This is a genomic window from Zooshikella ganghwensis DSM 15267, assembly GCF_000428585.1.
GTDB classification, from domain to species: Bacteria; Pseudomonadota; Gammaproteobacteria; order Pseudomonadales; family Zooshikellaceae; genus Zooshikella; species Zooshikella ganghwensis.
In genome coordinates this window covers 1-57671 of the sequence record NZ_AUAF01000007.1, presented here as the reverse complement: position 1 = coordinate 57671, position 57671 = coordinate 1, and the positions used below count along the sequence as shown (strand labels likewise).

Sequence of the window (57671 nt, the reverse complement as noted above, 5' to 3'; positions counted from 1 at the left end):
TAAACTAAACTACTCATAAAGTATCTGCAATGATAAGGAATATTAAAAGCAGTGTGCTACAAAAATCATTAATTACCTAATTAGATGTATACAAAAATAACTCATCGAAAGTATATACAAATAAAGGCTCGGAGAATAACGTTATGTTCCATATCAAAGGTGCTATTACAACATTAGTATTATCATTATTTTTAAGTTCACTATCGTATGGTAATGAGCTGAATAAACCAACGTTTATTACTGAATCATACCCACCTTATAACTTTGAAACATCAGGCCTATTAAAAGGCATTGCTGTCGACTTGCTTATTGCTGCATCTAACAAAGCAGGTTCTCCAGTAAAAAGAGGCCAAATCAAAGTTTACCCTTGGGCAAGGGGGTACCGAGCTACTCTTGAAGAACCAAATCATGTTCTGTTCGCCACAACACGTACTAAAGAACGAGAACCTCTCTTTAAATGGGCAGGACCCATCGCCAAAACTAAAATCGTTTTGCTTGCTAAAAACGACAACGACGTAAAAATCAATACCCCTGAAGATATCGCTAAGTATACCGTAGGCACTATTCGTGACGATGTTGGTGAACAGCTGGTAAAAGCGCTTGGCGTACCTGACGCTTCAATCAAACCATCATCAAATGCTGACTCATTGGTAAAAAAACTTAACACTGGTCGAGTAGACTTATGGGCCTATGAAGAAAATGTCGCACGTTGGTTTATCAAAAAAAATGGCTTGCAAAATAGTGACTTCAGTACAGTCTACACACTCAAAGAAGCTGAGCTGTTTTATGCCTTTAGCAAAAAAACGTCTGACGACTTAATTAATCAGTTACAGAAAGGTATAGACGAAGTGAAGAAAGCATAAGGACAAATTAGTGATACATTATACAATGATATTTTAAGCGAGTATTTGTAAGTGTAAAAAACTACCGGCATGATTAGTTCATGAAAAGCTCTAAAATAGAAAATCATGTAAATATTTCTTATCCACCCCAAAAAGGTATCAAATAAATCTGCTTCAGAACACTTCCTTTTTTATAGATAGAAACTAAAAAAGCCTTGCATAAATGCAAGGCTTTTTCGGTCTAACCCATATCGTTCATGGATTACTACACGCTACTTACTTTTTACGACGACGTGCACGACCTAAAGCGAGTAAACCAATACCCATTAAAGCAGCTACAGAAGGAACAGGAACGGGCGTAGTTGGTGTTTTACCTTTACCACGGAGGTCATCATTACCGCACTGCATAGTAAAGTGTAAATTGAAGTCAGCATTTTCACCTAAAAAGCTTAAATCAAAACCATTAGCATAGTAGTGTTTTCCACCTAGGAAACCTGACTCGGCGTCGGTCAGTGAGCTTAAAGAGAAAGCACCATTACCGATTACATCACCACCACCTGCATACAACCATGGATTAGCGGCTTGGTTATTTTTAAAGTAGGAAGTTTTTGTATAAGAGTTTGCATCTAACTTAACAATATCATATGTCAGGTTAGACCAGTTAACATCCAATACATAGTCAAAGCCGTAAGTGTTTTTAACGGTTTTATTACCATTTGACCATGTACTACTGCCACGGGTTACATCGTTATTAATATCGATAAAAATATCGCCAGAAGTCCAGTGGTGACCGCCTTGTTGTTCGCCATTTTTCAGGTTGTAACCACTCACAATGCTGACATTATTTCCTTTCTGGAAAAATCCTTCTAAGTCCCACTTCTGTCCATAACCATTGCGTGGTTCTACCTCATTATCTTCTTGAGTACCATACCAACCTGAACCAGAACCCTGTCCATCAAAAACGGTAATATTCGTTGCGTCGAGGGGGGAAGCCATTACTTGTGAAGATAGAGCTACTACTGCAGTTCCAAATAGTGCGGCTAATTTATTCATTATAACTCTCCATAAAATGCACGCCGTCGTGCATACTACTAATCCAAACTTCATGCATATTGAATAAACGCATGTAAAAACGCAGACACTATTTAGCAACATTGATGCCAAAATTATTTTTTATATTTATAACAAATACTTAATCTTAAAACTTCATATTAAGGTAACGAGACTGTAAAAATTTTTAATTTGAATTAAGTCCCACAAACTCCGCGAAACAAATCATACTCCCAAATACCGCTCATCGTAATCCAATGATTTTTAAGATTTTTTTGGTTAAAAAAAATTGGCATATGAAAATATAATTAAATTACAAATAATTATTTTCAGATTATCTTTTATCGAAGTGTAAAGAAGAGGCGACAGCGGCTTTACTATGGATATCGATTTGAATAATACTCACCCAGCTCACGCAACCTGATTTACTTGTTGGCATGAAAAGCAATGGGCAAGAACTTAGTTCTGCCCATTAAGGTATAGCTAGTGTTTTTTGGGACTCGAAAGGGAGACAGTTACTACTAGCTCGTAAGTCGGAGCACCTTTGACCAAACCAACATATGACATCACTTGCTTATCAATGACTAGCTCATAACGAGTTAATAAGCTCGCTTCAGGTAGTTTGGCAATAAGTGTATTTAATGCGGCTTGATAAGCTTCATTAAAGTCCAAGCGCAGTGAACTTCCTGAGGCTGTCATGTGTTCAGCTTGTCCGCTTGACTTATGAGGACTTGCAGTTTGGAGTGCAGCCAAGAAGGCATGACTTTTTTGTTCAGGAATATACTCCACTGGAATTGTCTTGTCTCCAGAAGCCATAGCAATAACCACTTCTTTTGGTGGTGCCAGGTTAGAAAACGAACGCTCCGTTCGATAATTTTGTTTTCCTGCCCCCAGTGGACCGATCCAAGCCCCTAAACAAAACTTGATGCCACCTGTCCATTGTTCATCTCGCGAAAATTCAGGCGTGGTCGCATACTCTTGAACAATACCACTAGCATGTAATATCAACTGGCCTTCTTTTTGCTGATCACTGGTACTTACGAAGGTAGCGTTTACCTCATGTGCATCAATGAGTGTGTAAAATCCCATAATAAATGTCCTTCCTTGCCGGGTTGTAAGTGGCAATACAAGGCTAGTCCATTTGTCTTAACTTACAAGAAAAGGGCAAGAGCTGGTGCAACCCATGGTAAGCAGAAAAAAGAGGGGCAAATATGCGAGCGCCTTAAGACGCCTTACTGAAAGTCCACCTTTATATAAAACTGAGCCTGTTGGTCCCGGGTACGATACACTCGTTGATTCAAACCTGAGTTGTGCTGATTAGCCTGATTATTAACGCCACCTACAGGAACCCACTGCCCAATAGGTGCTTGAATAACCGTACTGGTTGAATTGATATCAATATTGCCTGAGTTATTGCGAGCCAAACGATTATTCTGAGCCTCTAGCTGAATAGTAGCTAAGTCATTACCTGATAGCCTCACCGTCGCATAAAAGCCTTGGCTCACTTTCTTATAAGAGGAGCGCTGTTCAATATGCCCAGGCCACTGGGTACGTTCATGTACAGGTACCTCTTGTCCTACTTGAATAAAAGCAGCCTGTCCCTCAAGTGCAGTCACTTGCTGTATCCCCTGATCTTGCCTGCGTTGAGTGCCATGATGAATAACAACTTGGTCGCTAGCTGCATGACGGTCGCCTGTTCGAATCGTCACATCACCCACTCGCACATCAACATCGGCTTCTATTCCACGCTCGGCATAAACCACACTTGAATCAGAGCTGACACTGATTAAGAGTTGGCGTATTGGCGTATCCAGTTTTTTTACTGTTTGCTGCAACTGTTGAAAGTTCTTGGCTGTTGTTTTAATAATCAAAACATTATTGTATGACGTGACAGCCCCTCCAGGAGCCACCAAAGGCTGTAATATGGGAACTAGCTCATCTGCCAGCCGATGTCTCATGTCAATGGTATATGTTTGCAACGCTGCAGCTATCGATAAACGACTTATTAGCAACAGAGTGACTAGCAAATAGGTAGCTGATCTTAAGCGAATCATAATGAGATATTCCTTAAGTCTGCTGGTTTAGAGCTTTTGTCCCATGCACGCTGAAAACCTTCTTGGCGCAATTTAACGTTTCCTGGGTCTGCAAATGATCCCTTAGCAATCAATAAATCGGCATCAGACAGCTCTAACCAGCCCACACGATCCACCAACACATAACCATAACTTTCTACAGGGTACTGTGGGTGAGTTTGTTGAATTTCTATAAGACTGGGAATTCTTTTTTGCAGACTCAGTAATGGATGAGAATAATTGACAATGGCGCGACAATCATCGATCAAGATACGCGCATGGCTAATCGGATTTCGTCTAGCAAACATTGAGAACTCTCGAATAAAGGACTCATCTGCAAAAAGCTCATGTTGTAACAAAGGGGAGTAAATCAGCACTATTTCATCAGCCTGAGCCACAATGCTCAGCAGCGCTGACATAATATCAGTCTGCTTATGCCAAACCTGCAGCTTGCTGTCTTCTCCCAGAATAAGCTGACATGCAGTCACCGTTTCTGCAGCTGGCTTGATAGCCCGAGGCTGGTAGTCATGACGATACTTAGCATGAATCACCTCAATACCTTGCTTATCGGGAATCGAGGCAAATGGAATGGGAGCAGCCAGATCTAATCCAAGGAAGACATTTTCCGAATCAGCCGCATCTACCCCTAAGCTGTCAATGGCTAGCGAGCTAAACCCCTGAGCTTGATAATAACTTAACCAATGGAGCAGAGTACATGCTTTAAGCATTTTGACACCGGCAGCGCGGGTATAAGCAATGAGGTATTCAAGTAAGTCTTTGAACGTTGAGCCATTCTCTTCAGCAAAAGGCAAATAAATCCCAATGGTAGAAAGCTCAGGGTGAAACCACCCCAAGCCTTGTGGTGAATCACCGCCAATCAAAAACCAGCTATAGTCAGCGTGCATAGTTGATTGTAGTGGACAGAGGAGAATTTCCTGCTCACTATGGTTAACTCCTGCACATCTATAGTGAGCAATAAACGATAACACTTGCTCTTCAGTAGCAGAGCTAACCTCAGCAGTCATCATTCCGCTTCCAGGCCAATGTCCCTAAAGCTACCAGCTGGGTAAGTAATAACAGAGTATCTGCATCGGCCTCCGAGACATCAGCTTGATCAATAGGCTGTCGACGCTCCAGACGTGTCAAAATAGGAGAAACCTGCTCACTGGCTTGCAAAACTTGACCATCTGCATAAATCTGCCAACAGTTATTAAGTGCGCTATAAGCCAGCCGTGCTCCGGTCACTACCGTCAGCGAGTAGCCCTGCTTTAGTCGACCCGCCAGCTCATCACAGTCTGTAGGTTTAATGGTGGGTAATTCAGGAGTCATATTATATTTTGACTCCGTCATAAAACGTCCAAACCACTCCACCAGCTTTTGCTCATCGTCTAGTTGACTAAGCAACGTTTTTAAACGCCCAATGGCGCTGTGGGTAATTTCGCCAGGATGCTCAGGCAGAGACAGCGCCGGGTCAGCATAGCGATTATCATCAGACAGGTTATCTGCAACATAATCACTAAAATGGGTAATGACCTCAGCCGCAGAAGGGGCTCGAAAACCCACAGAAAATGTCATGCAATCATCTATACCAATACCATTATGCGCCACACCTGGTGGTAAATAGAGCATATCTCCAGGTTCTAGAATCCACTCTTCAGCAGTTTGAAAGTCCGCTACTATTTTTAAGTCATTATGAGTCATGAGTGGTGTTTGCACAGTGCAGCGTTGACCTACCTGCCACTTTCGTCGGCCTCGGGCTTGCAGTAAAAACACATCGTAGTGGTCATAGTGCGGCCCAACACCTCCACCAGGACGAGCATAGCTGACCATAATGTCGTCCAGCCGCCAGCCAGGTAGAAAATCAAAATGGCTAAGCAGTTGAGCTACTTCGGGCACCCAATGATCAACCGCTTGCACCAATAAGGTCCAGTTATCTACAGGTAAGTTCAAAAAGGCTTCTTCAGAAAATGGACCATGCCAGACTTGCCAAGGCTCAGCTTCATCATCATTAACCACAAGCCGAGCTTCTACCGTATCTTCCATCGCTAAGCCAGCCAGCTCTTCTGGAGAAACGGGTGACTGATAAGCAGGTAACGCCTGCCGTATTAATAGAGGGCGCTGTTGCCAGTACTCACGCAAAAATTCTGCGGCGCTGATATTACCCAGTAATGTATTCATAATGGCAATGATTACCCGTTATTTGTAAAAAAATACCCATAAAGAGAATACACAGTCGTTTATGAGTAACTTGTTATATTTGCTGTGCCTGGCTACTCGCGTTACCTGTATAGGTTGCAGGTGTTAATGTTAAAAGCTGCTGTTTCACATCCTCAGGCAATGCCAATGTATTAATAAATTGCTGAAGGACTTCGGCTGTAATCGCTTTACCGCGTGTCAATGCCTTTAGTTTTTCATAAGGTTCAGGAATGCCATAACGGCGCATAACCGTTTGAATAGGCTCAGCCAAAACCTCCCAGGCACTCAGTAAATCTTCTTGTAAACGCTGCTCATTAATTTCCAGCTTACTGATACCTTTGAGGGTTGACTGGTAAGCTAATAAGCTGTGAGCCAAACCAACACCTAAGTTGCGTAACACCGTTGAGTCACTCAAATCGCGCTGCCAGCGAGATACCGGTAGCTTGGCAGCTAAGTGCTGCAGGATAGCATTGGCCAGCCCTAAATTACCTTCTGAGTTCTCAAAATCAATAGGGTTTACTTTATGAGGCATCGTGGATGATCCCACTTCACCTGCCACTGTTTTTTGCTTGAAATAACCCAGCGAAATATAGCCCCAAACATCCCGGTCAAAATCTAAAATAATCGTATTAAAACGGGCAACAGCATCAAATAGCTCTGCCATATAATCATGAGGTTCTATTTGTGTAGTATAGGCGTTCCATGACAAGCCAAGCTGCTGGACAAATGACTCAGCCAGAGAGGACCAGTTCACCTCGGGATAAGTCACATAATGTGCATTAAAGTTGCCAACCGCTCCATTGATTTTACCCAGTAGCTTAACCCCTTTAAGCTGTAATACTTGACGCTCTAATCGCGCCACCACATTGGCCATCTCTTTACCTAGTGTAGATGGAGTGGCTGTTTGTCCATGCGTACGAGACAGCATTGGTGTACTGGCATACTGATGCGCTAAGGCGCGAATGGCACCTACCACTTGCTCCATGGTGGGGACTAACACATGCTCTACGCCATTTTTCAACATCAGGCCATGGGCTAAGTTATTAATATCCTCAGATGTACAAGCAAAATGAACAAACTCTTTAATAGGCGCTAGCTCAGGTTGCCGATCTAACTGCTCCTTTAAATAATACTCTACCGCTTTAACGTCATGGTTAGTGGTTTGCTCAATCGCTTTAATTCGAGCGGCTTCCTGTTCATCAAATTCTTCCAGTATTTGCTCAAGAAAAGCATTAGCTGCAGAGGAAAGGGGAGGCACTTCTACTATTTCGGGTGTTGCTGCCAGCTGCTGCAACCAGCGAATTTCAACCTCCACTCGATAGCGGAGCAAGCCATATTCACTAAAAAATGGTCGTAAATCAGCTGTCTTATTACTATAACGACCATCAACAGGGGATAACGCGGTTAAAGAAGATAGTTGCATTATAAAACCACTTATAACTCACAGTTGCTAAAACGTATATAACCCAAAACGTGTATTAAACGTGAATACAGGACTCAACACCGCCCAGTAATTTGCTGCGCGATAGTAATAGTTGCCAGCGGCTACCTCCAGTCTGATGCCAGAGCATAGCCGCACGTATACCCGCTAACAGGCAGGCACGTATTTTATCGGCATTTACCTGTTGCTGAAGATGCCGCATTTCACCAGTGACTTGTATCCGGGTCCGAAAGGTGCTGATAGTGTCCTGGTACAAGCTGGCAAAAGCCGCAATAATATTTTCATGGGTAACCGCAAAGTGATTGACTTGGTCTTTCATTTTGTCAAGGCGGCTGCCTATTTCTGTTAACATGGCTGGATTTTTACTGAGCTTGCGCTCTAAGTGCAGCAAAGTTAACGCATAACGAATGGTATCTGTTTGCATGGAAGATGCTTCTTTTTGTAAAACACTGCGCAGTACACGTAATCCAAGCATCACACCACTCGCACCCTCATAAACATCTGCCACTGAGTTAGGTGATGTGTTTAAAATACTGGATAAAGAAGTAATTAAAGCATCCTCTGGGGCCTGACCTGTTTTAGCAACCTTTTCTACAAGGTTTGCAGCCTGAAACACACCCGCTAGCGCTAATGCTTGATCTTTGTATGAATACGTACTCATTGATGGAGAAAAGCTATATTTATTCTATCGGTTTAGTGTGTGAGCGGGATTCAATAACACCGCCCCCCAAACATAAATCATCCTGATAAAACACCACTGATTGTCCTGGTGTGACAGCCCGCTGAGGCTGGTCAAATATCACTAAGTAGCCACCTGTTGATAAGGGTTGAACTTCACAAGGCTGCTCAGATTGTCGATAACGTACCTTAGCATGCAACCTGACAGGCAGAGTGGGACCGTCTCCAGACACCCAGTCAACATGACTGACCAACAGTGCTTCAGAGAATAACAAAGGATGCTGATTACCTTGTGCTACCACCAGCACATTATTCGCAACATCCTTATCAACGACATACCATGGCGCTTCATTAGCACCGCTCACCCCCCCAATACCCAGTCCTTGGCGTTGTCCCAATGTGTGGTACATTAATCCTTGGTGTTCTCCAATAAGCTCACCTTCTGTCGTTTTTATCGGGCCAGGCTGTGCGGGTAAATATCGCTTTAAAAAATCGCTGAACCGACGCTCACCAATAAAGCATATGCCTGTACTGTCTTTTTTATTATGGGTAATCAAATCATGTTCAGCCGCCAGTTTTCGTACATCAGGCTTATGCATTTCCCCTACAGGGAATAATGTTTTAGCCAGTTGCTGATGACCCACGGCATGTAAAAAGTAGGTTTGATCTTTATCAGGGTCCTTACCTTTCAGCAGGCACGCTTTGCCATCTTTAAAACTTCGACGCGCATAATGCCCGGTTGCAATAAAATCTGCGCCAAGCAGCTCAGCGTAATCCAAAAATGCCTTAAATTTAATTTCTTTGTTACATAAAATATCAGGGTTAGGGGTTCTTCCTGCACGATACTCTTGTAAAAAGTGCTCAAACACATTATCCCAGTATTCAGCAGCAAAGTTGGCCGTATGCAGATGGATTCCCAGCTTGTCACAGACCGCCAGGGCATCAGCTAAGTCCTCACGAGCAGTACAATACTCAGTGCCATCATCCTCTTCCCAGTTTTTCATGAACAGGCCTTCCACCTGATAACCTTGCTGCTTTAAGCTCAGGGCTGCAACGGAAGAGTCAACACCACCAGACATGCCAACAATAACGCGGGTATTATGCGGTTCAGGATATTCTTGGTTACTCATACACTACCGAACATGCTATTCATGTTTAATATTAAGTAAGTGCTATTCTACGCAGGCTCTACAATAAGTTCCAATGGATATCGATATCCCTTTTGATAGTCCTCTATACAGCGAAGTACTAATGGACTCCGTAATGACGACTTGCGTTGTATAATATCTGCATGTGTAAGCCAGAGCACTTGCTCTATTTCATCGTCGAGGCGTTGGTGGCCAATATGATTGACGGCCTCACCCACAAAACAAAAACGATGGTATGTAATACCGGGAGATTGTGGAGGATTAAATCGGTAAATCCCCACTAATCCTGTCACATTTATCTCCCACCCTGTCTCCTCAAGGGTTTCCCGCTGAGCCGCGGCAACCAGAGATTCGCCATATTCCAAATGACCAGCGGGCTGGTTTATAACCAACTCCCCGAAAATAGTCTCTTCTACCAGCAAAAATCTATTTTCTGACTCGACAATGGAGGCAACCGCTACCCGAGGACACCAAGGTTGAAAATTATCCGTCATGCCTAAATCCAAATTTAAAGAGGAGGGATACTTTATTTACAGTATGGCTTTCATTTACAAGAAACACACAAATAAGCATCATACTGTGTAATGGTTCTGGACGCTTTCTTCACTGGTCCACGATAAGAATTAACACTTAAGCGAGCTGCAAATGACAAAGACATCGCCCTTTACCCACTTAGATAAACTGGGCCAGGCCCATATGGTGGATATCACAGAAAAACAAGTGACCTATCGAACCGCAACCGCACAAAGTATCGTCTGTTTTTCTGCTGACAGCTTTAATAAACTCACTGAAGATAACCCCAAGGGAGATGTATTTGCAGTCGCAAGAATTGCAGGAATACAAGCAGCCAAGCGCTGTGCTGATCTAATCCCCCTGTGCCACAGCCTAGCATTAAGTAACGTATCTGTTGACTTTAACCTGCATCCTGACAAGCACCAAGTTCAAATTTTGGCTCAATGCAAACTTGCCGGAAAAACCGGGGTTGAGATGGAAGCTTTAACGGCCGCCTCCATTGCTGCGTTAACGCTCTATGATATGTGTAAAGCCTTCGATAAAGGTATTGTTATTGAGCATACTTGCCTGTTAGAAAAAACAGGGGGTAAGTCTGGTCACTGGCAACGGGTCTCGTCATGATCATAATTAAAATTCAAGAAGATGATTTTGCTCATCACTATCTCTATCACCAGCTTCGACAGGCAGCGCCAAGTGTAGGCGCCATAGTAACATTTACAGGCTTAGTCCGAGAGTTCAGTGAGCAAGGTGATATACAACACATGGAGCTTGAGTGTTATCCGGCTATGGCTAAAACAACATTAGCAAAAATTGCTGAAGAAGCTGTTAATCGATGGAGTATTTTAGGCTGTACGGTTATTCATCGTATTGGAAAATTATACGCCCACGAACAAATAGTTTTTGTAGGCACTGCAGCACAACATCGTCAGGCCGCCTTTGAATCAGCTTCCTATGTGATGGATTACCTTAAAGCGGAAGCGCCATTTTGGAAAAAGGAAGTGCATTCAAGTGGTGCCCACTGGGTAGCCGCAAAAACTTCAGACCAAGAGGCGAGAAAAAAGTGGCTTAAATAAATATGTTCACTCAGCTCATAATGTCAGCAAACTAAAATAATTTAATACATAGACATTTATTCTTAATTTATGTGATGTAATTACACCATCAAAAAGTCACGTAAAATAACTGTATAAAACAGCCGATAAAATAACGCAATAAACTGAGATTTATATTCATTATTCACGAGAAAAATCCCACCTATCATGTTGTATTTACAAGGAAAAAGTACGTGACTTTTAAGGCAAAACCTACAACAATAATGCCACCAATAAGGTTGTCATACAGTGTTTCAACCAAAAAATTCATACACGAAATAATGGAGTAAGTAATGGGATATCAACACATCAACGTGCCAGCCCATGGTGAAAAAATCACGGTTAATGCTGACTTGTCCCTCAACGTGCCTGACAATCCGATTGTTCCCTACATTGAAGGGGATGGCATAGGCATTGATGTCACTCCAGCCATGATTAACGTTGTCGATAGCGCTGTACAAAAAGCTTACAGTGGTAGCAAAAAAATCGCCTGGATGGAGGTATATTCAGGTGAAAAAGCCACTCAGGTCTATGACGAGAACACCTGGCTACCCGAAGAAACACTTGAAGCATTTAAAGAATTTGCCGTTGGTATTAAAGGCCCATTGACAACACCTGTCGGTGGTGGCATTCGCTCATTAAACGTAGCACTTCGTCAAGAACTTGATCTGTATGTTTGTCAACGTCCTGTACGCTGGTTCACTGGTGTGCCAAGCCCAATCAAAAACCCTCAAGATGTTGATATGTGTATTTTCCGCGAGAACTCCGAAGATATTTACGCAGGTGTCGAATGGAAAGCAGGCACCCCTGAAGCGAATAAGGTCATCAAGTTTTTAAAAGAAGAAATGGGTGTCACTAAAATTCGTTTTGACGAAAACTGTGGTATTGGTGTTAAACCTGTTTCTGAAGAAGGTACTAAGCGTCTGGTACGCCGTGCTATTCAATATGCTATCGACAATGACAAATCATCCGTCACCCTTGTCCACAAAGGCAATATCATGAAATACACTGAGGGGGCGTTTAAAGAGTGGGGCTACGAGTTGGCTCAGCAAGAGTTTGGCGCAAAACTATTGGATGGCGGTCCTTGGTGTACTTTTAAAAACCCCAACACAGGCCGTGAGATCATCATAAAAGATGTCATTGCTGATGCTATGTTGCAACAAATTCTTCTACGCCCAGCAGAGTATGATGTCATCGCTACTTTAAATTTAAATGGTGATTATCTATCTGATGCCTTAGCGGCTGAAGTAGGTGGAATAGGTATCGCTCCAGGTGCCAACCTCAGCGATAACGTCGCCATTTTTGAGGCTACACATGGAACAGCACCAAAATATGCCGGGCAGGACAAAGTAAACCCTGGTTCATTGGTTCTTTCTGCAGAAATGATGTTACGTCATATGGGCTGGACAGAAGCAGCTGACTTAATTATTAAAGGGATGGAAGGGGCAATAGGTGCAAAAACTGTAACCTATGATTTTGAGCGGTTGATGGAAGGTGCTTCTCTACTGAAATGCTCCGAGTTTGCGGATGCTATTGTTGCTAACATGTAGTCCCGAGCCTAGTAAGGTTAATGGGTAGTATGAAAGCATAACAACGCTTACAGAAAAGGGGCTGATTAGCCCCTTTTTTTAAACCTGTTATGGTTTTTCACTCAAACAGACACCAATAATTTACGCTGGAAGATGTACATCATCTGCCGAGTGAATATGGCTGGGTTGAGCGTCCCTTGGTTCATGTTCACTTTTATCTTCTACAGGTACTATATTAATCGCGTGAAGCCCTTTTGGTCCCTGTAAAATGTCAAAGTTCACTTGCTGTCCCGCTTTTAGTGTTTTGTAGCCATCCATCTCAATTGATGAATAGTGCACAAACAGGTCTTCATTACTATCTTCAGGCAAAATAAATCCGTATCCTTTTGCGTTATTAAACCATTTAACTTTACCTGTTGGCATGCTTTATTCCCTCTGCAAAAACTCCTTGCGGAGTAGTTCCTACAACAAATATGCGACACTGTCCCTCGTCACAAAATTTCACGTCACATTGTCACACATAAGACACTTAAACCAACGCGTGGTTTTTAAACTAGTGTTTAACATGCAGCGGTTTCTGTCAAGTTTTTAACAACTGCATTTGTAGCATAAGCAAGGTATTATACTTACTTTATGAATCTTGGTCGTGAAAAAACAGATTGGTATGCAATGGGTAAACTAAAGGAACTTCGTCTAACATTAGAAAATGAGGACGGACAAGAAAGTTTCGATGAGGATGGTCAACTTCTTGTTGCGCCAGCTAAGCCGAAACTTAAACCACCGCCAATGTATAAGGTGGTCCTGCTCAATGACGACTACACACCAATGGACTTTGTAGTCGAAGTCTTAGAAGTGTTTTTTAGCATGAACCGTGAGAAAGCCACTCAGGTAATGTTGAAGGTGCACACAGAAGGGAAAGGGATTTGTGGGGTCTTTACCCGCGACATTGCCGAAACTAAAGCCGAGCAGGTTAATCAATATTCTAGAGAGAACCAACATCCACTGCTCTGCACAATAGAAAAAGCTAATTAAATAGCAAAAGTTAATGGCGAATGCTTAAGGTACCAGTATGCTGAACAAAGACCTCGAAGTGACCCTGAACCTTGCTTTCAAGGACGCTCGGGCAAAACGGCATGAGTTTATGACCGTGGAGCACCTACTACTAGCACTATTGGACAATGAAGCCGCGTTAAAGGTGTTGAGAGCTTGTGGCGCTGATATGGATCGTTTGCGTAGAGACCTCACCGAGTTTGTTGACTCCACAACGCCGCTAATTCCCAGTAATGAACAAGAACGCGAAACACAGCCCACGTTGGGCTTTCAACGAGTATTACAGCGGGCTGTCTTTCATGTGCAAAGCTCTGGCAAAAAAGAAGTTACAGGCGCAAATGTATTAGTCGCTATTTTTAGCGAGCAAGAAAGTCAGGCAGTTTATTTTCTTAAACAGCAAACCATTGCCCGCATTGATGTTGTTAATTATATCGCACACGGCATTTCAAAAGTGCCAGGCACCTCTGAACAAGAAGATGTAGGCCATGAACAAGAAGAAGAGGGGACTGCAGAAGGAACCGCGTCTAGTAACCCGCTAGAGAATTATGCTACCAACCTTAATGAGCAGGCAAGGTTAGGCCGCATTGACCCCCTTGTAGGACGTGACAGCGAATTAGAGCGTGTTTCGCAAATACTGACACGTCGGCGTAAAAATAACCCCTTATTAGTAGGAGAAGCTGGAGTAGGTAAAACGGCTATTGCTGAGGGGTTGGCCAAGCGTGTGGTCGATGGTGAAGTACCTGATATCTTAAATGATGCTACCATTTACTCGTTAGATATGGGGGCGTTGCTGGCAGGAACTAAATACCGCGGTGACTTCGAAAAACGCTTTAAACACCTACTGGCTGAACTGCGTAAAAAACGCCATGCCATCCTGTTCATTGATGAAATTCATACCATTATTGGCGCAGGAGCCGCCTCCGGTGGCGTTATGGATGCGTCCAATTTACTTAAGCCTTTATTGACGTCAGGAGAGTTACGTTGTATTGGCTCTACGACCTTTCAAGAGTTTCGTGGTATTTTTGAAAAAGACCGTGCATTGGCCAGACGTTTTCAGAAAGTTGATGTCAATGAACCCTCTGTGGAAGATACTTTTCAGATTCTCAAGGGTCTTAAATCTCGCTTTGAAGAACACCATGCCATTAAATACACGGATACTGCCTTAAAGGCAGCCTCAGAGTTAGCTGATCGTTATATCAATGATCGTCATATGCCAGATAAAGCAATCGACGTTATTGATGAAGCAGGTGCTTTTCAACGCTTACAACCCGAAAACAAGCGCAAAAAAACGATTGGTGTCGCCGATATCGAAACTATTGTGGCCAAAATTGCACGGATTCCACCTAAAAGTGTTTCAGCATCAGACAAAGAAGTACTTAAAAATCTAGAGCGCAATTTAAAAATGGTTGTCTTTGGCCAAAGTGAAGCTATTGATTCATTGACCACCGCTATCAAGCTATCCCGTGCTGGATTAAAAGCCCCAGAAAAACCTGTAGGCTCATTTCTATTCGCCGGGCCAACAGGGGTTGGTAAAACAGAAGTCAGTCGCCAACTTGCCGAAATTCTTGGCATTGAGCTGGTTCGTTTTGATATGTCCGAGTATATGGAGCGGCACACGGTTTCGCGATTAATTGGTGCTCCACCAGGCTATGTTGGCTATGATCAGGGAGGCTTGCTCACTGAGGCGATTAACAAGTCGCCACACTGTGTATTACTCATGGATGAAATTGAAAAGGCGCATCCTGAAGTATTTAACTTACTCCTTCAAGTTATGGATCATGGCACACTAACAGACAACAATGGTCGTAAGGCTGACTTTCGTAATGTCATTCTGGTAATGACTACCAATGCCGGTGCAGAACAAACCAGTCGAGCCTCAATTGGTTTTACAGAGCAAGATCACTCAACAGATGCCATGGAAGTTATCAAGAAGACTTTTACCCCAGAATTTCGTAACCGTCTTGATGGCATTATTCAGTTTCAGCCACTTACTGAAGAAACTATCAAGCATGTGGTGGATAAATTTCTCACTGAGCTACAGAGCCAACTGGATGATAAAAAAGTCTTGCTGGAAGTGGATGAAGAAGCCCGAGCTTGGCTGGCAGATAAAGGCTACGACAAACAAATGGGTGCCCGGCCCATGGTACGCGTCATTCAAGACGTATTGAAAAAGCCTCTGGCAGAACAGATCCTCTTCGGCAAGTTGGCCGGTAATGGAGGAACTGTCAAAGTCTTTGTCAAAGAAGATGAGCTGAACTTTGAGCTAGAAGATCATTAACTCAATTATGCCTCAGTTTCTGTCTATCTGGGGCATACTCAGCAGCCAACGATATCTCCTCTCACCCAAAAGCCGCACTCTCAAACAAAAACATCCGAATAACAGAGCCAACTGCTATTCGGATGCTTTCAAACTATTAGACTATTAAATGCTATGCACTGCACTCGCTTTACACAGTAGTCTTCATCAGCAAAAATGATCTCTACTATTGCATGAAATCACCGGGTGTCAGTGTTAAAAAGATGAGAATTAACGCTAATCATCACTCATAAATAAAACGTACACAAACAGCCTTATAGCAGCATACCTTTTTGCAAAGGTTATCAACGTGCACGATACGTGATACGCCCTTTACTTAAGTCATAAGGCGTTAACTCAACGCGTACTTTATCGCCCGTTAAAATACGGATGTAATTTTTACGCATCTTGCCAGAAATATGAGCAGTCACTACATGACCATTTTCCAGCTCAACGCGAAACATAGTATTAGGGAGGGTATCAATAACTGTACCTTCCATTTCAATTGAATCTTCTTTTGCCATTCGGCGCTTTACCTCTTCATGTTACTTACCAAGTCTGTATCAGGCCTAGCCATGACCAGCCCAAAATAGGGGTGAATTCTGCCTGAAAACAACTAGAAAAGTAAAGGTTGCTATAACAATATCGTATTTTATGACGACATTTTTCTCAGCCCAGAAGAAAAAACTGGCTCCATATAGCCACGCTTCACTAGAAATGAACAGAAGGAAAAGCTTCTTAGAAATTAAAACCTGCCTTAGTGCCTGCCAGGGGTGATATGACCGAAACAAATACTGACTAGCTCAGCGCTAAGTGAAACGAGTAACTCTTCCCTAAGTGTCATCAGACCTTAATTGTAGGCATAAAGCATATTACTGCAACTCTATCCACTTATTATTAACAAAAACCTCCAGCGGACGATATTCCCCTTTGTATTGCATTTTTTGACAAGACTTTATCCAGTACCCTAAATACACATAATCCAACCCTAATAGCTGACAAGCTTCTACTTGCCATAAAACCGCAAAGGTACCTAGGCTGCGCTGGCTATACTCTGGATCATAAAAGGTATAGATTGCCGATAAGCCATTAGCTAACTGGTCGGTAACCGCTACTGAAATCAGCCTTGACTGCTCCCAAAAAAGATAAAACTGGGCAAAATCCCAGCCCCCCACTAAAAAAGACTCAAACTGCTCTTTGCTGGGTGGGAACATGTCGCCATCCTGATGCCGAAGAAAAATGTACTTTTCATAAAGGTGGTAAATCTCATCTTCACTACTGGGGTTAACCACCTCAACCACCAAGTCTTTATTTTTTTGCCAGATACGCTGAAAACGTCGCTTGCGTTGAAAGCGTGCAACAGGAATTCTTGCGGGAATACAAGCCTGACAGTAGCGACAATGTGGACGATACAAGTGCTGACCACTTCGTCGAAAACCAAAGTCAGTAAGCTGACTGTACAAAACTGTACTTAGCTCCTTATTCGGATCAAGAAACAGTGTGGTAGCCTCCTGATCAGGCAAATAGCTACAGGTATGAGGATGGGTCGCAAAAAATTTTAATTCCTTTAACTCTGACATAGTCTTTTCATAGTTATCAGACAATTAAATCAAATATCCACAGTCATCGACCATTGCTCAGGACCTTGTATTGAACAATACCTTTCTAAGTAGTTTAGAAAAGATTCTCGGGAAAGGGTTTCAGCCCCCATACGCATTAAATGGTCACTTTCTACCTGGCAATCAATTAAGCCAAACTGCCATGCATCCAGCTGCCTGGCCAAAGCAACCAAAGTGCATTTAGAGGCATCTGATACTTTACTAAACATAGACTCGCCAAAAAATATTCGGCCAATGGCCACACCATAGAGTCCTCCCACCAGCTGAGCACCTTGCCAACATTCAATAGAGTGAGCAATGCCTTGCTCATGTAAAGTAAGATAAGCTGACAACATGTGTGGTGTTATCCAGGTTCCAACTTGCTTTGTTCGAGGAGCTGCACAGGCTGTTATAACTTCATTGAAAGCTTGATTGAAGGTAAAGCTAAACTGTTTGCGGTTAAGCGTTTTTTGCAAACTACGGCTAACATGAACAGCATGTGGAAATAAGACAAGTCTAGGGTCAGGACTCCACCACAGAATAGGTTCCCCCTCATTAAACCAAGGAAAAACACCTTGCCGGTAAGCCCTAACCAAGCTAGAAGCTTCTAAATCTCCACCCATAGCCAGCAGCCCATTGGGCTCTTTTAAGGCTTGTGACACAGGTGGAAAATAAACTTGTCCAGGTAACAAACGTGGTAATCGAATCATAGGTACCGAAAATTTGTGATGCGAATTAGCTTGAATAAAACCATAGCCACTACTTCATTTCCACAGCTTCACAGGCTCTGAATAATCAACCGCTTTTTTAAGCTACATCGCAAATAGCCTACAGAGTATATGCGTTGTGGCTTAACGAACATTTAATGTCAAAAAATCGACAGCATAAGGGATTGCACGGCTAGCATCCAAGTGCTAAACCCGTACAATGTAAGAACTTTTAATTCTAACGTGTGTCAACTTGGTCAAACTCTTTAAGTGTAAGATCGCGTTAAGGTCATTGATTTGAAAGGCTCAAAAACAGTTAAAAAGCGTAACAGAAAAACTCCGACGACCCCAAGTACGCCCCCACAAGCACGCCAGCATATTGGCATGCGCCTTCGTGAGGGTTTGCTGATAGCGTTAATTGCTAGCTGTATTTATCTAATACTGGCACTCTTTTCATATAGCCCTGCAGATCCTGGTTGGTCCCATACCGGGCAGACCAATGGTGCTGTTCATAACTTAGTTGGACGCAGTGGAGCTTGGGTAGCCGACCTTTTACTTTGGTTTATTGGCTACTTTGCCTTCCTGTTTCCCTTTTTTATTGGGTTTATGGCCATTCAGTTATTACGCAAACGTCACGACCCGTTGCAGTTCAGACTGCCGATTTGGGCGCTACGACTGACCGGCTTAGGGATCAGTATTATTTGTGGAGCAGGCTTAGCAACCTTGCATTTTACTGAGTATGCAGCAGAAATGCCGGCCACTGCGGGTGGTATTCTAGGTAACTTGCTGATTGCTGAAACCATGCCTTTGTTCAATACCATTGGCTCAACCCTCTTACTGCTCTCACTTTTCCTATTTGGGTTCACCATTGCCACAGACCTATCCTGGTTTCTCTTTATGGACCTTTTGGGCAAAGTGACCTTGGACTTTTTTGGTGCGCTAGCCCATGTTGGTCGCCTAATGATTAGTCAGTGGCAACGTTATTGGGAGGGAAGGGCACAAAGACAAGCTGCAACCGCATCCCAGCCGCGTCGCAAAAAAGCAAGTCAAAAGCGGCAGGACCCATTACTGCTCTCAGCACCAGAGGCTGACTTGGTGTACCAGGCTTCAACCCAAACCCTGGCTGCTGAGGAACCCACTACTGAGTTAGCGGTATCCAGCCCACCCAAGATATCTCAACCCAAACAGCGCCGACAAGTCCGCTACCAAGGGAAAAGTGACGGTTCGCTCCCTGAAGTTTCCTTGTTAAATGAGCCTGATAAATCAGTAGAGCGAGGCTTTTCGCCTGAAACACTAGAACTGCTTTCTCGCTTACTGGAAGACCGCCTAAAAGACTTTGGCGTTATTGCAGAGGTCGTTGCTGTTCACCCAGGTCCCGTCATTACTCGGTTTGAAATTCAACCCGCTCCAGGAGTTAAAGTCAGCAAAATTTCCAACCTGGCAAAAGATTTAGCGCGCTCCCTAGCGGTTATCAGTGTCCGTGTCGTGGAGGTCATTCCAGGCAAATCTGTGGTGGGTATTGAGATTCCCAATGAAGATCGTGAAGTTGTGTACTTCAGTGAAGTCATTAACTCTGAAGCCTATGCTGATGCTAAATCACCGCTTAGTCTGGCACTAGGCCATGATATCGCAGGTCTGCCGGTAGTCGTTGACCTTGCCAAAATGCCTCACCTGCTCGTGGCAGGTACAACAGGCTCAGGTAAATCAGTCGGGGTCAACAGTATGTTGCTCAGTATGCTGTTTAAAGCCAGCCCTGAAGAAGTTCGCCTCATCATGGTTGACCCTAAAATGCTTGAGTTATCAGTGTATGAGGGTATACCACACTTACTGGCTCCCGTTGTGACTGACATGAAGGAGGCCGCCAACGCCTTACGCTGGTGTGTGGCCGAAATGGAGCGCCGCTATAAGCTTATGGCGGCCATGGGGGTTCGCAACATTGCAGGCTTCAACCGCAAGATTAAAGAAGCTAAGGCCAAAGACGAGCCTTTACTTGACCCGTTTCATGAAAATATTGAAGGTGAAGAACCTCAAGTCTTAGAGACTTTGCCCTTTATTGTCATCGTTATTGATGAATTTGCTGACATGATGATGATAGTAGGCAAAAAGGTCGAAGAGCTGATTGCTCGACTGGCACAGAAAGCCAGGGCTGCGGGAATTCATATGATTTTGGCAACTCAGCGACCCTCGGTAGATGTGATAACGGGCTTAATTAAAGCCAATATACCGACTCGTATTAGCTTTCAGGTCTCATCCAAGGTCGATTCCCGCACCATTCTGGATCAGGGTGGAGCAGAGCAGCTACTTGGGCAAGGCGATATGTTATATCTCCCACCCGGAACCGCAGTCCCTATTCGGGTGCATGGTGCGTTTGTCGCCGATGATGAGGTCCACCAGGTGGTGAATGACTGGCTGCAAAGAGCTGAGCCAGATTATCTCGAGGATATTCTAAGTGGAGCGGTTGATGATAGCGGAGCAGGCAGTGCCTTCAGTGCTGGCCTGGATAGCGACTCAGAACAAGACCCGCTTTATGATGAAGCAGTGGCGTTTGTCACAGAATCACGCCGCGCTTCAATTTCAGCTGTACAACGGAAACTTAAAATCGGTTATAACCGAGCAGCTCGAATAATTGAATCAATGGAAACAGCAGGTGTGGTTAGCCCCATGGGTAGCAATGGCTCGCGAGAAGTGCTGGTCGCGGCACCACCTCAACCATAATTTGCATTGACATTAAAAAGGGTTAAACATGTTGCGTAAACTTTCTCTTGCTTTGGTGTTAACCGGTTTACCCATGGCACTATTTGCCGATGCTGAAGCAGCCAAAGCATTAAATGGCTTACTGGCTAAAGCCAATACAGTCACCGCAAAATTTCAACAAACAACACAAAATGATGCCGAGTCTCGTTCCAGAGAGTCTAATGGCACTTTATCTGTGCAGCGTCCAAACCTATTTCGCTGGGAGGTAACCGGTCCTTTTCCACAGTTGGTCATCTCCAATGGCAAAAAGGTATGGGTTTATGATCCAGACCTGGAGCAAGTTACGATCCAAAAGTTAGATAAGCAGCTCAGCGCCACACCAGCCTTACTATTAAGCGGTGATGTAAAAAAACTCAAAGAAAATTTTGATATTTCTCAAACCAGTAAATCAGGAGACAAGCCCAGCTTTTTACTCAAACCCAAAGCTGAAGACAGCGCTTTCGAGTCTTTGCAAATCAGCTTTAAGGGTGAGCAGATTACAGGCATGATGCTGAAAGATACCCTAGGCTCAGTGACGAATATTGCCTTTTCCAATGTAAAAAATAATGTTGCCGTTGAGCCAGGCCAGTTCAAATTGGATATCCCTGAAGGGGTCGATGTTATTGAGCGTTAGATGACTTTATCACTTTTTTCTGAAGAAACACCCTATCAACCTCTGGCGGCGCGTATGCGCCCCCAGCAACTCAGCGAATACCTCGGCCAAGACCATCTGCTAGCACCTGGTAAACCACTGTATGATGCCATCAGCCAGGGAGCTATCCACTCTATGATTTTCTGGGGACCTCCAGGTGTTGGCAAAACCACTCTTGCCAAACTGATTGCCCATCATGCCCATGCTGATTTTTTAACACTTTCTGCTGTCCTCTCTGGGGTAAAAGAAATTCGTGCAGCTATCGATAAAGCCCTGATATCACGCCAGCAGCAACGAAAAACCATTCTCTTTGTTGATGAAGTGCATCGATTCAACAAAGCACAACAAGATGCTTTTTTACCTTATGTCGAAGATGGCACGCTGATTTTCATTGGTGCGACCACTGAAAACCCGTCTTTTGAGTTAAATAATGCTCTGTTATCAAGAGCAAGAGTTTATGTATTACAAGCACTTAGTGATGATAGCTTAAGTAAACTCATAACAAATGCACTAACAGATAAGGAACATGGACTTGGTCAACAGCAACTGCACATTACAGATGAGGCAGGTAACCTGTTACGTCAAGCCGCTGATGGCGATGCCCGCCGGCTGCTAAATTTACTTGAAATAGCTGCAGATTTGGTGGCACCCCAGCAAACCCTTACTGCAGACATTATCAAACCCGTGCTAAGCCAAAGCCTGCGCCGATTTGATAAAGGGGGAGAGGCCTTTTACGACCAGATCTCTGCTTTACATAAGTCAGTTCGTGGCTCAGATCCTGATGCAGCACTCTATTGGCTCGCCCGGATGCTAGACGGCGGCTGTGATCCTCTGTATATTGCGCGCCGAGTTGTGCGTATGGCCAGTGAGGACATTGGCAATGCTGACCCTAGAGCGCTAGAGGTTAGCTTAAATGCTTGGCAGGTCCAGGAGCGTCTAGGCAGTCCAGAAGGGGAGCTAGCGATTGCACAAGCAGTTGTTTATTGTGCTTGTGCTGCAAAAAGCAATGCAGTCTATAAGGCATTTAAAGCAGCTATGGCAGATGTAAAACAAAGCCCATCTCATGAAGTACCCCTTCATTTGCGCAATGCCCCAACTCAACTAATGAAGTCATTGGCTTATGGCGATAGCTATCGGTATGCTCACGATGAGCCTGACGCCTTCGCTGCTGGGGAGTGTTACTTTCCTGAGGAAATTAAGCAGCGCCATTATTACCAGCCTGTGCCTCGTGGTTTAGAGCAAAAGATCAATGACAAGCTAAAACACCTAGCCATGTTAAATGCAAACAGTGACCACAAGCGCTATCAGGATTAGTTCATGCAACAATTATTAATTATTGGCCTTGGTGGCGCACTTGGCGCTATGGCTCGTTATTCAGTGTACTTTATTTATGCGACAACTGGCGGTAAGCTATTTCCGTTACCCACACTTGTGGTCAATGTTGTGGGTTCATTCCTAATTGGCATTGCTTATTACGCTATTGTCGAACGCTTGCAGTTGCAGGCTGTTTGGCGTAATGGATTAATTGTAGGCTTTTTAGGTGCGTTCACGACTTTTTCAACTTACTCGCTGGATGCATTACGTATTCTGCAAAATGGTGAGCTATCAATCGCACTAGGTTACCTGCTGATCAGTGTTGTATTGTGTTTAATCGCAACCTGGCTTGGTTTCTGGATTGTTGAACGCTTCATTGTGTAAGATTGAACTTTAGTAAATACAATAAATTGCGCGAGCTTTTTCAATAAGGTTATAAACGCTCATGTTAGACCCAAAACTAGTACGAACCAATCCTGAAGAACTAGCAGAAAAACTCAAAAATCGTGGCTTTGAGCTTGATGTGTCAAGTATCCAGTCACTGGAAAGTCGTCGTAAATCGATTCAGGTCCGTACTCAACAATTACAAAATGAGCGTAAAGTTGAATCGAAAAAGTTTGGCGAGCTTAAAAAGCAGGGCGAGGATGTAGCACCGCTAAAAGCAAAAATGGATCAATTGAGCCAAGAGGTTAAAGCCGCTGAAACTGAGCTTGCTGAAGTCCAGGAAGAGTTTAATAAGCTGTTACTCCAAATCCCCAATATTCCTGATGAATCTGTGCCTGTCGGTGAGACCGAAGACGATAACCAGGAAATACGTCGCTGGGGTGAGCCTAAGACTTTTTCATTTACAGCAAAAGATCACGTTGATCTTGGTGCACAACATCAGCGTATGGACTTTGAACGTGCCGCCAAAATCACTGGCTCACGCTTTATTACCATGAAAGGCCCTATCGCCAGACTCCATCGTGCGTTAGCACAGTTTATGCTGGATACCCATACCCAGGAGCATGGCTATCAGGAAATCTATGTACCTTACATGGTTAATGCAGAAAGTCTGCTTGGTACTGGTCAGCTGCCTAAGTTTGAAGAAGATTTATTTAAAGTGGATCGTGGTGATGACTCTCTGCAGCCTTACTACCTCATTCCCACCTCTGAAGTACCTGTAACCAATATAGTTCGGGATGAGATCGTGGCTGCTGATCAGCTTCCATTAAAGTTTGTCTGTCATACCCCATGCTTCCGTAGTGAGGCAGGTAGTGCTGGACGTGATACCCGTGGCATGATCCGCCAACACCAGTTTGACAAAGTTGAGCTTTTGCAAATTGTTAAAGCCGAAGAGTCTGATGATGCTTTGGAAGCATTGACTGGCCATGCAGAAAAAATTCTGCAGCTGCTGAATTTACCTTACCGGGTCATGGTGCTGTGTGGTGGCGATATGGGCTTTTCTGCGGCAAAAACCTATGACATCGAAGTGTGGCTACCAGGCCAGCAACGCTACCGGGAGATTTCATCTTGCAGTAATACTCGGGACTATCAGGCACGTCGTATGCAGGCCCGCTGGCGCAATCCTGAGTCCAATAAGCCTGAACTGCTGAATACACTCAATGGTTCTGGTCTGGCAGTAGGCCGTACTCTGATTGCAGTCATGGAAAACTATCAGGATGAAGCGGGACGTATTCATATCCCTGAAGTGCTCCAACCTTATATGGGTGGATTGACGGTGATTGAATAACGAAAGCTGCCATTTTTTAACATTAACTCACAAGGCAAGGTGATGCAGTACTTACCACTTTTTCATCAGTTACAGGATCAACCTTGCCTGATTGTGGGTGGTGGCGATGTCGCCACCCGCAAAGCCCGCTTGCTGCTGCAAGCGGGTGCTCAACTCACCGTTATCGCGCCAAATTGCACCACTGAACTTCAAGATTTGCTCAATCAGTATCAAGGTACTCACCTTGCTCGCTGCTTTTTACCTGATGATATTGGCGAATTTCGTCTTGTAATTGCCTGCACCAATGACACAGCAACGAATGAGCACATCTCACAATTAGCGCAACAAAGAAACATACCAGTTAATGTGGTTGATTCACCTTCGTTATCAACCGTTATTTTTCCCGCAATTATTGACCGATCTCCACTGGTCATCGCTCTCACCAGTGGCGGAAAAGCCCCGGTCCTCGCCAGGCTGTTACGGGGCAAACTGGAAACCCTAATTCCTGCAGCCTACGGCAAGCTGGCAGCCCTTGCCGGGCGATTTCGCCCTCAAGTTAAAGCAGCCTTGCCGACTGTACGCCAACGCCGTATTTTCTGGGAACAGTTCTTTTCAAGTAATACTGCTGAATTAGTCTTAGCCGGTAAGGTTCAAGAAGCAGAAACTCAACTACAGCAACAGCTCGTAGGAGCTCACTCAGCTCATTTCACTCTAGGTGAGGTGTATTTAGTGGGTGGCGGTCCAGGTGATCCAGACTTACTGACCTTTAGGGCGCTGCGTTTAATGCAGCAAGCCGACGTGGTACTTTATGATCGATTGGTGGCACCGGCTATTCTTGAGCTAACCCGCCGTGATGCAGAACGTATTTATGTGGGTAAAGCCCGCTCTAACCATGCCTTGCCACAAACACAGATTAATGAACTACTGGTTTCATTAGCAAAAGAAGGCAAGCGTGTACTTCGTCTTAAGGGCGGAGATCCATTTATATTTGGCCGGGGAGGGGAGGAAATCGACCGACTCGCAGAAGAAGGTATTCCATTCCAAGTGGTACCTGGCATTACCGCAGCATCAGGCTGTGCCTGTTATGCTGGAATTCCTTTAACGCATCGGGATTATGCACAGTCTGTGCGTTTTATTACCGGCCATCGCAAACATGACAAGCTAGACTTAGATTGGCCTAGCTTATGTGTTACCAATGAAACATTAGTATTCTATATGGGATTAATGGGGCTACCAGAAATTTGTCAGCAGCTGATTCAACATGGTCGCTCATCTCAAACACCCATTGCCCTTGTGCAACAAGGTACAACTGAAAAGCAACAGGTCTTTACCGGAACACTGTCCAGCATGCCTGACCTTATCCAGCAGCACACCATTAAGCCACCCACGCTTATCATTGTTGGCGAGGTAGTCCAGCTCCACAACAAACTACGCTGGTATCAACCACAGCCAACGATATCGCCTCAATAAACAATACGCCAGAACAGGTATGTTTGGCTTCCATCAAAAATAAAGCATGTCCTATAAACAGTTATCAGGACGCGGCAAACCAGCTATTTTTGCCATTAGTTTTGCTGGGCTTTCAGGAAATAATCTCATTAAATAAATTGAGTTACCTTTTTCTTGTCCCAGTTGCTGACCAATATATTTGACCAAAGGTCGCATAGCTGGTGACAGTTGAAACTGTTGATAAAAATTACGTATACACTCAATCAGTTGCCAATGTTTGTCGGTAAGTTCAAGACCTTCTTTTGCTGCAAGTGCTGCTGCTACTTCAGGGCTCCAGTCTTGAAGATCCACCAGATAACCTTCTTTGTCCAGGCTAATTGTTCGCTCGCCCATTACTAACTGTTGCATACATCAATACCAACTTTGAGTCGCATCAAACACCGTACATAACCGCACAAACTCACTATCATTAACCAGCAGAGTATTAGGTAATAAGCGCTGAGTTATACCACGAGCTATTGCATCAACTTCCAAAACATATAAACGCTTTTGCGCTGCCAGCAAAGCGAGTTGATCTGCTTTTAAACCCTCATTAATGGCATTTAATACGCCATTTTCAATCAATAATAACGCACTATCTGCTTGCATGGTTGCCAAACATTGCTCAAGGGCTGGATGAGAGGCAGCAGATTTATTTACTGTGTGTAGTATCGCCATAATTAAAAATTAATAATAATATCGTGGGAGGCAATTAAACTGCCTAACTCATTCAATGCAGTCACTTTTGTTGCCAGCACAAAATCCTGAACTGTCAGATTGTTGCTTTTCATTGCTGAAGCATCAGTGTAAACCTGCTCAATCCCATATAATTCTAAAGCCCCAAAACTGGCACTATTATTTTTTTGATTGATCGCTTCTGGTTGTTGACCTTTCACCAGCTGCCAAATGCCATCCCCCATAAAAAATAAACTTACAGACTGTTCAAAGGTTGCTGCTACCAAGGCTAAATCTAAAGCTTCTTTACCTGCAAGCGACTGGTAAGGGGGGCGGGTAATCACCACAGCCATTTTTTTTGCTGCCTTACCTGTTTTGTTCTCAGCATCTTCAGCCATTTGGATACTCCTTATTCACCAAAAGTGATCATACGATCACTTTGCAAGCAAGCATCAACCCACTGCCCTAAACCTGATAGCTCCGCATGACTCATCATATTATTGGTATCCAGTTGATAGCGTTGTTGTTCTTGCTCATCAATAATACCGCGCCGCAGTGCTGCAGCAATACAAACAACCGTATCCAGCTGATACTCCGTTATTAAGTCTTGCCAGGCCTTGGACAAATGATACTCATCTTGAGGGGGGACCATAATTCGACTAGCCGTATAAACTCCTTCACCATAAAAGAAAATCCGGTAAATTTGATGCCCATCGGCCAATAATGCTTTAGCAAAACGATGCCCAGTACTTGGTGCAGCGGAATGGTTAGGTGCACCAAGAATGGTTAATGAAAAAATCATGGCTGATTTCCTTAAACCACCATTAATAAAAAAACCCTGCAAAAGCAGGGTTTATTAATAAAGCTAGTATTAACTAATTATTGGTTACCAGAAATTAGTCATCACCACTTAGTGCCATAAAGATATGCAGTAAAGATATAAACAAGTTATATATTGATGCATACAGCGTGATTGTGGCTAAGATATAGTTAGTTTCACCACCATTAATAATCTGGCCAGTTTGAAACAAAATTAAAGCACTGGCAAACAGCATAAATCCACAGGAAATAGCTAGGCTAAAGCCACCAATATCAAAAATCAGTGACATCACAACAGCAACCATTAATACAATGGCCCCTGCAGTGATAAAGCCTCTTAAGAAAGAGAAGTCTTTTTTCGTCATCAACGCATAGCCAGAAAGACCTAAAAAGATAGCAGCAGTGCCACCTAGTGCATTGACGACGATTGATGTGCCGCCAGCTGTCTGTAAAAACATGCCTATGATAGGACCAATCGCGTATCCTACAAATCCTGTAAATGCAAATACGGCAGCCAGACCCCAGACACTTCGGCTCAGCATTTGCGCCAAAAAGGATAATCCAATAAAGCCACCTAAAAAGACCCAAGGGTTAATCGGTGCAGAAAAACGGAACACATACGCCATCAACGCAGAAAAGCCTAGTGATAGGCTCAATAAAATATAGGTATTTTTTAATACCTTGTTAGTTTCAAGTATTGAGCGCTCACGCTCTATGGTATGGGTAGTTGCAGTCGCTGCTGTCACTTTATTCTCGAACACGTCTAAACCCTCGCTTGATGATATTTTGTGCAATTGAGAATCTTTTAAATGATCATACCTTGTACTTCATATAAATCAAGAAATTAGACTGTTGACTCTCCAAAAAAATTCAGTAAGATACGCCTCGTGTTTCGGGGGCTGCCAACCAAGCAAATTGGCAACCGGTGAGATTTAGCAAGCTTATCTGTATAAGCTTAGCAACATTCGATATACGATGTATTAAGTAAAGCTAACACATCAAAATATTAAAAGTTGCAATGTTATATCAAGCCGCTATAATCCAACCCGAAATTCAATTCCGGAGAGGTGGCTGAGCGGTTGAAAGCACCGGTCTTGAAAACCGGCGAGGGCTAATACCCCTCCCAGGGTTCGAATCCCTGCCTCTCCGCCATATAAAGCATAAAAAAAGCCGTCTACTTGTAGACGGCTTTTTTTATTGTCTAGCAAGACGGGTAACACCGTTAACCTAATCAAAAAGCATTACTCTGCAGCATCTGGCACTGGTCAGTGCCTTAGTAATCAGAGTACCATAGGGGTTTAACTAGCGTTCTCATACGAAACAATACATAACATGAATTAGCAGAATATGATCAAGCTATTAAGATGGAGAAATAACAGTACCCACCCAAAATAGTGGCTAATACATGATGTTTGAAAGGTATACATCTCTACCACTCAATATGAATCAACAATTTAATAACTCAGTCATACATTTCGTTTTCCCTGATGCTTGCTTGCAATGACTATTTATTCTGGGTTGCTACAGGATTGATCTGCTTAGGTTGCTAGCTCATGATCCAAACATTTCTCAAACAACAAGACTTCCATCATGCATTTTCCAATGCCACGATTGGCCGCGGTAAGCACTGCTTTAAAGCAGGACAGGTGCTCAGTGTTCGTATTGATCAAGTTAAGTCTAACGTCGTATCACTGATCAGTCATATTGACAACCATGAAGCATCACCACACGAACAACACATAATCATACGTCGCGAAACCGGTCATTCCTCTATTAATGGAGACTGCACATGTAATACTGGCTTCAACTGCAAACATGTTGTAGCCGCCTTATTACACTTTATTGAGTATCAACAGCAACCTTTACTGCAACAGCTCAAGCAGGATCAAACGTCTGCTGATAAACAGCCTTCGGTTCCAGAAAACCAGTGGGCCGTCTGGTACCAGCAATACCAACGACGTAAAAAAACCACACCTGAAACATATAAAACGATAGAGTTACCTGCAGCTTCAGATATTCCTCGTCAACCAACTGTCCTGTATTTATTGCAACCTTTGACCAGCGCGGCAAGCACTGAGCTTTTTTTCTCGATAGGTCTTTACCAGCAAGGTATGAACGGTTGGCAACTTATCAAACCTTTGACCGGAAATGTAACAGCTCATCCAGCTTTAACACGAGAAGATCAGGTTATTATTGGCGCTTTAAAGCCCATCTCTGATATGTTTGCGTTTGATAAGCGTCTGCAACCAACAATTAATAGTGAACTACTCAAACGCTTAATCACAACAGGTCGAGCCTATTTAGTACAAACGGAAGGTCATAAGCTTTTCTTGGACAAATCTCGACATGCCAGTTTACGTTGGGCTGAAGTCAAAGGGCACTATAAGCTTGAAACTGTGCTTGAAAACACCTCAAAAAACTGGATATCCCTCGCTACAACGCCCACTTTTTATATTGATGAAACTTCTGGTGCTTGCGGTATTATTGAGCAACCACTCGATAGTGGTTTATTTGATGCGCTTCGCTATATGCCTGGCATAAGTACTTCGCAGTTTGATGAACTCAGCGGTTTTATTCAGCAAGAAAAGCTGTCTAAGGTACTGCCATTACCTTCGCCTGAAACCACAAATACCCCCATAGCATCCCCCAAGCCTAAACTGCTTATCCAGTGGATTGAAAACCACTATGCGGTTAATGCTATGTTTGTCTATGGCCAGCAACATTTTCTTGCAGGCGATACCACAGCAGATACGTACCATACTTTCAGTGTTGAACAGGGCCATTCCGTTACCCTAAAGCGAGATATAGCCCAAGAAGAAGCATTAACTGATGAGCTGCTAAACGTACTGGCCGCATTTATTGAGCATTGCCAACTGACCACAGATGTTAGCCTACCTTTTGCTTTACCTGACGCAAAAGCTGATCCCATCAGTAACTACCAATTTTTTAGTCAACAGCTCAGTCAGCTGACACAAAAGGGCTGGACTGTTGATATCAAAGACAGCGGTGAGAAGCTGTTTATAGAGCCAGAGCAATGGTCTATTGCTTTACAACCAGAAACACAAAGCCAAGTATTAATTAATCTCACTGTTAATATTGATGGTGAAGACATCCCACTTTTACCACTGCTCATTGACTGGTTGAAGCGAACAACTCTTCAACCGGATGACCCACTACCTGATCCAGTGGTATTACTACACCCTAACGGCAAGCGTTGGATTACGCTACCCGCTGAAGATATTGCCCCTATTATTGGAATTTTGGTTGAACTCTACGATCGCCCAGCGTTAAAACAAAAACCTGGCTTATCATTGCCCAAAGCCGTTCTAGGTAGAATCCATCAACTGACAGAACAGCTGCATAATATCCACCGTCAGGGAGATAAGGCGCTTTTTGGATTAGGTAAACAGCTCAGTCATGACTTGATGGAAGTGGTTATCCCACCTAAAGGGCTAAAAGCACAGCTTCGAGACTACCAGCATCAAGGCTTAAACTGGCTGCAGTTTTTACGAAAGTCACATTTGGGAGGCATTCTAGCCGATGACATGGGGCTGGGAAAAACCTTGCAAACCCTTGCCCATATTCTTTATGAAAAAGAGCAGGGGAGATTGCGACAACCTGCCCTCATTGTTGCACCCACCAGCTTGTTGGAAAACTGGCAAAAAGAAGCCAATCACTTTACACCACAACTGACAACGTTGATTTGGCATGGTACCGACCGCATGAAGCTTTGGTCACAAGTGGCCGGTAACGCCATTGATATGCTGATTACCAGCTATGGCACCTTACAGCGAGATGCTGCCCACCTTGCAAGCCGACCTTTTTATTTAATGGTGCTTGATGAGGCCCAGTCCATAAAAAATGCCCGCTCCAAAGCGGCAACAGCTGTACGTCTAATTGATGCACAACATCGCTTGTGCTTAACAGGTACACCTGTCGAAAATCACCTTGAAGAGCTTTGGGCTTTGTTTGACTTCCTTACGCCAGGGCTGTTAGGCAACAAACAACAGTTCCGCCGGCTTTACCGGAAACCCATTGAGCAGCAGGAAAACAGCCAAAGTCAGGCTGAGCTGACTCAACGCATACGGCCTTTCTTACTACGCCGCACCAAAGCCCAAGTAGCAAAAGAACTACCAGCAAAAACAGAAATGACCAAACTGGTTTGTCTGACAGGTAAACAGCGAAAACTGTATGCTACCTTACGTGAAATCATGGCGGATAAAGTCTCTAGCCTTATTGCAGAAAAGGGCTTAAAGCGCAGTCAAATTGAAATTCTTGATATTCTTTTGAAGCTACGTCAGGTCTGCTGCGATCCTCAACTGGTTAAGCTCCCTGAAGCGCAACAAGTCACCCAGTCTGCTAAGCGTGAAATGCTTATCGATATGCTAGAACAGTTGGTCGCTGAAGACCGGAAAATTCTGGTTTTTTCTCAATTCACCAGCATGTTGCAATTAATCGAAAAAGAGTTAAATGCCAAACAGCTGTCCTATGTAAAGCTCACGGGTCAAACGCGTAATCGACAAGCAGTGATTGAAGAGTTTCAGCAAGGAGAAATCCCTATCTTCTTACTAAGCCTGAAAGCTGGAGGTGTGGGCTTGAACCTGACAGCGGCTGATACCGTCATTCACTATGATCCTTGGTGGAATCCAGCTGTTCAGCAGCAGGCCACAGACCGAGCCTATCGTATCGGGCAGGATAAGCCAGTGTTTGTTTACCGATTGGTTACCCAACATAGCATTGAAGAACAAATGCTCATGCTACAGGCTAAAAAACAACAACTGGCGGATGCACTTTACAATGAGGCGCCTACGGTCAAAACGTCACTCACTGACGAAGATTTGGCGTTACTATTACAGCCATTTGACCATCATGAGTAACGGGGTAACAAGCATTTAATAATACGGTGCTTAAAAGCCATGCAGCGCTTTGATTTCATCATAAGTACCGTCTTTTTTAAGAGCCGCAAGCGCTTCATTAAACTTCTTCACAATCGTCTCATGATTAGGATTTTTTCGGCTTACCACAAAATGTAATGGATTTTCGCTAAGGGCATTGTCAATAAACTCTACTTTGCCCTCAGCCTCCTTGAGCTTATTGGCAATTTCATATTTAGCTACCCATTCGTCTTCCAGAGTTAAGTCCACTCGTTTCGCAAGTAGTTTTTTGAGATTTAAGACAAATGTTCTTGCAGTTTCTTTTTTTAAAAAAGTCGCATTATCAAATTCAGCTTGATAAGCATAATCACGCGCAATGCCAATTTTGTAGGCTTTAAAGTCCTCCAGTGTTTTATAGGTAACCTTTTCCCCTTTGCGCTTAATAAATTTAATTCGGTTAACTAAGTAAGGCTCAGCATAGTTGAGCTTTTTTGCCCGTTCATCACTATACCAGGCGACATAAAGTGCATCATAATCACCATCATAAGTGCCATTTAGCGCTCGCGCCCATGGCACGATGTGTACTTCATACTCATAACCCGCCTTATTCAGAATATTCGTCACTAAATCGGTAGAAAACCCCTTATTCACTAACTCCTCTCCAACAAAAGGCGCCCATGAGTTTGCTGCAATTTTTAGTTTTTCTGCCGTTACATTACCTATTGAAAATAGGCAAATAAATAACGCTGTTATCAGTACTTACATGATAATTTTACCTACAGTTGAATAAATTCTGCACCTAACTGTTCCCGACAAAAAACACTTTCTGAAAAGTTAATCTCGTTCAAAAAAATGCTTTACTGTGAGTCCAACTCGCTTTTTTCATCTCGTATCCATTTTCATTAGTTAAGTACAAAATCCCATTCTCTGCTGACTTATGAGCCTTCTTAAAACTAGTGTGTTTTAGTACGTCCAATAAAGCATTGCCTAAAAGCACTCTGAGCAAAAGCTGATCATGAGAGACAAATAACTATACCCTTCACGAATGATTTCTAGGTTTTGTTATCTTCACTCCTCACCCCAATCACCTATTAGTATAGGCTCATGGGGGTTCGTCACTCGATGGCCGCACCTAAAAACCATTCGTATTGGGTATACACTCTCAATCCATCCTTCAGCATTAACTTCATCAAAGTAGAAAGTGATCTGCAAAAAAGTCAAAAACCAAGCTCAAAAAATAATGTAGAACAGTTTGCAACATAGCCAACAGTTTAAGAGCGTAATACCGGGTATCATGCACCTATCACCTGTTGTAATCCCGTTCTAAAGGGTATGCCTAGTTAAAGTAAGGGATAGGAAAAAAGTATGCGGCGAGTGGACCGGTACCTAAAACTGATTGATAGCCAACTAAAACCTGTATGGGAACGCTTATTTCCAGTTAGTGATTATCTGATCGGTATTAATTTTAGCTGGTCAACACAAGCAGGGGAGCATCCCAGTTTATTTTTTAGCCATCGCCAGCATCCCTATTTTAAGGGCCACGGTTTTTCGATTGAAAGTGAAGCGTTGTATAACTACTTTCACGAAAACAACACACTGCATCCATTGCTTTTTCAATTTGAACTTAACGCTTTAATTCGGAGCTGTTGTTTACCTGCTGACGAGTTCCCATTACAACGCAACTTTATTTATGCTGGACTCAACTTATTGCTCACCAATCCAGCCAATGCTCCAGTAGATAAACCTGCTATTCCTATCAATTATGAGTTACTGCAGCCAGAACAATTTCCCTACCCAGCACTCTTAACCTGGACTAATGAGCCATGTGCAGTGTTGGTATTAGCACATACTCAAGATCAAGCGATTGTGCGCCTTATGCAACCACTTGTGGGGAAAGTCAAACAGTTAAGTGAAGATGACCAAGATTTTCTCAGTTTATTTATCGAAGAAAATAACCTTTTACGTATTCCTGCAGGGCATACTCTTACTGTTAGTCTGCGTTTTATAGACTTTCCTGCTAACTGGTTTCAGTACATTTGCGCACCCAACAAGCAAATCATCATGACACGGTTAGCATTAATTTATTGTGCACAATCTGGTCACACCTCGACAGCACCAACACCGCATCACACCAGTAAAAATACTTCTCCCAAACTTTCACTCATCAATTGTGAGCCAGAAATAGACTTACCAGAAGAAGAAATCAATTTAACGGTTGATACCGTGAAAACATCTTCACCCACCCCGGCTAAAACCAACCGATGGTTATTACCACTGACCGTATCTCTGCTAGGGCTTTGTCTTACGGCTGTTGCACTTGTTAAATGGCTTTAGGTGTTACGCCTGAAAAGCTTCCTTAATACGACATAAACGAATAATGGACTTCACTTCGGGAATCATGGGAGGTGCCACACTAAATGACCTTAATCCCAGCTGTAACAGCGATGTAATATGTTGTTTATTAGCGGCGAGCTCGCCACACAGTGAAACGGGTATTTGTGAATGACTCGCAGCAACAACCTGGCGTATCAAACTCAAAACGGCAGGGTGATGTTCAATATAGTAGTTACTGACAGACATGTTTTCTCTTCCTGCTGCCATGGTGTATTGGGTTAAGTCATTGCTGCCAATGCTGATAAAATCAGTTAACGGTAAAAGCTGATCAATACATAAGGCTGCTGCAGGGGTTTCAACCATAAAACCAAGAGGTGGCACTTGACGATAACCTTTCTCTGCAACAACGTCCTGAAGCATCCTTTTCACTACTAAAATATCTTCTTTTAGTGTCACCATTGGAATTAAAATCGTCACTTTCATCGTCAGTGAAAGCTTCGCTAGCACTTCAAGCTGGGTCTTCAGTAAATCCAAATTTTCTCGCAGTAAGCGAATACCTCTAAGTCCTAAAAACGGGTCTGGCTCATCAGGTAAGTTAAGGCTCGGGGGCCTTTTATCCCCCCCCGCATCCAGCAGTCGAATAATCAGAGGTTGATCTCTTACCACATAAAGAGCTTCACGCAGATAACTATAAAGCTCCTCAGCAGTGGGTACCATTTTATTGCTTAGGTAAACGCCTTCTAAACGATACAAACCAATACCATCACATCCCTGAGCTTTAGCATTCAAGACATCTTCAGGTGAGTTCGCATTGGCCATGACTGTGACCATTTCGCCATCAGCACTGACTGCCGGGGCAAACCTTTGCTGCTGAGCTTTGCGGAGACGTTTACGCTGGTTTTTAACAAGATCCCGAAACCCAAGAAAAGTCTCTCGGTCAGGATCAACAATCACAGAACCATTGTCCCCATCGAGTAGAAGCAATGAACGATTGGTAACATTATTAAACACATCCTGGACGTGGCCTACACAAGGAATACCCAGCTCACGTGTTAATAATGCAGCATGGGAACCTAATCCCCCTTGTTCTAAGACCACACCTGCGGCGGCTTGGCGGGATAAGTAAATGGTATCTGATGGTAATAGTCGCCTGGCAACCACCACACTGTGTGGTGGAAGACGCTCCAACATATGGGCTTGAATTCCTCCAAGGGACATTAACAGGCGACGGCACAAGTCTTCAATATCATCCGCTTTGCTGCGAAAGGCTTCATCTTTGTTTTCTCGAAACTGTTCAGCTAAACGTCGAAAAACGATTTTAATCACTTGTTCCGCATTAATTTGCTCTGTCTTTAACGTATCTTTTAGCTGCTCAAGTAAGGTCGCATCATCCAACATCATGGACTGAACATAAAAGATATCAGCAACTTCGTCATTTAACTGTTCTTTGGTGTTCTTGACAGAGTGCATTAACTCATCTTGAACGTCGTCAATCGCCGTATCAATGCGATCATACTCATTTGTCAGCTGCTGTTTACTAACCGCATAGTGATCATGTTCTCGCCAAAGAATATCCTGGTAATGATAAGCACGTCCCCATGCCAGGCCAGAAGAAACGGATACACCACTGACCAGTTTGTTGTTACACTCTGCGGCTTTCAAGTTGATACTCTTCAATACTAACCTCATCACACCAATGTCAAACGAACGTTGATACTTTAATTAAGCTTCGTGTCAATTAATCGATTGTTCATTCAGTTTTAACAGCTACCATATTGTCTAAATATGCTATCAAATTTTAATAAAAAAAAGCCGCACACAAAAAAAGTAGAATGTATTATACCCTCTGTGAAGTACTATATAAGCAACCTTTTGCTGAAGGTTAACAACGTTAAAATAGAGTGTTACATACCCTAAACGAAGGGTTTTTAACAGCGTGTTCAACAATACTAACAACAAACCCTACCAATGTGTCGGGAATATATTAGTACAGCTTCACTGGTCCAACAGGATAAGCACTTTAGATAGCACGCATAAAATTGATTCGTGAAGGATATACAAAACTCAGACCTATTAAACGACTTATGTCGTTTACTTTTGCTCACCCCCAATTGAGATAATGATGAGTCATATAACATCAGACCTAAAAACCATTGAACATGCACTACAAACTGCTTGGGTTTTTGATGGCAAAGGAGAAGGGCAACAATTAACACCAGAACAACTTTTAATAGCTCCTCATCCTGATCGTTTTGTATGGATCCATCTAAAACGAGACACGCCCAACCTCGACTTATGGTTAACTGGACAACTTCAGCTGCCTGAAGCTATAAGTTTAGCGCTTTTGTCAGAGGATACCCGCCCTCGTTGTGAGTTTTATCAGAACAACTGTTTACTCAATCTGCGAGGCATCAACCTAAACCCTGGTGCCATACCTGAAGAAATGATTTCTATGCGCTGCTGGATACAGGGCAAACGTTTAATTACTCTGAGCAAATACCATTTTGTTTCAGTGAATGAACTTCAGCAACAGTTTAACGAAGGCATATTCCCTAAAAGCACCGCTGAACTACTAGTCTGGTTAATAACAGGACTTACAGATAAACTGGCTATTTACCTTGAGCAGCTGGATGAACAGCTTGATAAGCTTGAAAACAACGATGACTTAACAGCCATTTCTCGTTTAATCACAGAAGTAACTCAATTGCGTAACCAGGTCACTAAGCTGAGGAGGTATATCGCCCCCCAGGTTGCCGCTTTATCGAGCCTAACGCTCAGTCAGCTTTCCTGGTTAAACCATGAAGAGGGCTTAAGTTTTCGCAATGTCCAGGATGAAGTAACCCGAGTCACCGAAGATCTAGAAGCGATGCGTGAACGCGCCATCATCATAAAAGATAATTTACAACAACAGCTTTCTGAAAAATTAAATCGTAATACCTATTTACTGACTGTGGTTGCTGCGATTTTTCTTCCCATTAGTTTTTTGACAGGGCTACTGGGGATAAATGTTGGAGGCTTACCAGGTACAGAAAGCACAGATGCTTTTTTGATTGTTTGTGTAATTACACTCATCACTGTGGTTATTGAGTTAGTTCTTCTAAAAGTATTAAAAATATTTTAGCACTAAAAAAGTCTAAGCTTATTATCGATTGGCAATGATAAATAAACGACGAAAGGGTAGAACGATATCGCCAGTAATCTGTTTAGGGTAAGCGTGTTGATACCCCTGTAATACCTGCTGTTCAAATTCTTGTTGCCAGTCTTTATTGTTCAATGCGGCTAAATATGGACGTAATCCTGTGCCTCGAAACCAGTTGAGAATAGCCTCATGACTTTTCATTACATGGTAATAACGCGTTTCCCACATATCAAGATAACAGCATAAAGGTGCTAATAAATCATAATAAAATGTTGTTCTTTCTAATGTCGCCCTATTAACAATTGAACTAAATCGTTTGCGCCAATAGCTCGACTCAACCAGATCATCAACCACTTTATGCAATGGTGCATCAATATTGGCCGGCATCTGCATAGCAAACACACCAACAGGGGAAAGCTGAGCAATTAATTGAGGAAATAGCACGTCATGTTTTGGCAACCAATGCAGCACAGCATTTGCAAACAAGATATCGACAGGTTCAGAGGCTTGCCAACAACGAATATCTGCTTTAACCCACGTCACTTGAGGGCAACTCTGTCTTGCTTTATTCAGCATAGTGGTAGACTGATCAATGCCTGTTATTTCTGCTGCAGGCCAACGCTTCCTTAATTCTGCAGTACTGTTACCGGGTCCACACCCTAAATCAATAATGTGTGTAGGTTGCTCAAAGGAAATATGTTGAATCAAGTCTTGGATGGGTCTTCGTCGCTCATTTGCACATTGTAAATAACAGTCAGGATCCCATGAAAACATGTTTTTCCCCGTTAAAAAAGCACTATGGCCTGTTAACACTATTTAATCAGTCAAGTGACGTGGTGTTCTAAAGTATTTTAAGCGTCGTTTAACGTATTATGTGGTCCAAATACTTCATAATTAATCTGATCAGATGAAATGTTATCCATTGCGGTTAATTGTTTAAAAATATTTTTCATAAAGGGTAGGGGACCACATAAATAATATTGATGCTTAGGGTTAAAAAATGTCTTACACAACACCGTTAAGTCCATAAAACCTTGGCAGTCATAATCATGCTGATAGCGATCAGTTGATTTTGGTTCTCTATACCATGTATAGCTTACTAGATTTGTATGGCGTTGTTTTAATCTAATCAACTCATCGCGAAACGCATGTACTTCACTATGCTCACAAGCATGTAAAAAATAAATTTTCGCTGGGTGTTGCTGCTCTAAAAGTTGATTCAACATACTCATCATAGGGGTCAAACCGACACCAGCAGAAATTAATACAACAGGTGTTTCATGATCTGCTTGCAGATAAAAATCCCCAGCAGGAGGCAAAATACTGAGCTTGTCACCCACATTAACCTGTTCATGTAAATAACTAGAGACCAAACCTAACTGTGGATGCAGCTCCTGCTTAACACTGATTCTATAGGTTTTTCCATTAGGTTTATCCGACAGTGAATATTGCCGTATTTGTTGATAAGGCGAAGCCGTACCGGAGGGCATAATTACACTAAGATACTGACCTGGCTGAAAGTCCATCACAGGTCCACCATCTTCTGCCGCTAACACAAATGAGGTAATACAGTCGCTTTCCCGCTCTTTATGGACAACATAAAAAAACCGAGCTCCACGCCAGCCACCGATGACCGCCTCTCGCTGTTCATAAAGCTCACCTTCGCGCTGGATGAAAATATCCGCCAATGCAGCATAAGCTTTGTCCCAGGCAGCAAGCACTTCTGCTGTTGCCGCTTCTGGTGCTAACTCTTGCAACGTAGCCAACAAGTGCTGTCCAACAATAGGATAATGTTCAGGCAAAATCATAAACCCAGTATGTTTTTGCGCAATGTGCTCAACCATTTCAGCTAAACGACCAGGTTCATGTAAATGTTTGGCATAAGCCAGAATTGCATTGAACAGGGCTTTGGGTTGAGAGCTGTTATGTTGGTTACTCACATTAAATATATGCTTAAGTTCTGGGTTCCACTTAAACATTCGCTGATAAAAGTGCGTGGTCAGCGCTGTATTTGCTTGCTCCAGAAGAGGAATCGTAGCTTGAACAGTAGCAATAGTTTGGGCGTCGAGCATTGTCTTAAACTCCAACATTCAAAAACATCATAAAGTTGCATTCTAAATACATATTTTAAAATATGCATCTTAAATATATATTTATCAGGTAGCAAGCTATTTAAGTTGAACACATTTAACGACTATGAAACTCACCCAATACACAGACTATGGTTTACGTACCCTCATTTACTTGACCACGCTACCGCCTGACACATTAAGCAACGTCGGCGATGTAGCTGCACGCTATGCTATTTCACGAAACCATTTAGTGAAGGTCGTAAACCAGCTTACAAGGCTTGGGTATATTTGCAGTGTCAGAGGCAAAGGAGGGGGGATTCGACTGGCGAAAAAGCCCACAGATATTATTCTTGGTGCCGTTATTCGTGCATTGGAAGGCAATTTGCAAGCGGTTGAATGCCATGCGCTGCGCTGTAAGCTTGTTGAGCACTGCGCATTGCAACAAGCATTAGCCACCGCTATGGATGCTTTTTTACAAGTAATGGATGGTTATACCCTGGCTGATATTACCCAAAATAAAACGGAACTTGTTCAGCTATTAACGCTTCCACCATAACTGGCATAAAAGCCTGTCGTAAAAGATTGAACAGTGGTGGTGGTCACTCTGGCCAAATCGAAAACAGTTCTCCACGGAGAAAAATTAAACCACGTCACAAAGCGAGTAATTCTTCAAGTTAGGCCGCTATTCTCCGCTGAAAAGACTGTCGTTATACCGCAAGTTCCCTATAATAATTTGCCTTACAATCCTTCAGACTCCTAGAAAAATGAGTATGCTTTGCCTAACCCTTTTCTTTTCAGGAGTACACATTGACCAGGAACAATAGTTTTATGCTGCTTAAACGTGCGCTGTTGACTGGTATAACCAGTATTACTTTGATGTATTCTCCCTTTAACTTAGCGGATGCTTTTTATCATTTACAAGGCAAGCTGCAACTTGGCAAACAACAGTTCAATGTCATATCTAAAGATCTAAGAAGTAATAAAGAAGCAAGTATTCTCTTATCAGACCAGAAAACACGCCTGGAGCTTTTGCTCACGACATTACCTGATGGGAAACTATCTTTATTAGCAAAAGTAAAAACCAAGCACTCTTTAAAAAACAGTGATTATCTCTTTCTTCCTGAACATATCATCAAACCAAAAGAACAGCAGACACTCCGTAAAATTGATCCAACTACCAATACTCCCATTATTTGGCAAGTACTTATCAAAGCATCAATCAATAACTCAGATATTAAGGCGACGCCGTAATCCATTACCGCCCGAACGCAAATACAACTTGTCGGTTAAACAAAGAGACATAAAGGTTATCATGTAAAAATAAGGGATTTTTAGACGCCGCCTGAGCATAGTTGACTATACTTCAACTATTCAATACACCAACACAAGCGAGCGTTATGTCTCAGACAAAACAATGGCTGACGATTCAGATTGGTGAAGTGTGGTGCCTTCACGAAACCAGCGTGATCAGAGAAATTCTCGACTTCATCACCCCTGTTGGTGTTGCAGGTGCACCAGAGTTTGTAAGTGGTATCATTAATTATCGGAGTGAAATCCTTACCCTTATAGACGCCAGCAGTATACTACACTTGAACTATACCAACCCAACCCAAGACCAAAAAATCATCACCTATGAAATAAATCATGGCATATATGGCCTTAAAGTTGATGGTGTTGGCGAAATTTTAAATTTCACTGAGGATGTTATTGACCAAAGTGAATCCCCTCTTGATGACCCTTATAAGCTCATCACCGGTTCTGTTGAAATAAATGATGAAATATTTTGCGCCATTGATATTCCAACGTTTATTCATAACTTCCTCAGTATAAATAAAGCCGACTAACCTCCCTTAATAATCAGTCCTTCCATAAAACGACAAAAGATCATAAACAGTTAATGTCGGGTACATTAGTATTTTTTTTAGGCATATTTTCAGGCTTAAGCTGCTTGGCAAACTCCTCCATAGGCGCTGCATCGACCTTATCACTATCGAGCGCTGGACCACTTTCCATATAAGCCACCAATAATTTTGCCACACTTTCAAGTGCGGATAAGTGTGTTCGCTCATAACCATGGGTTGCATCTGTTCCAAAGGTAATGAGCGAATGGCGAATATCATGTCCTGCCTGCACAGCAGATAATGCATCACTATAATAAAAGCGAAAAACATCACGCTGATAAGGAATATTATTCTCTTTGCATAAGCCAATTAAATGTCTCGACAGGTGATAATCAAAAGGACCACTGGAGTCTTTTAACGCGATAGTTACACCAAACTCTGTAGAGTTCTGACCGGGAGCAACAGGGGCTATATCAACCCCGACAAATTCGGTCACCATCTCATCCAAGGCATGACCCACTCCAGAACCTACTTCTTCAGTCAAGGTAAAAATTGGATGGCAATCAATTGCCAGCGGTATCTTATATTCCAAAACAGCCTTCAGCGCAGCCAGCAGTGCAGCGGTTCCCGCTTTATTATCCAAATGGCGAGAGACAATATAACCGTTATCCAGAAGCTCAGGGTTTGGATCAAAAGCAATAAAATCGCCCACATCCATACCTAGCTTGTAGACATCTGCCGCACTACGAATATGTTCATCAATTCGTACTTCAACCTGATCCCAGTTAATAGGCTGACTATCAATGGCCTCATTAAAAGCATGTCCCGCGGCTAACAGTGGAAGTACTGTGCCTCGGTAGCTATGATTATCAGAGAAAATAGTGACGCGAGCACCTTCAGCAAAGCGGCTTGACCAGTGACCTATCGGCGTAATACTTAAGCGCCCATTTGCTTTGACTTCTCGTAGCATTGCACCAATGGTATCAAGGTGCGTCACAATGGCGCGGTCAGGACGTTGTTCTGCACCTTTTAAATGCGCTCTAATCGTACCGCGTCGCGTCAAATCATAACTAATACCCAGCTCTTGCAGCTTATTACACACGTAATACACAACACGGTCGGTAAATCCTGTAGGGCAGGGGATTGCAAACAGCTCTAACATGACCTGTTGCAAATACGCCATATCAATTGGGATATCAGTACCTTTATTCATCACAGGGTTCATCCTTACCACTCGATACGTTTAATGCTGTTTAGTCATGGGAAATAACATATCAACAAACCGTTGTGCCGTTGGGTGCGGTTCGTGATTTGCTAAACCAGGACGCTCATTCGCCTCGATAATGACATACATGGGCTGCTCAGGATCAGGCACGATAAAATCAATACCCGCCACAGGTACGCCTAAAGCTTTGGTTGCCTCAAGTGCTGCTTGAGCAATCACCGGATGTAAGCCTTCAGTAACATCATGCAAGGTGCCTCCCGTATGCAAGTTAGCGGTTTTTCGTACCTGAAGCACTTCACCTTGCGGTAACACATCATCCATGGTCCAACCCGCGTGCTTGATGCAGCGACTGGTTTCCTGGTCAATGGGAATGGTACTTTCGCCTCCAGTGGCCGCTTGGCGGCGCCGGCTTTGTTTATCGATCAGCTGCTTAATGGTGCTGACCCCATCGCCCACAATTTCAGCAGGCTTCCTTATTGCCGCAGCGACAACCTGATCATCAATCACCAGCACACGTAAATCCTGTCCATAATGGAAACTTTCCAGTAGGACCTGAGATGAGACCCCTTTAGCATACTGAATCGCTGTTTTCACCTCATCGAGAGTAGCAAGGTCCACTGAGATTCCTTGCCCCTGTTCAGCATCCAGCGGCTTAACTACGACTGATCCTACTTTGTCTAAAAATGACTCAACCTGTGCTGTACTATCATCTTCAACCAATAAAACTTCAGGCACTTTGAGACCAGCACGCATTAAAGTTTTATGGGTCAACCATTTGTTTTGACAAAGCTTACACGCATAAGCGGAAGTCAGGTCGGTGAGTGACTCATTACAACGAATCACCCGCCCACCATGCCTTAAGGTGAATAGGTTTGCTGCCGCATCATCAACGACAACTTCAATGCCACGCGCAAGCGCTTCATCAATAATAATTTGAGCATAAGGATTTAGTGTTAAACATGCTTGAGGCCCAACAAATAATTTTTCATTTATGGCATTTTTCTTTTTAACCGCAAAGGTATTCAAACGCTCAAACCCTAACTTTTTATAAAGCGCCTTAGCACTTGAATTATCATGCAAAACAGATAAGTCCAAAAACTGGCAACCTCGAACCTGAAAGTACTCTACGAGATAACGAGCCAGGGCTTCTCCCACTGCACCGTGTTTACACTCAGGTGCCACGGCTAAAGACCATAAGCTGCTGCCTTTATCTGGATCATCAAACAGCTTTTCATGATTAAGTCCCATAACCGTTCCTACCACTTCGCCTGACTTGCGATCTACCGCCACGAGATACAACAGTTTCTTTGAGCGACGGTGCTGCAAAATATGCTTAACAGGAATAGGCACCATACCTCGCTTTAATAAAATGGTATTCAAAGCTTCAGCATCGAGACTTGATGTTGCACGACGAACCGAAATACTACTGATAACTCTTTGTCGAGGTCGGTAGTTGGTCATCCATAAACGATAGGTGTCCGAAGGGTCCAAAAACAGTGACTGTGGTGCTTTTGCCAGTAATACATGGGGCTGATCAACATAGAAAGCGATATTTCGTTGTCCAGCAGGCTCTTCCAGCAAGGGCTTAGCGATCAAACTGGCAGATGAAAATGTATGCCCCATAATCAACGTTCCCCAACCGCAATCTACAGTCACATTTTGCGGCTGGCTCCGGTCATTTTCCTCCCGTAAACAGGCGGCCTGAAGCTGCTCAAAAGAAGGCTGTTGTTTTCGCACAATCCGTGACCGGTTACGTAAACGGGTAGTCATGTTAAATACCTTGTGCCTGCAACCAAAGTTCCAGCAATCCCAGCTGCCACAGTTTAGAACCGCGTAACGGCGTAATATGTGCTCCAGGATCCTGATATAACCTGTTTAAGTAAGAAGGATTAAATAACGCTCGCTGTTTCGCTTGAGGCTGTTGAAGCGCCTCAATGATTTGATTGAGTACTGTACCTTTTAGATATTTCAACGCTGGGACAGGGAAATAACCTTTGGGTCGATCAATCACTTCTGATGGAAGCCACTGCCGCGCTAAACGCTTTAATAGCCACTTGCCGTCACCCTGCTGAATTTTCATGGCGGAGGGCATTTTGGCCACCAACTCAACCAACTCATGATCTAAGAAAGGCACACGAGCCTCCAATCCATGAGCCATGGTCATGTTATCGACACGCTTGACTGGATCTTCTACCAGCATCACCGTAGTATCTAAACGCAATGCCTTATCCAGTGGCTGAGGAGCACCAGCTTCAGCAAAATGCGCTTTAACCCAGTCGCCCGCATCATCATTATCAACAAACCAGGCAGCACTAACGGTTTCTTTATATTCACTAAAGTCTCGATCAAAAAATGCCTGTCGGTAATGAGGATATGCTTCTTTGGCATCCAATAAGGGGGGATACCAATGATAACCTGCAAATATTTCGTCTGCGCCCTGGCCACTTTGAACAGCATGACAGTGTTTTACTACTTCCTGAGCAAGCAAATAAAACCCAATACAGTCATGGCTTACCATGGGTTCAGCCATCGCCTTGATCGCCTGAGGCAACGTATTCAGCAATTCTTGCTCGCTTACTCGCCAGCGATGATGTGTGGTACCAAACTGCCTGGCAACAATATCTGAGTATTGGAATTCATCACCAGCCTCATTACCTACGCTATCAAACCCGACAGAAAACGTCTGAATATCACTGCCTTTAACTTCTGCTAACAGCGCCACCAACAAACTTGAATCAACACCACCAGAAAGCAAAACACCCACATCAACAGCGGCGACATTACGACGGCGCACAGATTGCAATAGTGTTTCCTGCAGCATCATTTGCCAATCATCCACTGACTGCACTTCATGATCCTGGGTTCTCTCATAATTAACTTGCCACCAACAGCCCTGTTGAACACCTCCGTTATCATCCACCTCTAACCAATGACCAGGGGGCAGCTTACGAATATCTTTAAAAAGGGTAGATGGGGCTGGCACCACTGCATGAAAATTTAAATAAAACTGAAGCGCTATCGGATCCAACTCATGGGATACTTGTGCGCTATGTAATAAAGTAGGCAAAAAGGAGGCAAAACGGAAAAATTGATGATTCTGTACATAATAACAGGGCTTTATACCTAAACGGTCACGAGCTAAAAAGAGCTGGCTGCCATCAATGCGCCAAATGGCAAAAGCAAACATACCATTAAACCGATCCAGGCATTTTTTCCCCCAGGCATGATAGGCCTTTAACACCACCTCAGTATCAACATCAGAAAAAAAGTGATAGCCCTGATCAATGAGTCGTTTTCTAATTTCTCGATAATTATAGATTGCTCCATTAAAAACAATACCTAGCCCAAGCGACATATCAACCATGGGTTGCTGCGCTTCACTGGATAAGTCCATGATTTTTAAACGACGATGAGCAAATAACTGATTATTTTGAGCAAAAATACCTGAAGCATCAGGTCCTCGTGATGCCTGCAAACTGTTTGCCACACTAGCAAAATTTAAATCAGGCACCTGTTGATCAAAACGAAATTCACCTGCAATTCCACACATATGTAGTATAAATCCACTCTTTTTAATTGGTAAGCGGGTTAATCGCTGTATTAATTTGGTAACGTACCTGTCACCTATTTACTTTATAAACCCGTCAGTACTAACCTCAGCCTTTCATTAACATCAAAAGTATTTATAACACAAAGTATTTTTATCCGCAAAAAATGGGCCTTCCTTACCAAAGCTTAGTCAGCCCCTTTATAAAAGCTCAAAAAACAAATGGTTTTTCCAGGTGGGACCCAAACAATACTTTGAGCTAAAACTATTATGATCCCATTACAGCCACCTAAGCATAGTCTAAAGAAGCACAGTGTGGTCAAAAATGCTCACCATTAGTTAACCGAATCTATAAAGTTGATCAGCATCACAAAATATAAAACCCCCACTCAAATAAACGCAACTGACTTATTTTTGTCACAAAATAAACGTATAAGGAATACAAACTTTTAGCCATAAAATTAAGCTAAAACAGTTGCTACAGATCAAGCAAAAAACTTGACAATTATAATACAGTTAACATCTATAAGTAGCTCACAGGATTGAGGCAATAATAAATACTATAAAAACCACTCGTATAAAAATAACAATACTAAATATCTAATTCATCTATTATAAGAGCACAATTTAATTTAGAAAAAACAAATAAAATAAATAATAATTTATGCAATTTTGCACCCCAAACGAAGTGTTTTTAGCGAAGCTGGCCTGATCAGTAAAGGCTAATTTCACTAAAAACAACTCAGAAAATGAGAAATCAGCAGTCTCAGGCTCGCTCATTATAACCAGCAACAACTGTTAACTACTGAAAAGAAAACAGTAAATTTGCAATAAGCTTGCTACTTATTTACGCTATTTATTGCTCAGCAATGAGAGAAGCACAGAAGTAATTTATAGCGGTATTTGAAATTTATAAGAATACCCATAGCAAAGGGTATACATCCGTTGCACAAGCGCCAATTATAATAAAGTAACCATTATTCATTTAATAAAAGGCAGTATATTTATAATTGAGTGTGCTTAATTAGGATGTTTTATTCACTACATAAGCTACACATGTAGGCAGGTAAAATAATAACATTATCAAGGAATGAATCATGCAATTTACATTACGTAAACTTAGCGCCACACTACTTGCAATTTCCAGCTTATCCATCGCTGGTTTGTCCACCGCAAACAACTCCGTTCCTGTCACCATTGACTTAGTGAGAAACTCCGGAACGGGCTGTCCCTCTGGTACCGTGTCAACAACGGTTGCACCCGATGGCAAATCCTTTGTGCTGGGCTTCGATACCTACATTGCCGAAGTTGGCCCAGGCGTTCCTTATCGGGAAAGCCGGAAAAACTGTACCATCACAGCACAACTGAATATTCCTAATGGTTATGCGTTTACCATTGTCGATGTTAATTATCGTGGCTATGCTTCCCTTGATCGTCATGTGAAGGCAATGCAACAGTCTCGTTATTTCTTTGCAGGTTTTGCCCAGGAAGCACGTTTAAGGACTAATTTCCAAGGTCCTTATGATGATAATTATTTAATTAGTGACCGCTTAGGATTGCACTCTGTTGTGTGGTCAAGCTGTGGTGCAAAAGAACCTGTAGTGATCAACACTGAACTCCGCGTCACTAATGGTAACTACCGAAGAGAGAGAGGTATTATCACAACAGATACCATTGATGGCAAACTTTCACATCAATACGGTATTCAATTTAGACGCTGTACTATGAATAGTGAAGCTGACAACAGTGAGTTATCTTTTAATTAATTTTTTTCAAGCAGGCCCTTAGGGTCTGCTTTCTATACATTGGCCTTAGTCATTGCTCTACGTTTAGTTAATTTACCTGCACTTTTTATTCCCCCCTAAATCCCAATATATTATTCATTAAATCATTTTACGGCTGACATATTTTACATGCATAACTGACATGGGTCTGTGCATATAGGCATCTATAAAAAACGTTTTTTGAGAGGTTTATAATGTAGCTGTTTTTTATCAACCATTCTCAAACTCACGCTATACCCATAGAGGGGTATAACGATTAAAAACCTGTCTCTTCAAGGATTGATTATGATGACAAACACTCTTACTTTACCTAAAGCCTTTATTTTTATTGTTGGATTTTCACTTGCCTCAAGTGTCAGCGCCAGCAGCTCAATTCCAGTGACAATTGACTTGGTAAAGAACTCCGGCACAGGTTGTCCTTCAGGCACCGTTTCAACAACAGTGGCACCTGATGGTAAATCTTTTGTTTTAGGTTTTGATGCATATATTGCAGAAGTTGGGCCTAATATCCCTTACCGCGAAAGCCGCAAGAACTGCTCTTTAACCGCACAACTGAATATCCCTAATGGTTATGCGTTTACCATTGTTGATGTTAATTATCGGGGATATGCTTCGCTGGAAGATGGTGTAAGTGCCGTACAACAATCCCGCTATTTCTTTGCCGGCTATCCTCAAGAAGCACGTTTGAAAACAGATTTTAATGGCCCTTACGATGATAACTACCTGATCAGCGATCGTCTTGATATACATTCCATTGTTTGGTCAAGCTGCGGGGCAAAAGAACCTGTAGTTATTAATACTGAACTAAGGGTCAATGATGGTGGTAATTCTGAAGCCCGCGGCTTAATTACAACCGATACCATTGACGGTAAGTTATCACATCAGTACGGTATTCAATTTCGCGAGTGCACAATGAACACAGAACGTAATGATAGTGATGCTATTTAAAGAGCTTAGGGCTTGTTAACAGGCCCTAGCCAAAAGTGTACTGAAAAGCAGCTGTTTATCACCAGAATACCCATGCCCAAATGGGTATTCATGACACCTTTGATATTATACCCTTAAAGCCCCAACTCTAAACTACACTTAACGCATAACAGTGCTGCAACTTGTGATAATCAGGGATGGATTTGTTAAACTGGTATTAACAAGCATTAATTAACGTATTTCCCTGGCAGGTAGTCTCACTGATGTTATTTCGTCGCCATCATCCACTTTATGGACCTCTTTCTCATCATGCAAGAAAAGCTTATCTAATTTTTGCCAAAGGTGACGGTTATCAAGCATACCAAGCATTTGTTCAGTGCCGTCAACAGGTTGTTCACTTACTTAGCCAGCCTGCAGATGCCTTATTTTGGGATGATGTTTTAACTGCCGCAGGAAAAACTAATACAGGCAATGCGCTTATTAAAATTGCCTCTAGATATTTTCCAAAACACCCAGGCATTCAATTACGCTGGCTGGGTATTCGAACTCAGCGGGAAAACCTTCGTGATAGCCTGGCTCATGCTGAAGCTATGAGCAGCTTGTGCTCAAATACCTATGAACACACATTACAACAAGCTATTGTTATTCGTATTTCCGCAAGAATGGGGCTCATAAAATCGACCTATGAGCGAATCGCGCACTTAAAAACACAGCTGCCCACTAAACATTACTTAGCCTGGCGTCATCTGGCAATTGCTTATGGTTATTTACGGGATTGGGATGCCGCCATTACCTGCAGCCAGCAAGCTATTAAAAGCTACCCTCAACGAGCAGACGGCTATTGTCTACTGATTTCCAACCTGCTGGCACGAAGCCAGCTTGCCCAAGCCAAAAAAGTTTTACAGCAAGCCATCACCAAGGGCTTTAATGACTTAATGTTTTTACACTACATGGCCCAGTTTTATTATTTTATTGGTGACTTAACCCAGTCAATCCAGTGCCTGACTGAGCTAAAACATCGTTGGCCCAATATGGATTTACGTCAGATAGAGCATACACATGTCAATTTATTATGGCTAAACGATCAAAAAGACGAAGCGCTTAAATTAGCGCAAACAGTGTACCCCTCTTTCTATCAACAACTGAAAGAGGCGCCACCGAATGCCGAAAAAGTCCTCATTTCCGTACCCGTTATGTGTCAAGAGCCCTCGATGTGTGTGCCAACCTCAATTACGATGTGTGCGCACGCTCAAGGCGTAACGCTTGATCCACGACAGCTTTATCAGCAAATGCAAGGCCATGAAGGGACCGAATTATGGCGTATGCAATCATATCTGGAAAACAATGGATTCACCGTTCACTACATCCAAAATACCTCAGCAGCTATCAAAACCCTGTTGAAACAGGGCATTCCTTTAATCGGCCATTTACTCACCTTATTCATGGCTCATGTTGAAGTCATCATTGGTTTTGACGATGCACTACAGGGGTTTTATATTCGTGACCCTGAGTCTCTCAGCCCTAAATTTGTTGATGAAGGGTATTTGACGGAGGCCTACCAAGCTTCAGGCAACTACCTCATTGCGGTAACTCATCAAAGTCAACCAGCACTGGCAGGTTACCCATGTCATGAAGATGCTCAACAGCTTATTGCCCTTAGCAAACATGTTGCTGAAAACAACATCAGCCTGGCTAAACTCGCGTATCAAAAAATTAGCCATGATAGTCCTTGTGCCTATCTCAGAGACATCTATGCCTATGGTATTTGTTTGTCACCTCAACAGTTTGCTGACCGGATGAAGCATTATGCGAATGATCAACAGCAACACAACGTTACTCGTCTAAAAGCTATCTTAAATTGCGGTGACACTGAATTCCTTGAACAATGGGTGGATAGTTATCGTCAACAACACGACGATATTCCAACAGGATTTGCACATTACCTGGAGCTGATTGTTGCCAAAGCCAAACAACATTGGTCAGAAGTGCTTACCCGCGCTAATCAACTTTTGGCAAAGTCACCCTCCGCAGAGCATTTATGGATATATAAAGCAGAAGCTGAATATGAGTTAGGCTTGATGGATGACGCCTTGAGCAGTGCCAACATGGCAATTGACTTATCCCCCAAGTCCACCAGCATTAAACGTAAATTGCGGTTGATCCGTCCTTATGCTGAATCCTATCAAGCACGTTGCCAGCAGCTGCAGGCGCAAATTAAAGCCAGTCCCAGTATTTTTGAACTTCAGGAGGAGTATGCGTATTTATTAGGGGAGGGGAGCAGTGGCTTAGAGTATGAAAAAGCCCTTAAGCGCTGTATTGATGCGCGGCCTTTATTGCCCTGGAACTATGACAAACTGGCTGACTGGTATTTACAACAGGATCGTAATGATCTGGCTAAAACAATCTTAAATCAAGGTCGTAGTCTGCTACCTACAGAAATTCAACTGCGCTCATTTGAACAAGACAAAGAGGATACTCCCCACCCAAAATCTGAAGATCACGATCAACAGGCAACACCTGAAGCCTCTCTTACTGACCAGTGGCAAACGTTAAAATGGACTTGGTATCAGCAAGCCCATTTTACTGACTCAGATTACCAGCGGTTAGCGACTCTCATTGAAAACAATGACTTCATAAATCAGTTATCGTGGTTTGATGCTTGTTATTGCTATGCAGTGTATTTTGGCGTAACCGACCAACGGCTCCGACAGCGCTCAGCCAGTGAGCAAACAGCCGCCTTAAAAAAATGTTTACCGGCAGACTTACCCGGCCACAAACCCTTTTCTTTGTTATGTTTTAACCAGGCCTTAGAGCGGGGTGATCTGAGCCGGCAAGCAAATTATTTATTGTATGAATGGCAAAGCGCAGCCATGAAAAACAGCCAATGGCGGTATGATATTGCTTTTGATATTGCCTTTTTTAAAGAGTGTGCAGGTTATTTAAATGATGCGGAGCAAATGTACCAGACCATTATCCAGCAAATGCCTGGTTATGCTGGTGCCTATTACCGCTTAGCCCAAATACTGGATAAAAAGGGTGAGTTACAACTAGCAATGCATTGGTATACCAAAAGTATCGAAATAGCACCTTTATCACCAGGCGCTATCAGTCGTATGCTCGATGTTTATCATGATAATCAGATGTATGAAAAAGCGGCTCTCTGTGCCCAAAAGCTGTTAGACTTACATCCTTATAGTTTTAACTATATCGAACAGGTTCTGCGCTATCTAGCCTATAATGACAGCGTTAAAGTTGCACTACAGCAATTAGAGGACTATGAAGTTTATCTTTCTCCGTCAGCCAAAGCAGCTATTGCTGCACGCCTTTATTTGATAGAAGACAACTTTCAGCAAGCAGCTGATCAGCTAGCGACTATTAACCAGCGACAGGGACTCACCCGCCATGTCATGGTTTCAGAAGTACGCTGTTATATTGGCTTGGAAAAGAATGAGCAAGCACTGAACACTATTCATAACGCCTTAGAGTATGAGCCTGAAGATGAATGGTTTATTAATACGAAACTGCAGGTGTTAGAAAAAACCAATAGCACCCAACGTTATACGTTTATAGAACACTGTATCAAACAGCAAGTGATAACTAATAACATCCTTTCCAGTTGGTACGAATACCATAAGCATGATAATAGTGAAACACTGTTTGACTGGTTGCAACAACAACCAGAAGATGCTGCTTACCGTTGTGCCCGATATTTAGAACATGTTTTTATTGACCACAACGAATTACAAAAAAGACTTGACTTGTTGTATTTTGGCAGTCGTTACTTTACCCACTACGACTACTTTAAACGCACACTTGTGTATTGGTTAATTAATCAGAATAAATATGATGAAGCCGTGCAAATAACCAAAACATTACTAGCCCAACAACCTGACGAGCCAGAAAACCACTTATTATTAGGGCGCATTTACACTGATCAGGGTAATGTCTCTGCTGCATTTCAACATTTAAATCGCGCCTATGACATGACCGGTTGGGTTGATGCATTGGTACATATAGGCCGAGCTCATCATAGTGAGGGCAATACTCGACTTGCCATTGATACCTATAAAAATGTTTTAGAAAAAGACCCATTGCATGATTTAGCCCTGAACAACCTGTTTATTCTTCATTATGAGCCTACCCAGCTTTACCCTTATTTTTATCGTACAATTGACCATCAAATTGGCCATGAAACACAGTATTTTTTAGTCAACGCTGCCCGCTGTGCTGCCGAGGTCAAACAACCATTACCAACTAACTGGTTACCCATGGCATTACACCGGTTTAATGCGCTTTTTCATGAACCGCCTTTTGCTGATGAAAAAACACAGCTTGCTAAATTGATTTACCGATACTATTTCACCTTGGGTGAAAAAGAAAAAGGGGAGGCTATTTTAGACAAAGCAGACGTCGCTAAACCAGGGTTTTGGCCTTGGCATCGATTTGGCAATAGCTGGATTCCCAAACAAGAAAGCCACGAGTCCTAAGCACTACCCTAAAAAAGTAAGCGCGATAGAGGAAGTACATTACTAGGGCCTGTTAACACGTCTAACGTTGTCAATCATGTGCTTCCTCTAAAAACCATATCAACACAAGACGCATTAATACAAAAATTTATCCATTGTCATCCTGCAATAGCGCATACATTTCTCGAACACTACTCATAAATTGCACTATCTGCTTGGTTCCAACTTTTTTTTCTAATTCCTGACGTGCCTGCTTAATGGCTTGCAATCCTTGCTTCATTAATCTTTCACCTTCAGGCAGTAAACGAATGCTTTTAACACGTTTATCACAATCATTATCATCAAGCGCAATCAGCTTACGCTGCAGAAGTCGATCTATAATGCGTTTCGAGGTTGAACGCCCACGGCCTTGATAACAGCAAAACTGATTAGTGGTTAACGGCCCTTTATCCGCAATAATCAACATGGACCCTAGCATTTCTGAGGTAATATTTAATGGCTCTAAAGCCAATGTGATTTTTTGCCGCATTACATAATGCAAGCTGCTTACAGCAAAAAATATTGATTCATCCAACACATCAATCTCACTAAACCGCACAATGTCGCCCCCGAAAAACCACGTATTTTATATAAAAATTTACAGCATGACGCTAGCTTAGCAAAAAACGTTGCACATGCAACATAAATCACTATAATGTTGCATGTGCAACAATCGAAATACTCACATATTTCCTTTTCTCTTCTTACTACTTTAATGAGGTTACTATGGCTAATCGGGCGCTCACCCGCCTTTCGTTTGGTTTATTTGCTATTGTGGTACTGCTCAGTGGTTTTCTGTTAGCCGCTGACTTTTATGTCCCTTTTTCTTCCCAAGGCGTTATTCAGGCTGGCTTTATTGATATAGCACCAGAGGTTCCTGGTAAGGTTACGACAATTTATGTGCGTAATGGTGACCATGTCATGCCTGGTGACCGTTTATTTGATCTTGATGTTGAACGCTATCAACTTGCTTTGGAAAAGGCTCAAGCCCAACTTGCCCAGGTTCTTGAACAAAACCAAGGATTAAAGGTTGCCATCACACAAGCCTTAGCACGGGAAAAGCAGGCACAGTCAGATTTAAAACAAGTGCAAGCTCACACCATGCGCGTTAGACAACTATTTAGCAAAGGGCTGATAAATAAAGAGGCATTAGAACAAGCTGAAACTGAACTTGTTCATACCCAACAACAAGTCATTATTCACCATAATGCCGTCATAAATGCTCGCGCAAAAATTCAGCGTGATGGTGAAAATGCTGCGCTTAAGCTGGCACTGAATCAGCTCCAACATGCCCAGTACAATGTAAGCCGAACCAGGGTTGTCGCCACCAGTGCTGGCTCGATTACCAATCAGGCTTTAACAAAGGGTACTTACTTGCATACTGGGCAAACAGCGCTCACCTTAGTGGCCCAACAAAACCAGTGGCTCGCAGTAGATTTTCTTGAAAAAGGGGGCGACCAGTTAAAGCCTGGAAGCCAGGCACTGGTTGTGTTTGATGCAAACCCGACTACCTTAGTAAAAGGCTATATCAGTAGTGTTGATACAGCTGTTTCATCAGCGAAAGCAACACTAGGCTCAGCTGCAGATGTTCAAAATGACACGCACTGGGTCAGACCTAAACAACGTATACGGGTCCGTATTCAGTTTAATCATGCGCCTAAGAGCATGATTGTAGGGTCTAGGGCATCTGCGATGATTATTCCTCAACAGTCGGACATCTGGTCTGTACTCAGCCATATATGGATGCGCGGCGTGTCCCTGGCGCGTATGGTGCTGTAATGGGGAAATATATTAATCCAACACTCCATAGGCCCATACGGATTATCATCGGCATGACTGTAGGTGCTGTCATTGGCTTAACGGGTAACTGGAAACTACCCATGTATTGGTTACTGTTTCCGACCATTATTTTTATCAATTTACCCCAAGCATCTTTTCAATTAGTGTGGAAATTAACAGGGAAAAGTTTGTTTTTAGCATTCATTGCCAGTGTATTAACCGATATACTGGCAACCCATCCTTTTATTGTCTGGCTTATTTCAAGCTGGTTATGTTTTTATGCTATTCATGACACGGCCAAACACAATAATCAAACATCTTGGTTTTTTGGATTAATTAGCTGGTCACTGTTTTTAATTCTAGGGTTTTCAGGCATCTCTACACGTTCCTTATTAGCAGACTACTACTGGTCATTTATTATTACGGTACTATTAATGTACCCTATCTTTTGTCTACTACCGTCACCCGGACTAGCCCCGCAACCACCTGAAAATAATAGCTCCCCGCCTTTAACAGGCAATATGATTTGTATTGGTATTATTTTATCCCTGGCTCTTGGTGCCTATTTAATTTTTAACATTAAAGACAGTGTTTTTGTCTTTATCACTATAATTGGGGCGGTAATGGCACTGAAAAAAGGTGATGTTGCCAAATACAATCAAAGCATGATCGGTCAACTATCTGGTTGTGTGCTGGTAGGCGTATTAGTTTTAATCACACTAGGTCAAACAGATCAGCTTCTCGTTATTATTCTTGGCCATCTATTAATTGTTAGCTATCTCGTCTATGCCTTTGGTCAACCTAATAATGCGGCTGCACTAACCAACGCCATGATTGGTTACAGTGTACCTTTTATACTTTATATGATTCCTGGGCAACCTATCCTCTATAATTTAAGCATTCGGGTCATCATGCTTTGTGCTGCGGGACTTGCGATTTTATTCATCGACTTAACCTTACAAGGCTAAAAACCTTTACATTCTATCTGTATTATGGGTATATGCAGCTCATAAACCGCCAACGCTTAATTCTATAAGGTCATTAAAGATTATGAACATATGGGTAGACGCAGACGCCTGTCCTGTTGTGATTAAAGAAATATTATTTAGAGCTGCAGAACGGACTGCAACAACAGTCACGCTGGTTGCCAACCAACCACTGCGTGTACCAAAGTCACCCTTTATTAAATTCCTGCAAGTAACACCGGGTTTTGATGTTGCTGATAATGAAATTGTTAAGCGTACAGCCGCAGGCGACTTAGTGATCACCGCAGATATTCCTTTAGCCGCTGAAGTGATTGATAAAGGTTGTATTGCCCTTAACCCTCGGGGTGAGCTGTATACCAAAGACAATATCAAAGTACGTCTCAATATGCGTGATTTTATGGATACCTTACGCAGCAGTGGTATTGATACCGGAGGCACTCCTGCACTGAGCCAAAGTGACCGTCAACAGTTCGCGAATAACCTGGATAAACTCCTAGCTCAACATAAAAAATAGGTGCTCCCAGCACCTGCTTCACAAGCAAATTCAAGTATTGCCAACCCTCTTTGTGCTGTACCCCAACTTCGCTTAAGTCAGTAACAGTAATAGCTCAGTATATAAAGGGCACTACAAAGGCTGGATAATACCCGCCGATTTGTTTGCCGCAAGGAAGCGGCAAACAAATTATTCAATCTGCCATATAAATATGGTGATTGGGGTGAGGAGTAAAGATAACAAAACCTAGAAATCATTCGTGAAGGGTATATAACCAGGGCAATCGCATATAAATTTACACCGAACAAATTAGCTTCATTAAATATTCATGATCCCAACCAGCAGAGAGTCTCTTATTTTTTATTCCAATTTTATAAGTATTATCTTGCTTAAGAATATTAAGTGCTATCTGCCTAATTCTAGACATATTTTCAGCTGAATGTCCTTTACGAATTCGACTATCATCTTCTCTGAATGCAACATCCAAACTCCAGTGCAAGCTGTTTTCAATTTGCCAGTGATGTTGGATCATTTCACTAACCTCTTTTGCTGGCAATGACTG

General features: G+C 42.8%; 51 protein-coding genes and 1 tRNA gene. 25 read left to right on the top strand and 27 right to left on the bottom strand.

From position 1 onward, the window contains the following. Positions 1 to 143 precede the first annotated feature (143 nt). Entirely contained in the window at positions 144 to 863 is a 720-nt protein-coding gene (locus F607_RS27915) for a substrate-binding periplasmic protein (RefSeq protein ID WP_051310784.1), read from the top strand. Positions 864 to 1118: 255 nt separating this feature from the next. Here the strand turns inward: F607_RS27915 and F607_RS0102885 are convergent, their stop codons facing one another. The 9 genes from F607_RS0102885 to F607_RS0102845 all read right to left on the bottom strand — a co-directional run bounded on the left by F607_RS0102885 (position 1119) and on the right by F607_RS0102845 (position 9921). Next, entirely contained in the window at positions 1119 to 1895 is a 777-nt protein-coding gene (locus F607_RS0102885) for a PEP-CTERM sorting domain-containing protein (protein ID WP_027706840.1), read from the bottom strand. A 480-nt stretch (positions 1896 to 2375) separates the two neighbouring features. Further along, entirely contained in the window at positions 2376 to 2981 is a 606-nt protein-coding gene (locus F607_RS0102880) for a hypothetical protein (protein WP_027706839.1), read from the bottom strand. 143 nt (positions 2982 to 3124) lie between these two features. Then, positions 3125 to 3946: a secretin N-terminal domain-containing protein gene (locus F607_RS0102875; protein WP_027706838.1), complete on the bottom strand. Its 822-nt coding sequence runs from the start codon at positions 3944 to 3946 to the stop codon at positions 3125 to 3127. Then, entirely contained in the window at positions 3943 to 4992 is a 1050-nt protein-coding gene (locus tag F607_RS0102870; protein ID WP_157365365.1) for a DUF7931 domain-containing protein, read from the bottom strand. The genes F607_RS0102875 and F607_RS0102870 overlap by 4 nt, the downstream gene beginning before the upstream one ends. After that, positions 4979 to 6142, bottom strand: a complete 1164-nt coding sequence (locus tag F607_RS0102865) for a cupin domain-containing protein (protein ID WP_027706836.1) — start codon at positions 6140 to 6142, stop codon at positions 4979 to 4981. The genes F607_RS0102870 and F607_RS0102865 overlap by 14 nt, the downstream gene beginning before the upstream one ends. 73 nt (positions 6143 to 6215) lie before the next feature. Next, positions 6216 to 7583 carry an adenylosuccinate lyase gene (gene purB, locus F607_RS0102860; RefSeq protein WP_027706835.1) on the bottom strand — a complete coding sequence of 456 codons (1368 nt, stop codon included), beginning with the start codon at positions 7581 to 7583 and terminating at the stop codon, positions 6216 to 6218. Positions 7584 to 7638: 55 nt separating this feature from the next. Beyond that, positions 7639 to 8262: a high frequency lysogenization protein HflD gene (gene hflD, locus F607_RS0102855; protein ID WP_027706834.1), complete on the bottom strand. Its 624-nt coding sequence runs from the start codon at positions 8260 to 8262 to the stop codon at positions 7639 to 7641. A 19-nt stretch (positions 8263 to 8281) separates the two neighbouring features. Next, positions 8282 to 9409, bottom strand: coding sequence for a tRNA 2-thiouridine(34) synthase MnmA (gene mnmA / locus F607_RS0102850; RefSeq protein WP_027706833.1), 1128 nt, complete (start codon positions 9407 to 9409; stop codon positions 8282 to 8284). 47 nt (positions 9410 to 9456) lie between these two features. Beyond that, positions 9457 to 9921 (bottom strand): NUDIX hydrolase, encoded by a 465-nt coding sequence (locus tag F607_RS0102845; protein ID WP_038289776.1) that lies wholly within the window; start codon positions 9919 to 9921, stop codon positions 9457 to 9459. Positions 9922 to 10072: 151 nt separating this feature from the next. Between F607_RS0102845 and moaC the strand changes: the two genes are divergently transcribed. The 3 genes from moaC to icd all read left to right on the top strand — a co-directional run bounded on the left by moaC (position 10073) and on the right by icd (position 12581). Further along, complete coding sequence (gene moaC, locus F607_RS0102840) at positions 10073 to 10561, top strand: cyclic pyranopterin monophosphate synthase MoaC (protein WP_038289773.1); 489 nt, start codon at positions 10073 to 10075, stop codon at positions 10559 to 10561. Next, complete coding sequence (locus tag F607_RS0102835; RefSeq protein WP_038289770.1) at positions 10558 to 11013, top strand: molybdenum cofactor biosynthesis protein MoaE; 456 nt, start codon at positions 10558 to 10560, stop codon at positions 11011 to 11013. Before moaC ends, F607_RS0102835 begins: the two co-directional genes overlap by 4 nt. Positions 11014 to 11324: 311 nt before the next feature. Beyond that, on the top strand, positions 11325 to 12581 hold the full coding sequence (gene icd, locus F607_RS0102830) for an NADP-dependent isocitrate dehydrogenase (RefSeq protein ID WP_027706829.1): 1257 nt from the start codon (positions 11325 to 11327) through the stop codon (positions 12579 to 12581). A 120-nt stretch (positions 12582 to 12701) separates the two neighbouring features. On the opposite strand, the gene cspD is transcribed toward icd, so the two are convergent. Beyond that, positions 12702 to 12983: a cold shock domain-containing protein CspD gene (gene cspD, locus F607_RS27910; protein WP_038289767.1), complete on the bottom strand. Its 282-nt coding sequence runs from the start codon at positions 12981 to 12983 to the stop codon at positions 12702 to 12704. Between the two features lie 210 nt (positions 12984 to 13193). On the opposite strand from cspD, the gene clpS reads away from it, so the two are divergent. Continuing rightward, positions 13194 to 13592: an ATP-dependent Clp protease adapter ClpS gene (clpS, locus tag F607_RS0102820; protein WP_407704221.1), complete on the top strand. Its 399-nt coding sequence runs from the start codon at positions 13194 to 13196 to the stop codon at positions 13590 to 13592. A 37-nt stretch (positions 13593 to 13629) separates the two neighbouring features. Then, entirely contained in the window at positions 13630 to 15888 is a 2259-nt protein-coding gene (gene clpA, locus F607_RS0102815) for an ATP-dependent Clp protease ATP-binding subunit ClpA (RefSeq protein WP_027706827.1), read from the top strand. 323 nt (positions 15889 to 16211) lie between these two features. Here clpA and infA read toward each other — a convergent pair whose 3' ends face one another. The 3 genes from infA to aat all read right to left on the bottom strand — a co-directional run bounded on the left by infA (position 16212) and on the right by aat (position 18214). Next, positions 16212 to 16430: a translation initiation factor IF-1 gene (gene infA / locus F607_RS0102810; RefSeq protein WP_027706826.1), complete on the bottom strand. Its 219-nt coding sequence runs from the start codon at positions 16428 to 16430 to the stop codon at positions 16212 to 16214. 348 nt (positions 16431 to 16778) lie between these two features. After that, positions 16779 to 17486 carry an arginyltransferase gene (locus F607_RS0102805; RefSeq protein WP_027706825.1) on the bottom strand — a complete coding sequence of 236 codons (708 nt, stop codon included), beginning with the start codon at positions 17484 to 17486 and terminating at the stop codon, positions 16779 to 16781. A 29-nt stretch (positions 17487 to 17515) separates the two neighbouring features. Beyond that, positions 17516 to 18214 (bottom strand): leucyl/phenylalanyl-tRNA--protein transferase, encoded by a 699-nt coding sequence (gene aat, locus F607_RS27905; protein ID WP_038289764.1) that lies wholly within the window; start codon positions 18212 to 18214, stop codon positions 17516 to 17518. Positions 18215 to 18595: 381 nt separating this feature from the next. On the opposite strand from aat, the gene F607_RS0102795 reads away from it, so the two are divergent. The 6 genes from F607_RS0102795 (at position 18596) to cysG (ending at position 26091) form a co-directional block, all read left to right on the top strand. Next, positions 18596 to 20926 carry a DNA translocase FtsK gene (locus F607_RS0102795; protein ID WP_038289790.1) on the top strand — a complete coding sequence of 777 codons (2331 nt, stop codon included), beginning with the start codon at positions 18596 to 18598 and terminating at the stop codon, positions 20924 to 20926. Between the two features lie 28 nt (positions 20927 to 20954). Next, the gene (gene lolA / locus F607_RS0102790; RefSeq protein WP_027706823.1) at positions 20955 to 21578 is read left to right on the top strand and encodes an outer membrane lipoprotein periplasmic chaperone LolA; all 624 of its coding nucleotides are present in this window, start codon (positions 20955 to 20957) and stop codon (positions 21576 to 21578) included. Next, on the top strand, positions 21579 to 22910 hold the full coding sequence (locus F607_RS0102785; RefSeq protein ID WP_027706822.1) for a replication-associated recombination protein A: 1332 nt from the start codon (positions 21579 to 21581) through the stop codon (positions 22908 to 22910). 3 nt (positions 22911 to 22913) lie between these two features. Further along, positions 22914 to 23294, top strand: coding sequence for a fluoride efflux transporter CrcB (gene crcB, locus F607_RS0102780; protein WP_027706821.1), 381 nt, complete (start codon positions 22914 to 22916; stop codon positions 23292 to 23294). Positions 23295 to 23355: 61 nt separating this feature from the next. Beyond that, positions 23356 to 24642, top strand: a complete 1287-nt coding sequence (serS, locus tag F607_RS0102775; RefSeq protein ID WP_027706820.1) for a serine--tRNA ligase — start codon at positions 23356 to 23358, stop codon at positions 24640 to 24642. 42 nt (positions 24643 to 24684) lie between these two features. Continuing rightward, positions 24685 to 26091: a siroheme synthase CysG gene (cysG, locus tag F607_RS0102770; RefSeq protein ID WP_027706819.1), complete on the top strand. Its 1407-nt coding sequence runs from the start codon at positions 24685 to 24687 to the stop codon at positions 26089 to 26091. A gap of 51 nt (positions 26092 to 26142) precedes the next feature. Here cysG and F607_RS0102765 read toward each other — a convergent pair whose 3' ends face one another. The 5 genes from F607_RS0102765 to F607_RS0102745 form a co-directional block, all read right to left on the bottom strand. After that, positions 26143 to 26478 (bottom strand): TusE/DsrC/DsvC family sulfur relay protein, encoded by a 336-nt coding sequence (locus F607_RS0102765; protein ID WP_027706818.1) that lies wholly within the window; start codon positions 26476 to 26478, stop codon positions 26143 to 26145. 3 nt (positions 26479 to 26481) lie between these two features. After that, entirely contained in the window at positions 26482 to 26787 is a 306-nt protein-coding gene (tusB, locus tag F607_RS27900; protein WP_051310782.1) for a sulfurtransferase complex subunit TusB, read from the bottom strand. A 2-nt stretch (positions 26788 to 26789) separates the two neighbouring features. Further along, positions 26790 to 27182: a sulfurtransferase complex subunit TusC gene (tusC, locus tag F607_RS0102755; RefSeq protein ID WP_051310780.1), complete on the bottom strand. Its 393-nt coding sequence runs from the start codon at positions 27180 to 27182 to the stop codon at positions 26790 to 26792. An 11-nt stretch (positions 27183 to 27193) separates the two neighbouring features. Further along, a complete protein-coding gene (gene tusD / locus F607_RS0102750; protein WP_027706816.1) occupies positions 27194 to 27586 on the bottom strand; it encodes a sulfurtransferase complex subunit TusD in 393 nt (130 codons plus the stop codon). 94 nt (positions 27587 to 27680) lie between these two features. After that, entirely contained in the window at positions 27681 to 28364 is a 684-nt protein-coding gene (locus F607_RS0102745; RefSeq protein WP_230400358.1) for a Bax inhibitor-1/YccA family protein, read from the bottom strand. 300 nt (positions 28365 to 28664) lie between these two features. Between F607_RS0102745 and F607_RS0102740 the strand changes: the two genes are divergently transcribed. Both F607_RS0102740 and F607_RS0102735 read left to right on the top strand, forming a co-directional pair. Then, positions 28665 to 28755, top strand: a tRNA-Ser gene (locus F607_RS0102740). Positions 28756 to 29156: 401 nt separating this feature from the next. Further along, positions 29157 to 32480, top strand: coding sequence for a DEAD/DEAH box helicase (locus F607_RS0102735; protein ID WP_027706814.1), 3324 nt, complete (start codon positions 29157 to 29159; stop codon positions 32478 to 32480). Positions 32481 to 32510: 30 nt separating this feature from the next. Here the strand turns inward: F607_RS0102735 and F607_RS0102730 are convergent, their stop codons facing one another. Further along, positions 32511 to 33170: a substrate-binding periplasmic protein gene (locus tag F607_RS0102730; protein WP_268967627.1), complete on the bottom strand. Its 660-nt coding sequence runs from the start codon at positions 33168 to 33170 to the stop codon at positions 32511 to 32513. Between the two features lie 672 nt (positions 33171 to 33842). Between F607_RS0102730 and F607_RS0102715 the strand changes: the two genes are divergently transcribed. Next, the gene (locus tag F607_RS0102715) at positions 33843 to 34811 is read left to right on the top strand and encodes a hypothetical protein (RefSeq protein ID WP_027706812.1); all 969 of its coding nucleotides are present in this window, start codon (positions 33843 to 33845) and stop codon (positions 34809 to 34811) included. A gap of 3 nt (positions 34812 to 34814) precedes the next feature. Here the strand turns inward: F607_RS0102715 and ptsP are convergent, their stop codons facing one another. After that, a complete protein-coding gene (ptsP, locus tag F607_RS0102710; RefSeq protein WP_169719755.1) occupies positions 34815 to 36488 on the bottom strand; it encodes a phosphoenolpyruvate--protein phosphotransferase in 1674 nt (557 codons plus the stop codon). A 442-nt stretch (positions 36489 to 36930) separates the two neighbouring features. On the opposite strand from ptsP, the gene F607_RS27895 reads away from it, so the two are divergent. Next, positions 36931 to 37932 (top strand): zinc transporter ZntB, encoded by a 1002-nt coding sequence (locus F607_RS27895; RefSeq protein WP_084611076.1) that lies wholly within the window; start codon positions 36931 to 36933, stop codon positions 37930 to 37932. Positions 37933 to 37953: 21 nt separating this feature from the next. Here the strand turns inward: F607_RS27895 and F607_RS0102700 are convergent, their stop codons facing one another. After that, entirely contained in the window at positions 37954 to 38724 is a 771-nt protein-coding gene (locus F607_RS0102700) for a methyltransferase domain-containing protein (protein ID WP_027706810.1), read from the bottom strand. A 77-nt stretch (positions 38725 to 38801) separates the two neighbouring features. Next, a complete protein-coding gene (gene hmpA, locus F607_RS0102695; protein ID WP_027706809.1) occupies positions 38802 to 40022 on the bottom strand; it encodes an NO-inducible flavohemoprotein in 1221 nt (406 codons plus the stop codon). 124 nt (positions 40023 to 40146) lie between these two features. On the opposite strand from hmpA, the gene F607_RS0102690 reads away from it, so the two are divergent. The 3 genes from F607_RS0102690 to F607_RS0102680 all read left to right on the top strand — a co-directional run bounded on the left by F607_RS0102690 (position 40147) and on the right by F607_RS0102680 (position 41866). Then, on the top strand, positions 40147 to 40578 hold the full coding sequence (locus F607_RS0102690) for an Rrf2 family transcriptional regulator (protein WP_027706808.1): 432 nt from the start codon (positions 40147 to 40149) through the stop codon (positions 40576 to 40578). Positions 40579 to 40850: 272 nt separating this feature from the next. After that, complete coding sequence (locus F607_RS0102685) at positions 40851 to 41273, top strand: hypothetical protein (RefSeq protein WP_027706807.1); 423 nt, start codon at positions 40851 to 40853, stop codon at positions 41271 to 41273. A gap of 146 nt (positions 41274 to 41419) precedes the next feature. Beyond that, complete coding sequence (locus F607_RS0102680) at positions 41420 to 41866, top strand: chemotaxis protein CheW (RefSeq protein ID WP_027706806.1); 447 nt, start codon at positions 41420 to 41422, stop codon at positions 41864 to 41866. Between the two features lie 40 nt (positions 41867 to 41906). On the opposite strand, the gene F607_RS0102675 is transcribed toward F607_RS0102680, so the two are convergent. Genes F607_RS0102675 through F607_RS0102665 form a run of 3 tightly spaced genes read right to left on the bottom strand, consistent with a single transcriptional unit; the run spans position 41907 to position 46638 of the window. Beyond that, positions 41907 to 43076, bottom strand: coding sequence for an osmoprotectant NAGGN system M42 family peptidase (locus F607_RS0102675; RefSeq protein WP_027706805.1), 1170 nt, complete (start codon positions 43074 to 43076; stop codon positions 41907 to 41909). A gap of 30 nt (positions 43077 to 43106) precedes the next feature. After that, complete coding sequence (gene ngg, locus F607_RS0102670; protein ID WP_027706804.1) at positions 43107 to 44858, bottom strand: N-acetylglutaminylglutamine synthetase; 1752 nt, start codon at positions 44856 to 44858, stop codon at positions 43107 to 43109. A 1-nt stretch (position 44859) separates the two neighbouring features. Next, the gene (locus tag F607_RS0102665) at positions 44860 to 46638 is read right to left on the bottom strand and encodes an N-acetylglutaminylglutamine amidotransferase (protein WP_027706803.1); all 1779 of its coding nucleotides are present in this window, start codon (positions 46636 to 46638) and stop codon (positions 44860 to 44862) included. A 1094-nt stretch (positions 46639 to 47732) separates the two neighbouring features. Between F607_RS0102665 and F607_RS0102660 the strand changes: the two genes are divergently transcribed. The 3 genes from F607_RS0102660 to F607_RS0102650 all read left to right on the top strand — a co-directional run bounded on the left by F607_RS0102660 (position 47733) and on the right by F607_RS0102650 (position 53833). Then, positions 47733 to 48401: a DUF4360 domain-containing protein gene (locus tag F607_RS0102660; protein ID WP_027706802.1), complete on the top strand. Its 669-nt coding sequence runs from the start codon at positions 47733 to 47735 to the stop codon at positions 48399 to 48401. A gap of 303 nt (positions 48402 to 48704) precedes the next feature. Further along, positions 48705 to 49367, top strand: a complete 663-nt coding sequence (locus F607_RS0102655; RefSeq protein WP_038289756.1) for a DUF4360 domain-containing protein — start codon at positions 48705 to 48707, stop codon at positions 49365 to 49367. A 242-nt stretch (positions 49368 to 49609) separates the two neighbouring features. Next, positions 49610 to 53833 (top strand): tetratricopeptide repeat protein, encoded by a 4224-nt coding sequence (locus F607_RS0102650; RefSeq protein ID WP_027706800.1) that lies wholly within the window; start codon positions 49610 to 49612, stop codon positions 53831 to 53833. Positions 53834 to 53960: 127 nt separating this feature from the next. Here F607_RS0102650 and F607_RS0102645 read toward each other — a convergent pair whose 3' ends face one another. Beyond that, positions 53961 to 54410 carry a MarR family winged helix-turn-helix transcriptional regulator gene (locus F607_RS0102645; protein ID WP_027706799.1) on the bottom strand — a complete coding sequence of 150 codons (450 nt, stop codon included), beginning with the start codon at positions 54408 to 54410 and terminating at the stop codon, positions 53961 to 53963. A gap of 167 nt (positions 54411 to 54577) precedes the next feature. Between F607_RS0102645 and F607_RS0102640 the strand changes: the two genes are divergently transcribed. The 3 genes from F607_RS0102640 to F607_RS0102630 all read left to right on the top strand — a co-directional run bounded on the left by F607_RS0102640 (position 54578) and on the right by F607_RS0102630 (position 57130). After that, positions 54578 to 55630 carry an HlyD family secretion protein gene (locus tag F607_RS0102640; protein WP_027706798.1) on the top strand — a complete coding sequence of 351 codons (1053 nt, stop codon included), beginning with the start codon at positions 54578 to 54580 and terminating at the stop codon, positions 55628 to 55630. Then, positions 55630 to 56598, top strand: a complete 969-nt coding sequence (locus F607_RS0102635; RefSeq protein WP_027706797.1) for a DUF2955 domain-containing protein — start codon at positions 55630 to 55632, stop codon at positions 56596 to 56598. The genes F607_RS0102640 and F607_RS0102635 overlap by 1 nt, the downstream gene beginning before the upstream one ends. An 82-nt stretch (positions 56599 to 56680) precedes the next feature. Beyond that, complete coding sequence (locus F607_RS0102630) at positions 56681 to 57130, top strand: YaiI/YqxD family protein (protein WP_027706796.1); 450 nt, start codon at positions 56681 to 56683, stop codon at positions 57128 to 57130. A 274-nt stretch (positions 57131 to 57404) separates the two neighbouring features. Here F607_RS0102630 and F607_RS27890 read toward each other — a convergent pair. Beyond that, positions 57405 to 57671 (bottom strand): ISAs1 family transposase (locus F607_RS27890; protein WP_027709615.1); only part of this gene is annotated, 267 nt, incomplete at its 5' end.

Bases quoted from the DNA above. Each gene is read 5' to 3' on its own strand.
- F607_RS27915 (WP_051310784.1), top strand. From the start codon at position 144: ATGTTCCATATCAAAGGTGCTATTACAACATTAGTATTATCATTATTT.
- F607_RS0102885 (WP_027706840.1), bottom strand. From the start codon at position 1,895: ATGAATAAATTAGCCGCACTATTTGGAACTGCAGTAGTAGCTCTATCT.
- F607_RS0102880 (WP_027706839.1), bottom strand. From the start codon at position 2,981: ATGGGATTTTACACACTCATTGATGCACATGAGGTAAACGCTACCTTC.
- F607_RS0102875 (WP_027706838.1), bottom strand. From the start codon at position 3,946: ATGATTCGCTTAAGATCAGCTACCTATTTGCTAGTCACTCTGTTGCTA.
- F607_RS0102870 (WP_157365365.1), bottom strand. From the start codon at position 4,992: ATGATGACTGCTGAGGTTAGCTCTGCTACTGAAGAGCAAGTGTTATCG.
- F607_RS0102865 (WP_027706836.1), bottom strand. From the start codon at position 6,142: ATGAATACATTACTGGGTAATATCAGCGCCGCAGAATTTTTGCGTGAG.
- purB (WP_027706835.1), bottom strand. From the start codon at position 7,583: ATGCAACTATCTTCTTTAACCGCGTTATCCCCTGTTGATGGTCGTTAT.
- hflD (WP_027706834.1), bottom strand. From the start codon at position 8,262: ATGAGTACGTATTCATACAAAGATCAAGCATTAGCGCTAGCGGGTGTG.
- mnmA (WP_027706833.1), bottom strand. From the start codon at position 9,409: ATGAGTAACCAAGAATATCCTGAACCGCATAATACCCGCGTTATTGTT.
- F607_RS0102845 (WP_038289776.1), bottom strand. From the start codon at position 9,921: ATGACGGATAATTTTCAACCTTGGTGTCCTCGGGTAGCGGTTGCCTCC.
- moaC (WP_038289773.1), top strand. From the start codon at position 10,073: ATGACAAAGACATCGCCCTTTACCCACTTAGATAAACTGGGCCAGGCC.
- F607_RS0102835 (WP_038289770.1), top strand. From the start codon at position 10,558: ATGATCATAATTAAAATTCAAGAAGATGATTTTGCTCATCACTATCTC.
- icd (WP_027706829.1), top strand. From the start codon at position 11,325: ATGGGATATCAACACATCAACGTGCCAGCCCATGGTGAAAAAATCACG.
- cspD (WP_038289767.1), bottom strand. From the start codon at position 12,983: ATGCCAACAGGTAAAGTTAAATGGTTTAATAACGCAAAAGGATACGGA.
- clpS (WP_407704221.1), top strand. From the start codon at position 13,194: ATGAATCTTGGTCGTGAAAAAACAGATTGGTATGCAATGGGTAAACTA.
- clpA (WP_027706827.1), top strand. From the start codon at position 13,630: ATGCTGAACAAAGACCTCGAAGTGACCCTGAACCTTGCTTTCAAGGAC.
- infA (WP_027706826.1), bottom strand. From the start codon at position 16,430: ATGGCAAAAGAAGATTCAATTGAAATGGAAGGTACAGTTATTGATACC.
- F607_RS0102805 (WP_027706825.1), bottom strand. From the start codon at position 17,486: ATGTCAGAGTTAAAGGAATTAAAATTTTTTGCGACCCATCCTCATACC.
- aat (WP_038289764.1), bottom strand. From the start codon at position 18,214: ATGATTCGATTACCACGTTTGTTACCTGGACAAGTTTATTTTCCACCT.
- F607_RS0102795 (WP_038289790.1), top strand. From the start codon at position 18,596: ATGCGCCTTCGTGAGGGTTTGCTGATAGCGTTAATTGCTAGCTGTATT.
- lolA (WP_027706823.1), top strand. From the start codon at position 20,955: ATGTTGCGTAAACTTTCTCTTGCTTTGGTGTTAACCGGTTTACCCATG.
- F607_RS0102785 (WP_027706822.1), top strand. From the start codon at position 21,579: ATGACTTTATCACTTTTTTCTGAAGAAACACCCTATCAACCTCTGGCG.
- crcB (WP_027706821.1), top strand. From the start codon at position 22,914: ATGCAACAATTATTAATTATTGGCCTTGGTGGCGCACTTGGCGCTATG.
- serS (WP_027706820.1), top strand. From the start codon at position 23,356: ATGTTAGACCCAAAACTAGTACGAACCAATCCTGAAGAACTAGCAGAA.
- cysG (WP_027706819.1), top strand. From the start codon at position 24,685: ATGCAGTACTTACCACTTTTTCATCAGTTACAGGATCAACCTTGCCTG.
- F607_RS0102765 (WP_027706818.1), bottom strand. From the start codon at position 26,478: ATGCAACAGTTAGTAATGGGCGAGCGAACAATTAGCCTGGACAAAGAA.
- tusB (WP_051310782.1), bottom strand. From the start codon at position 26,787: ATGGCGATACTACACACAGTAAATAAATCTGCTGCCTCTCATCCAGCC.
- tusC (WP_051310780.1), bottom strand. From the start codon at position 27,182: ATGGCTGAAGATGCTGAGAACAAAACAGGTAAGGCAGCAAAAAAAATG.
- tusD (WP_027706816.1), bottom strand. From the start codon at position 27,586: ATGATTTTTTCATTAACCATTCTTGGTGCACCTAACCATTCCGCTGCA.
- F607_RS0102735 (WP_027706814.1), top strand. From the start codon at position 29,157: ATGATCCAAACATTTCTCAAACAACAAGACTTCCATCATGCATTTTCC.
- F607_RS0102715 (WP_027706812.1), top strand. From the start codon at position 33,843: ATGCGGCGAGTGGACCGGTACCTAAAACTGATTGATAGCCAACTAAAA.
- F607_RS27895 (WP_084611076.1), top strand. From the start codon at position 36,931: ATGATGAGTCATATAACATCAGACCTAAAAACCATTGAACATGCACTA.
- F607_RS0102700 (WP_027706810.1), bottom strand. From the start codon at position 38,724: ATGTTTTCATGGGATCCTGACTGTTATTTACAATGTGCAAATGAGCGA.
- hmpA (WP_027706809.1), bottom strand. From the start codon at position 40,022: ATGCTCGACGCCCAAACTATTGCTACTGTTCAAGCTACGATTCCTCTT.
- F607_RS0102690 (WP_027706808.1), top strand. From the start codon at position 40,147: ATGAAACTCACCCAATACACAGACTATGGTTTACGTACCCTCATTTAC.
- F607_RS0102685 (WP_027706807.1), top strand. From the start codon at position 40,851: ATGCTGCTTAAACGTGCGCTGTTGACTGGTATAACCAGTATTACTTTG.
- F607_RS0102680 (WP_027706806.1), top strand. From the start codon at position 41,420: ATGTCTCAGACAAAACAATGGCTGACGATTCAGATTGGTGAAGTGTGG.
- F607_RS0102675 (WP_027706805.1), bottom strand. From the start codon at position 43,076: ATGAATAAAGGTACTGATATCCCAATTGATATGGCGTATTTGCAACAG.
- ngg (WP_027706804.1), bottom strand. From the start codon at position 44,858: ATGACTACCCGTTTACGTAACCGGTCACGGATTGTGCGAAAACAACAG.
- F607_RS0102665 (WP_027706803.1), bottom strand. From the start codon at position 46,638: ATGTGTGGAATTGCAGGTGAATTTCGTTTTGATCAACAGGTGCCTGAT.
- F607_RS0102660 (WP_027706802.1), top strand. From the start codon at position 47,733: ATGCAATTTACATTACGTAAACTTAGCGCCACACTACTTGCAATTTCC.
- F607_RS0102655 (WP_038289756.1), top strand. From the start codon at position 48,705: ATGATGACAAACACTCTTACTTTACCTAAAGCCTTTATTTTTATTGTT.
- F607_RS0102650 (WP_027706800.1), top strand. From the start codon at position 49,610: ATGTTATTTCGTCGCCATCATCCACTTTATGGACCTCTTTCTCATCAT.
- F607_RS0102640 (WP_027706798.1), top strand. From the start codon at position 54,578: ATGGCTAATCGGGCGCTCACCCGCCTTTCGTTTGGTTTATTTGCTATT.
- F607_RS0102635 (WP_027706797.1), top strand. From the start codon at position 55,630: ATGGGGAAATATATTAATCCAACACTCCATAGGCCCATACGGATTATC.
- F607_RS0102630 (WP_027706796.1), top strand. From the start codon at position 56,681: ATGAACATATGGGTAGACGCAGACGCCTGTCCTGTTGTGATTAAAGAA.